Source organism: Candidatus Nanogingivalaceae bacterium (assembly GCA_015257795.3).
Taxonomy (GTDB): domain Bacteria; phylum Patescibacteriota; class Saccharimonadia; order Saccharimonadales; family Saccharimonadaceae; genus Nanogingivalis.
Map to the genome: position 1 here is coordinate 403,700 of CP072208.2, position 57,671 is coordinate 461,370.

At 37.6% G+C, this 57,671-nt stretch carries 58 protein-coding genes, 4 tRNA genes and 3 rRNA genes (2 of these 65 running past the window's edge); 13 read left to right on the forward strand and 52 right to left on the reverse strand.

The window, feature by feature from the left end; translation table 11 throughout:
- A protein-coding gene (locus HXK94_002090; protein ID QTI96044.1) for a penicillin-binding protein crosses the window boundary here: on the reverse strand, positions 1-110 show its 5' end (the start). Its footprint begins 2,644 nt before the window's first position; the window shows 110 of its 2,754 coding nt (coding positions 1-110); its start codon is at positions 108-110; its stop codon lies off the left edge, out of view.
- Between the two features lie 120 nt (positions 111-230).
- Between HXK94_002090 and tyrS the strand changes: the two genes are divergently transcribed.
- Positions 231-1,439, forward strand: coding sequence for a tyrosine--tRNA ligase (gene tyrS, locus HXK94_002095; protein QTI96045.1), 1,209 nt, complete (start codon positions 231-233; stop codon positions 1,437-1,439).
- A 54-nt stretch (positions 1,440-1,493) separates the two neighbouring features.
- On the opposite strand, the gene HXK94_002100 is transcribed toward tyrS, so the two are convergent.
- From HXK94_002100 to HXK94_002245, 30 genes are all read right to left on the reverse strand, one after another.
- Positions 1,494-1,832, reverse strand: a complete 339-nt coding sequence (locus tag HXK94_002100; protein QTI96046.1) for a YtxH domain-containing protein — start codon at positions 1,830-1,832, stop codon at positions 1,494-1,496.
- Positions 1,833-2,090, reverse strand: a complete 258-nt coding sequence (locus HXK94_002105; GenBank protein QTI96047.1) for a hypothetical protein — start codon at positions 2,088-2,090, stop codon at positions 1,833-1,835. It abuts the gene before it with no gap.
- Positions 2,091-2,244: 154 nt separating this feature from the next.
- Entirely contained in the window at positions 2,245-3,768 is a 1,524-nt protein-coding gene (gatB, locus tag HXK94_002110; GenBank protein QTI96048.1) for an Asp-tRNA(Asn)/Glu-tRNA(Gln) amidotransferase subunit GatB, read from the reverse strand.
- Entirely contained in the window at positions 3,768-4,181 is a 414-nt protein-coding gene (locus HXK94_002115; protein ID QTI96049.1) for a hypothetical protein, read from the reverse strand. The genes gatB and HXK94_002115 overlap by 1 nt, the downstream gene beginning before the upstream one ends.
- Entirely contained in the window at positions 4,181-5,581 is a 1,401-nt protein-coding gene (gatA, locus tag HXK94_002120; GenBank protein ID QTI96050.1) for an Asp-tRNA(Asn)/Glu-tRNA(Gln) amidotransferase subunit GatA, read from the reverse strand. The genes HXK94_002115 and gatA overlap by 1 nt, the downstream gene beginning before the upstream one ends.
- Positions 5,582-5,588: 7 nt before the next feature.
- The gene (gene gatC, locus HXK94_002125; protein ID QTI96051.1) at positions 5,589-5,882 is read right to left on the reverse strand and encodes an Asp-tRNA(Asn)/Glu-tRNA(Gln) amidotransferase subunit GatC; all 294 of its coding nucleotides are present in this window, start codon (positions 5,880-5,882) and stop codon (positions 5,589-5,591) included.
- A gap of 120 nt (positions 5,883-6,002) precedes the next feature.
- Entirely contained in the window at positions 6,003-6,401 is a 399-nt protein-coding gene (rpsI, locus tag HXK94_002130) for a 30S ribosomal protein S9 (protein QTI96052.1), read from the reverse strand.
- A 2-nt stretch (positions 6,402-6,403) separates the two neighbouring features.
- Positions 6,404-6,850 carry a 50S ribosomal protein L13 gene (rplM, locus tag HXK94_002135; protein QTI96053.1) on the reverse strand — a complete coding sequence of 149 codons (447 nt, stop codon included), beginning with the start codon at positions 6,848-6,850 and terminating at the stop codon, positions 6,404-6,406.
- On the reverse strand, positions 6,851-7,234 hold the full coding sequence (gene rplQ, locus HXK94_002140; GenBank protein ID QTI96054.1) for a 50S ribosomal protein L17: 384 nt from the start codon (positions 7,232-7,234) through the stop codon (positions 6,851-6,853).
- Position 7,235: 1 nt separating this feature from the next.
- On the reverse strand, positions 7,236-8,159 hold the full coding sequence (locus HXK94_002145) for a DNA-directed RNA polymerase subunit alpha (GenBank protein QTI96055.1): 924 nt from the start codon (positions 8,157-8,159) through the stop codon (positions 7,236-7,238).
- A gap of 23 nt (positions 8,160-8,182) precedes the next feature.
- Positions 8,183-8,800, reverse strand: a complete 618-nt coding sequence (gene rpsD, locus HXK94_002150) for a 30S ribosomal protein S4 (GenBank protein QTI96056.1) — start codon at positions 8,798-8,800, stop codon at positions 8,183-8,185.
- 3 nt (positions 8,801-8,803) lie between these two features.
- A complete protein-coding gene (rpsK, locus tag HXK94_002155) occupies positions 8,804-9,190 on the reverse strand; it encodes a 30S ribosomal protein S11 (GenBank protein ID QTI96057.1) in 387 nt (128 codons plus the stop codon).
- 20 nt (positions 9,191-9,210) lie between these two features.
- Positions 9,211-9,597, reverse strand: a complete 387-nt coding sequence (gene rpsM, locus HXK94_002160) for a 30S ribosomal protein S13 (GenBank protein ID QTI96058.1) — start codon at positions 9,595-9,597, stop codon at positions 9,211-9,213.
- A gap of 2 nt (positions 9,598-9,599) precedes the next feature.
- Entirely contained in the window at positions 9,600-9,716 is a 117-nt protein-coding gene (gene rpmJ / locus HXK94_002165; protein ID QTI96059.1) for a 50S ribosomal protein L36, read from the reverse strand.
- A gap of 100 nt (positions 9,717-9,816) precedes the next feature.
- A complete protein-coding gene (infA, locus tag HXK94_002170; GenBank protein QTI96060.1) occupies positions 9,817-10,038 on the reverse strand; it encodes a translation initiation factor IF-1 in 222 nt (73 codons plus the stop codon).
- A gap of 90 nt (positions 10,039-10,128) precedes the next feature.
- Positions 10,129-11,004 (reverse strand): HAD-IB family phosphatase, encoded by an 876-nt coding sequence (locus tag HXK94_002175; GenBank protein QTI96061.1) that lies wholly within the window; start codon positions 11,002-11,004, stop codon positions 10,129-10,131.
- Between the two features lie 68 nt (positions 11,005-11,072).
- Entirely contained in the window at positions 11,073-11,771 is a 699-nt protein-coding gene (locus HXK94_002180) for a class F sortase (protein ID QTI96062.1), read from the reverse strand.
- Between the two features lie 9 nt (positions 11,772-11,780).
- Positions 11,781-13,187: a preprotein translocase subunit SecY gene (secY, locus tag HXK94_002185; protein QTI96063.1), complete on the reverse strand. Its 1,407-nt coding sequence runs from the start codon at positions 13,185-13,187 to the stop codon at positions 11,781-11,783.
- A 44-nt stretch (positions 13,188-13,231) separates the two neighbouring features.
- On the reverse strand, positions 13,232-14,059 hold the full coding sequence (locus tag HXK94_002190) for an undecaprenyl-diphosphate phosphatase (GenBank protein ID QTI96064.1): 828 nt from the start codon (positions 14,057-14,059) through the stop codon (positions 13,232-13,234).
- Between the two features lie 178 nt (positions 14,060-14,237).
- A complete protein-coding gene (locus HXK94_002195; protein QTI96065.1) occupies positions 14,238-14,447 on the reverse strand; it encodes a hypothetical protein in 210 nt (69 codons plus the stop codon).
- 483 nt (positions 14,448-14,930) lie between these two features.
- A complete protein-coding gene (gene uvrB / locus HXK94_002200; protein QTI96066.1) occupies positions 14,931-16,907 on the reverse strand; it encodes an excinuclease ABC subunit UvrB in 1,977 nt (658 codons plus the stop codon).
- Positions 16,908-16,968: 61 nt separating this feature from the next.
- Positions 16,969-17,577, reverse strand: a complete 609-nt coding sequence (locus HXK94_002205; GenBank protein QTI96067.1) for a hypothetical protein — start codon at positions 17,575-17,577, stop codon at positions 16,969-16,971.
- Positions 17,578-17,587: 10 nt separating this feature from the next.
- A complete protein-coding gene (locus tag HXK94_002210; GenBank protein ID QTI96068.1) occupies positions 17,588-18,046 on the reverse strand; it encodes a hypothetical protein in 459 nt (152 codons plus the stop codon).
- 2 nt (positions 18,047-18,048) lie between these two features.
- A complete protein-coding gene (locus HXK94_002215) occupies positions 18,049-18,927 on the reverse strand; it encodes a carbohydrate kinase family protein (GenBank protein QTI96069.1) in 879 nt (292 codons plus the stop codon).
- Between the two features lie 86 nt (positions 18,928-19,013).
- Positions 19,014-19,661, reverse strand: coding sequence for a hypothetical protein (locus tag HXK94_002220; GenBank protein ID QTI96070.1), 648 nt, complete (start codon positions 19,659-19,661; stop codon positions 19,014-19,016).
- A complete protein-coding gene (locus HXK94_002225) occupies positions 19,662-20,117 on the reverse strand; it encodes an RpiB/LacA/LacB family sugar-phosphate isomerase (GenBank protein QTI96071.1) in 456 nt (151 codons plus the stop codon).
- Between the two features lie 10 nt (positions 20,118-20,127).
- Positions 20,128-21,135: a type I glyceraldehyde-3-phosphate dehydrogenase gene (gene gap / locus HXK94_002230; GenBank protein QTI96072.1), complete on the reverse strand. Its 1,008-nt coding sequence runs from the start codon at positions 21,133-21,135 to the stop codon at positions 20,128-20,130.
- 245 nt (positions 21,136-21,380) lie between these two features.
- Complete coding sequence (locus HXK94_002235) at positions 21,381-21,599, reverse strand: hypothetical protein (protein QTI96073.1); 219 nt, start codon at positions 21,597-21,599, stop codon at positions 21,381-21,383.
- Positions 21,589-22,137 (reverse strand): hypothetical protein, encoded by a 549-nt coding sequence (locus HXK94_002240; GenBank protein ID QTI96074.1) that lies wholly within the window; start codon positions 22,135-22,137, stop codon positions 21,589-21,591. Before HXK94_002240 ends, HXK94_002235 begins: the two co-directional genes overlap by 11 nt.
- A 64-nt stretch (positions 22,138-22,201) precedes the next feature.
- Positions 22,202-23,758 (reverse strand): RelA/SpoT family protein, encoded by a 1,557-nt coding sequence (locus HXK94_002245; protein ID QTI96075.1) that lies wholly within the window; start codon positions 23,756-23,758, stop codon positions 22,202-22,204.
- A gap of 132 nt (positions 23,759-23,890) precedes the next feature.
- On the opposite strand from HXK94_002245, the gene HXK94_002250 reads away from it, so the two are divergent.
- Positions 23,891-24,586, forward strand: coding sequence for a hypothetical protein (locus HXK94_002250; protein QTI96076.1), 696 nt, complete (start codon positions 23,891-23,893; stop codon positions 24,584-24,586).
- A gap of 65 nt (positions 24,587-24,651) precedes the next feature.
- Here the strand turns inward: HXK94_002250 and HXK94_002255 are convergent, their stop codons facing one another.
- A complete protein-coding gene (locus tag HXK94_002255) occupies positions 24,652-25,182 on the reverse strand; it encodes an inorganic diphosphatase (GenBank protein ID QTI96077.1) in 531 nt (176 codons plus the stop codon).
- 127 nt (positions 25,183-25,309) lie between these two features.
- Between HXK94_002255 and HXK94_002260 the strand changes: the two genes are divergently transcribed.
- Positions 25,310-25,699: a hypothetical protein gene (locus HXK94_002260; GenBank protein ID QTI96078.1), complete on the forward strand. Its 390-nt coding sequence runs from the start codon at positions 25,310-25,312 to the stop codon at positions 25,697-25,699.
- Positions 25,700-25,721: 22 nt separating this feature from the next.
- On the opposite strand, the gene HXK94_002265 is transcribed toward HXK94_002260, so the two are convergent.
- The 3 genes from HXK94_002265 to HXK94_002275 are packed head-to-tail and all read right to left on the reverse strand — an operon-like array spanning position 25,722 to position 29,074.
- Positions 25,722-26,678 (reverse strand): hypothetical protein, encoded by a 957-nt coding sequence (locus tag HXK94_002265; protein QTI96079.1) that lies wholly within the window; start codon positions 26,676-26,678, stop codon positions 25,722-25,724.
- A 14-nt stretch (positions 26,679-26,692) separates the two neighbouring features.
- On the reverse strand, positions 26,693-28,045 hold the full coding sequence (radA, locus tag HXK94_002270) for a DNA repair protein RadA (protein QTI96080.1): 1,353 nt from the start codon (positions 28,043-28,045) through the stop codon (positions 26,693-26,695).
- 36 nt (positions 28,046-28,081) lie between these two features.
- Positions 28,082-29,074, reverse strand: a complete 993-nt coding sequence (locus HXK94_002275; protein QTI96081.1) for a hypothetical protein — start codon at positions 29,072-29,074, stop codon at positions 28,082-28,084.
- A gap of 23 nt (positions 29,075-29,097) precedes the next feature.
- Between HXK94_002275 and HXK94_002280 the strand changes: the two genes are divergently transcribed.
- On the forward strand, positions 29,098-29,775 hold the full coding sequence (locus HXK94_002280; GenBank protein ID QTI96082.1) for an HNH endonuclease family protein: 678 nt from the start codon (positions 29,098-29,100) through the stop codon (positions 29,773-29,775).
- Here the strand turns inward: HXK94_002280 and HXK94_002285 are convergent.
- From HXK94_002285 to tadA, 3 genes are all read right to left on the reverse strand, one after another.
- Positions 29,772-30,758: a ribonuclease HII gene (locus tag HXK94_002285; GenBank protein QTI96083.1), complete on the reverse strand. Its 987-nt coding sequence runs from the start codon at positions 30,756-30,758 to the stop codon at positions 29,772-29,774. The two genes, HXK94_002280 and HXK94_002285, sit on opposite strands and share 4 nt — an antisense overlap.
- A 57-nt stretch (positions 30,759-30,815) precedes the next feature.
- On the reverse strand, positions 30,816-31,241 hold the full coding sequence (gene rplS, locus HXK94_002290; protein QTI96084.1) for a 50S ribosomal protein L19: 426 nt from the start codon (positions 31,239-31,241) through the stop codon (positions 30,816-30,818).
- 74 nt (positions 31,242-31,315) lie between these two features.
- Complete coding sequence (tadA, locus tag HXK94_002295; GenBank protein ID QTI96085.1) at positions 31,316-32,944, reverse strand: Flp pilus assembly complex ATPase component TadA; 1,629 nt, start codon at positions 32,942-32,944, stop codon at positions 31,316-31,318.
- Positions 32,945-33,044: 100 nt separating this feature from the next.
- On the opposite strand from tadA, the gene HXK94_002300 reads away from it, so the two are divergent.
- Together HXK94_002300 and HXK94_002305 are read left to right on the forward strand one after the other, a co-directional pair.
- Positions 33,045-33,398, forward strand: a complete 354-nt coding sequence (locus tag HXK94_002300; GenBank protein QTI96086.1) for a hypothetical protein — start codon at positions 33,045-33,047, stop codon at positions 33,396-33,398.
- Positions 33,399-33,451: 53 nt separating this feature from the next.
- Complete coding sequence (locus HXK94_002305) at positions 33,452-34,009, forward strand: hypothetical protein (protein QTI96087.1); 558 nt, start codon at positions 33,452-33,454, stop codon at positions 34,007-34,009.
- Here the strand turns inward: HXK94_002305 and HXK94_002310 are convergent.
- The 3 genes from HXK94_002310 to HXK94_002320 all read right to left on the reverse strand — a co-directional run bounded on the left by HXK94_002310 (position 33,988) and on the right by HXK94_002320 (position 36,860).
- Positions 33,988-34,545: an NUDIX domain-containing protein gene (locus tag HXK94_002310; protein ID QTI96088.1), complete on the reverse strand. Its 558-nt coding sequence runs from the start codon at positions 34,543-34,545 to the stop codon at positions 33,988-33,990. The genes HXK94_002305 and HXK94_002310 overlap by 22 nt on opposite strands.
- Positions 34,545-35,852: a UDP-N-acetylmuramoyl-tripeptide--D-alanyl-D-alanine ligase gene (locus HXK94_002315; protein ID QTI96089.1), complete on the reverse strand. Its 1,308-nt coding sequence runs from the start codon at positions 35,850-35,852 to the stop codon at positions 34,545-34,547. Before HXK94_002315 ends, HXK94_002310 begins: the two co-directional genes overlap by 1 nt.
- Before the next feature lie 195 nt (positions 35,853-36,047).
- Positions 36,048-36,860: a histidine phosphatase family protein gene (locus HXK94_002320; GenBank protein QTI96090.1), complete on the reverse strand. Its 813-nt coding sequence runs from the start codon at positions 36,858-36,860 to the stop codon at positions 36,048-36,050.
- 114 nt (positions 36,861-36,974) lie between these two features.
- Here HXK94_002320 and HXK94_002325 point away from each other — a divergent pair, with 114 nt between their 5' ends.
- Positions 36,975-37,790, forward strand: coding sequence for an alpha/beta hydrolase (locus tag HXK94_002325; GenBank protein QTI96091.1), 816 nt, complete (start codon positions 36,975-36,977; stop codon positions 37,788-37,790).
- Between the two features lie 27 nt (positions 37,791-37,817).
- Here HXK94_002325 and gltX read toward each other — a convergent pair whose 3' ends face one another.
- The 3 genes from gltX to HXK94_002340 all read right to left on the reverse strand — a co-directional run bounded on the left by gltX (position 37,818) and on the right by HXK94_002340 (position 40,554).
- Positions 37,818-39,275: a glutamate--tRNA ligase gene (gene gltX, locus HXK94_002330; GenBank protein QTI96092.1), complete on the reverse strand. Its 1,458-nt coding sequence runs from the start codon at positions 39,273-39,275 to the stop codon at positions 37,818-37,820.
- A 67-nt stretch (positions 39,276-39,342) separates the two neighbouring features.
- Positions 39,343-40,344, reverse strand: coding sequence for a hypothetical protein (locus tag HXK94_002335; GenBank protein QTI96093.1), 1,002 nt, complete (start codon positions 40,342-40,344; stop codon positions 39,343-39,345).
- 122 nt (positions 40,345-40,466) lie between these two features.
- Positions 40,467-40,554 (reverse strand) — tRNA-Leu (locus HXK94_002340).
- 89 nt (positions 40,555-40,643) lie between these two features.
- On the opposite strand from HXK94_002340, the gene HXK94_002345 reads away from it, so the two are divergent.
- The 5 genes from HXK94_002345 to HXK94_002365 all read left to right on the forward strand — a co-directional run bounded on the left by HXK94_002345 (position 40,644) and on the right by HXK94_002365 (position 44,781).
- Positions 40,644-42,086 (forward strand): sortase, encoded by a 1,443-nt coding sequence (locus HXK94_002345; protein ID QTI96094.1) that lies wholly within the window; start codon positions 40,644-40,646, stop codon positions 42,084-42,086.
- Positions 42,087-42,166: 80 nt separating this feature from the next.
- Positions 42,167-42,475 (forward strand): hypothetical protein, encoded by a 309-nt coding sequence (locus HXK94_002350; GenBank protein QTI96095.1) that lies wholly within the window; start codon positions 42,167-42,169, stop codon positions 42,473-42,475.
- Between the two features lie 90 nt (positions 42,476-42,565).
- Positions 42,566-43,510: a hypothetical protein gene (locus tag HXK94_002355; protein ID QTI96096.1), complete on the forward strand. Its 945-nt coding sequence runs from the start codon at positions 42,566-42,568 to the stop codon at positions 43,508-43,510.
- 1 nt (position 43,511) lies between these two features.
- The gene (locus HXK94_002360; GenBank protein QTI96097.1) at positions 43,512-44,657 is read left to right on the forward strand and encodes a M20/M25/M40 family metallo-hydrolase; all 1,146 of its coding nucleotides are present in this window, start codon (positions 43,512-43,514) and stop codon (positions 44,655-44,657) included.
- Between the two features lie 48 nt (positions 44,658-44,705).
- Positions 44,706-44,781: transfer RNA gene (locus HXK94_002365), tRNA-Gly, on the forward strand.
- Positions 44,782-44,859: 78 nt separating this feature from the next.
- Here HXK94_002365 and HXK94_002370 read toward each other — a convergent pair.
- Positions 44,860-46,314 carry a PEGA domain-containing protein gene (locus tag HXK94_002370; GenBank protein QTI96098.1) on the reverse strand — a complete coding sequence of 485 codons (1,455 nt, stop codon included), beginning with the start codon at positions 46,312-46,314 and terminating at the stop codon, positions 44,860-44,862.
- Between the two features lie 98 nt (positions 46,315-46,412).
- On the opposite strand from HXK94_002370, the gene eno reads away from it, so the two are divergent.
- Entirely contained in the window at positions 46,413-47,690 is a 1,278-nt protein-coding gene (gene eno, locus HXK94_002375) for a phosphopyruvate hydratase (GenBank protein QTI96099.1), read from the forward strand.
- Positions 47,691-47,747: 57 nt separating this feature from the next.
- On the opposite strand, the gene dnaE is transcribed toward eno, so the two are convergent.
- The 7 genes from dnaE to HXK94_002405 form a co-directional block, all read right to left on the reverse strand.
- Positions 47,748-51,521 carry a DNA polymerase III subunit alpha gene (gene dnaE / locus HXK94_002380; GenBank protein ID QTI96100.1) on the reverse strand — a complete coding sequence of 1,258 codons (3,774 nt, stop codon included), beginning with the start codon at positions 51,519-51,521 and terminating at the stop codon, positions 47,748-47,750.
- 73 nt (positions 51,522-51,594) lie between these two features.
- Positions 51,595-51,703 (reverse strand): 5S ribosomal RNA (rrf, locus tag HXK94_002385).
- A 190-nt stretch (positions 51,704-51,893) separates the two neighbouring features.
- A 23S ribosomal RNA gene (locus HXK94_03455) occupies positions 51,894-55,015 on the reverse strand.
- A gap of 361 nt (positions 55,016-55,376) precedes the next feature.
- Positions 55,377-55,453, reverse strand: a tRNA-Ile gene (locus HXK94_03460).
- 53 nt (positions 55,454-55,506) lie between these two features.
- A tRNA-Ala gene (locus tag HXK94_002395) sits at positions 55,507-55,583 on the reverse strand.
- Positions 55,584-55,842: 259 nt separating this feature from the next.
- A 16S ribosomal RNA gene (locus tag HXK94_002400) occupies positions 55,843-57,370 on the reverse strand.
- Together the 16S, 23S and 5S rRNA genes with 2 tRNA genes alongside form the textbook arrangement of a ribosomal RNA operon.
- 210 nt (positions 57,371-57,580) lie before the next feature.
- A protein-coding gene (locus HXK94_002405) for a lysine--tRNA ligase (GenBank protein QTI96101.1) crosses the window boundary here: on the reverse strand, positions 57,581-57,671 show its final stretch. 1,421 nt of this gene lie beyond the right edge of the window; 91 of the gene's 1,512 nt are visible here — the last part of the coding sequence; the start codon falls outside the window, past its right edge — the gene reads right to left on this strand; the stop codon is at positions 57,581-57,583.

Below are 57,671 nucleotides of genomic sequence, written 5' to 3' on the forward strand. Positions count from 1 at the left end.
TTTGTATATAAACCTAGATTATTCTGCCTTTTGAGTGCACTACCTTTCTTCAAGGATGTACGTTTTTTGGTAGAACTCTTTTCTTTATTAAGCCTATTTCTTCTATCCATACTGACTACAATTATACCGCACATGCTTATGCATTTCAAGATGCTTTATAACCCCATTTAGTGGAAAAAAAACACTTTTTATGTTAATATGTATTATATAATCAAGTAATAGGAGACAAAATGAAATTATCAGAAGAACTAAAATGGCGAGGTTTCTGGAATCAAACCACCTTCAAGGATCCGGAAATTTTAGACAAAGAAAAACTAACAATTTATCTTGGCGCCGACCCTTCTGCAGACAGTCTTCATATTGGCCACTTAAGCGTTTATATGATGGTTCGTCGCTTTCTTGATCATGGACATAAGGTAGTTCTCCTTGTTGGTGGTGGAACCGGAATGATTGGCGATATGCGAGACACAGAAGAACGAGATTTGCTATCCGCCGAAAAAGTTGCAAAAAATACTGAAGCATTAAAAAAACAGGTCTCAAAATTATTTGCAGGACAAGATTTTGAAGTTGTAAATAATGCAGATTGGCTTTCGAAAATTGAACTAATACCCTTCCTCCGCGATATAGGAAAAAACTTTAATATGGCTGAACTTATTAGCCGTGATTTCTTCAAAAGTCGAATCAATAATGGTAACGGCCTTAGCTTTGCCGAATTCACTTACACATTATTACAGGGTTACGATTTTTGGTACCTTCACAAGAATAAAGGTGTTTCTCTTCAAGTTGGCGGAAGTGACCAATGGGGAAATCTTCTATCTGGAGTGAACCTGATTAGAAAAAAAGAAGGAGACGAAGTCTTTGCAATGACTGCTCCTCTCTTAATCAATCGTTCAACAGGGCGAAAATTTGGAAAATCAGAAGGAGGAGCACTCTGGTTGGATTCTTCGAAAACTTCTCCTTTTAAGCTATATCAGTTTTTACTAAATTCTGATGACCAAAGTGTTTTCGAATATCTTAAAATCCTCACCACTCTAACAAAGGAAGAGATCGAATCAATTGAACAGGACCATCTCAACAACCCCCATCTACGGATTGCTCAAAAGGCTTTGGCACAAAATGTCGTTGAGATTGTTCATGGTAAAGATAATACAAAAAATGTCATATCCGCAACGGAAGTTCTTTTCGGTGGAAAAGAATTTAATTCGTTAACTTCAGAAGAAATAAACGTCCTTAAAAATGAATTACCTTCAGCTACTAAAGACCAAGCTATTACAGATATATTAGTAAATTCAGAAACAACGAAAAGTAAGGGTGAAGCAAAGAGACTTATTTCGGGAAACGCTATTTCATTTAATGGCGAAAAAATCCATGAAGATATTGATATTAATCAAAGTGGAATAGTCAAAAAAGGTAAAAACAACTTTATATTAGTTCTGTAACATAATAAAAAAGACGGTAATCTCAACCGTCTTTTTTTGATTATGTTTTTTCTATTAAACTTTCTTTTCGAAACCTTTTTTTGCACCGTCAATCGTGTTTAAAGCTCTTTTTTGAATTTTAGCAGCTTCTTTTTTAACATTTTCAGCAGTCTCATCAGCCTTCTGCTTGGTAGTTTCCGCAAATTCACCAACTTTTTCTTTAGTGTCTTCAACAAAATCACCAGCATCTGAAGCAACTTTTGCAGTTTTTTCTGTCGCAATATCAGCCACTTTTTTAGCCTTTGTTTTTAAATCTTTTCGAGTTTCTTCACCGCTTTTTGGGGCTGATAAAATTCCTGCAACAGCACCAACCATAGCGCCGATAGCCAATCCTAATCCAAATTTTTTACTCATTTATTTTTCTCCTTTTTTAAATTTAAATTTATTAAACATATCTAATACTATTTTTCCGATAATTATTGGCGATGTTACTTGAGCAACATTTTGCGCAATACTATCTATACTTGATGTAATATTTTGCATTTTTTCTGTAACATCGCCAATTTGACGAGTCACTCGAATAACTAATATAAAAGTAATTATTCCTAGTGTAATAAAAATTGCAAGCGCTACAGATAAAAATACAACCAAGATTTCTGCGGCAGAGCTCATTATTCTCCTTTATCGTTTTTTAATTTTATTATTTTTATTTTGATTTTTTACAAATCTGGTAGTATTGTACCACAAAATAATTCTTATGTCAATAGTTTTTTCTAAAAAATAATAACTACCCCTTAAAATAAAGTGTAGTTATTATTTAGAATTATTATATTCTTTCACGAATTAGCTTTTGGGCTAGTGCCGGGTTTGCCTTACCTTTTGATTTTTTCATAATCTGACCGACCAAAAAGCCGATCGCTTTATCATTGCCATTTCGAATGTCTTCGATTGCTTTTTGTGAAGCTGAATCCGCCAAAACCTCATCAACAATTTTCGCAATAGCACCCTCATCTGAAACCTGAAGTAAATTCATTTTTTCAGCGATCTTTTCTGGCATAAATTCTAGATTTTCGTCATCAAGCATTGCCAAGAAAATTTGATGACCGCCGTTAGAGCTCACTTTTTTATCATGGACTAAATGAGCCAAAAGAGTTAACCGGCGAGGGCCAACATAACCTTTATAAACTTTATCCATATCGAGTTCTTCGCTTGGCGTTGAAGCAAACCAATTAAAGATTCGCTTCATATTTTCTTTATGTTCTTCAAGTGTGTATTCTGGCAAGAACTCTCTAATAATCTCTAACGCATTCTCCTGTCCATTCTCCCAAGGTCCATCACCCCAAGTTGCTAGTAACAGTTCAGCGATTCGATAATCACTCAAAGCATATTCGATCACAGAGCTATCAAGCCCAAAAATACTAAATTTATCTCGGAAATAGTCTGGCATGATTGGAAATCGTGCTTGCATTTTCAAAATTTCTTCATCACTCAAGATAATCGGTGGAATATCTGGATCCGGCATATAGCGATAATCTTGGGCTTCCTCTTTACTGCGCTGAGAGAATGTTTTTTGTTCATCATCAAGCCAACCGCGCGTTTCCTGCTTAATTTTTTCGCCCTTTTCTAGTAATTTAACTTGGCGTTCAAATTCATACTGAGCCGCACGCTCCACGCTTCGAAAACTATTTAAGTTTTTAATTTCAGTTCGCGTTCCGAGTTTCTCTTCACCAAATTTTCGTGCCGAGATATTCACATCAAAACGCATATTTCCTTGATACAGATCACCATTTGTCACATCCGCAAAAACCATTCGCTTATGAAGCTCTTCAGCATATGCTCGTGCTTCCTCGGCCGAATGAATGTCCGGCATAGAAACGATCTCGATTAGAGGTGTTCCAGCTCGATTTAAGTCAACCAGCGAATGATCATTAAAGTGAGTTAGTTTTCCAGCATCTTCTTCAAGATGTGCATGTTCAATCCTCACCTTTACTTCACCACCACTAGGGAGTGGTGCAATAATCTCACCAGCACCAATGATTGGCTGATAAAGTTGTGAGGTTTGATAACCTTTTGGTAGATCTGGATAAAAATAATGCTTTCGATCAAAACGACTCACGTTTGCAATTTTAGCATTCAAAGCTTTTCCTGCTCGAACCGCTAAACGCACAGCCTCTTTATTTAAAACTGGTAGCATTCCGGGCAAACCAAAATCAATTGGTGAAGTTGCTTCGTTTGGTGTTTTATCTCGAGCATCGTTATCACTTCCACTAAAAAGCTTAGTTTTTGTTTTCAATTGAACATGACATTCAATACCGATTGTCATTTCATATTTTTTTAAAATATCTTCCATCAAATTGCTCCTAAATCTTTTAAAGCCTGTTTAAAGCTATTCATTGCGCGACGAGTTTGGTCGAAATTAATTTGTGCATCATTTTCATGCGCAATCACGTTTCGAAGCTTATGCGCGTGCCAAATTGAATTTGGGCTCGAAAGCCTGTCTTTTGCATTTTTTAACCGCTCACCCATTGTTTGTCCAGAAATCTTCAATTCTCTCATTGCTGTGTCAACAAGCTTATCGGCATTAATTAGCGCCAAATGCCAAGTTGCTGGCTCATCTTTTTTAATAGAATTTTCAATTTTTAACCAGTCGCCCTGAAATTTAAGTTTATCGAGCTGAATTTTTTCAGTTTTAGTTATTTCAATAAAAAAGAATAAAAGTCCAGCACAGATCAAAATTGAAACTGAAAGAATTATTAAATCCATTATTTTTCCTCCAAACTATCTGCGAGTGCTAAAATCTTTGAATCAGATTCCATTTTTCCAATAATTTGCACACCTACTGGTAACCCAGCTTCAGTTTTGCCTGCAGGAACAGATATTGCTGGTAGGCCCGCTAGAGACGCAGGAACATTCAAGATGTCAGCAAGATACATCTTTATAGGGTCATGCACATTTTCGCCAATCTTAAATGCTGGCGTTGGCGCAACTGGACCAACCAAAAAATCTACATCCTCAAACAACTTATTGAATTCATTTATCAAAATTGTTCGTGCTTTTTGTGCCTGTAAGTAATATGCATCATAAAAGCCGCTCGAAAGAACATATGAACCAATCATAATTCGGCGTTTGTTTTCAGCTTCGAAACCTTCATCACGAGATTTTCCAAATACTTCGCTAAGATTCTTTGCGTCTTTTGAACGTAAACCGTATCGAATTCCGTCATACCGAGCTAGATTAGAAGAAACTTCAGCTGGAACCACAATATAATAAATAGCTAAAGAATATTTACTCATAGGTAATGAAACTTCGACAATTTCATGACCGGCTTTTCGCATTTTTTCAATATAATTTTCAGTTACCTTTCGAACTTCAGGGTCAACTCCATCACTCAAAAACTCTTTAACAACACCAATTTTTGCCTTTTTTGGTGCTTTTTCTTCTTTCCAAAAATCAGGCAAGGTCATTGCGTCACGAGAATCAAGACCAGCCATAACACGCATTACAAGTTCACTCTCTTTAGCGGTTTTAGCAAAAACGCCAATCGTATCAGTTGAAGAAGCCATTGCGACAACACCAAATCGAGAAACTGTTCCATAAGTTGGTTTTACGCCATAAACACCGTTAAAGCTAGCTGGCTGACGAATTGAGCCACCCGTATCAGTTCCAAGAGTGAAAGGAACGATATCTAATGCCGAAATTACTGCCGACCCTCCAGAAGAGCCACCGGCAACACGGGTTTTATCAACTGAGTTTTTAGTAACTCCAAAAGCTGAGTTTTCAGTAGAACCCCCGTGAGCAAAAGCATCTAAATTAGCTTTTCCAATACAAATCGCACCCGCATTTTCTAATTTTTCGATAGCGGTTGCTTGAATTGGAGTCATGAAATGCTCAAGCATTTTGCTTGAAGCTGTTGAAGGCGACCCAAACACCAAGAAATTATCTTTCGCAACAAAAGGTACTCCAGCCAATTCGCCAACTTTCTCACCTTTCGAAATTTTTTCGTCAATCTCTTTAGCTCGTTCTAAAGCCCTATCTCCAATCAAACTCGTAAAAGCATTAAACTCCTTAGCATTTTCAGCCTTTGCTAGCGCTTCTTCTACAAACTCAACTGCTGTCTTTTTACCAGACAGAACTTGTTCTCTAATTTCAAAAATACTCGTCATAATTCTCCTACAAAACCTTTGGAACTTTTACTTGATTATCTTCAACATTATTACCAGCCAACTTCAAAAGCTCAGCTCGCTTAACACCGTAATCATTAATTTCATCTTCTCGCCAAACATTTTGATTTTTCGAAACCGAATAAGTCGGCTCAACGCCATCTGTATTAAGTTCGCTAAGTTGTTCAATATATTCAACAATATTTCCCAAGTCAGTTTGAAGATTAGAAACTTCATCATCGCTTAACGAAATACTTGAAAGCTCCGCTAAACGCTTAACTTCTTCTTTTGATATCTTTTCCATATACTTTAGTATATCACTTTTTGTATTTTTTTTAAAGTATACATCTTGTCTTATTCGGTTATTTAGCAATAAAAAAACAACCGCCCGAATATCTTTCGAACGATTGTTTTTTTGTATAGATTAACGCTTTGAGAATTGTTCTCGTTTTCGCGCTGATCGTAAACCGTATTTCTTGCGTTCTTTTTCGCGTGGATCACGCTTCAAGAATTCTGCTTTTTTCAATACTGGTCGCAAATCTGCATGAGCAACAGTTAAAGCTTTTGAAATAGCGAGTTTAATAGCGTCAACTTGACCGGCTAAACCACCACCGTTAACTTTTACTGTAATATCAAAATCTGATTGTTTACCAACCAATGCAAGCGGATCTGTAATTTCAGCAAGCATTGATTTATTTCCATCAAAATATTCAAGTGCAGGTTTTTCGTTAATAGTAAGACTACCTTTTCCTGAATATAGTCGAGCTCGAGCAGTCGCAGCTTTTCGTCGGCCAAGACCGTAGAAATATTTAGCTTCAGCCATGATTATTTAACCTCAACTTTCTTTGGTTTTTGAGCTGAATGGTTATGCTCTGAACCTACATAAACTTTCAAACGTTTCATTCGTTCAGCTTGAAGTTTATTCTTTGGAAGCATACCTGAAACTGCTTTTTCTATAATCATTGCAGCATTCTTTTCGCGCAATTCTTTCAAAGAAGCTTCACTTAGACCACCAGGAAATCCACTGTGTCGATAATACATCTTATCTTCTTCTTTATTTCCTGTAACTTTAACCTTTTCAGCATTGATAACAATTACATAATCTCCGCCGTCTGTGTGTGGCGTATATGTAGGCTTGTTTTTGCCTGTCAAAAAAGTTGCAATTTTTGCGCTAAGTCGACCAAGTGTAGCCGATTCAGCAGCATCAATCAAGATCCAATCTCGTTTAACTTCAGCTGGTTTTTGTGAATAAGTTTTTGCGTTAATTGCCATCTACTTATCCTCACTTTCGTGTTTAATTTCATCAACAAATTCAATTGTAGCCATTTCTGCGGCATCACCTCGACGAATTCGAGTTCGCTCAACTCGCAAATGCCCACTGTTTCGTTTCGAAAGTTGTGGTGCGATAACATCTACTAATTTATTTGCTGCGTCAATATTACCAAGTTTGGCCATAACTTGACGACGGTTATGTAAATCACCTTTTTTAGCTTTAGTGATAAGCTTTTCTGTGTAGCGCAAAGTCTCTTTGGCTTTTGGCAAAGTTGTTTCAATCTTGCCATGAATGACTAACGAAGTCGCTAAGCCTTTGAGGAGCGCTCGGCGTTGATCGCGTTCACGACCAAATTTTCGCCCTTTATATCCATGTCGGTGCATATTATAAATTTAACTCCGCTATTTTATCTTTTACTTCATCCAAAGCTTTGCTTCCAAAGCCTTTAAGTTCACGCAAATCTTGTTCGGTAAGGTTTACTAAGTCGTGAACAGTGCGAATGTCATTGTTGACAAGCGCATTTGTTGTTCGAGCTGTCAAGTTTAGATCTTCAATTGGTGTATGAAGCTCACTCGCCTCATCCTCGGCTTCCTCGCCAAGAGCTGGAGCAGCCTCAATTGTTGTAGATCCTGCAAGAGCCGTATACTGGTTTGCTAGGATTGCAGATGCTTGTTCGAAAGCTTCTCGAGGAGACAATGAACCGTCGGTCTCGATAGTTATATTAAGCTTATCAAGATTCGAAACTTGTCCAACACGAGTATTGTCAACTTTGTATCGAACTCGCAAAACCGGCGTAAAGATAGCGTCAACCGCAATCATATCGCTATGAATTCGATCTTCGCTTGATTCTTCGATCGTTTTGTATCCATGACCAGATTCAACTACAAGGTCCATTACAAACTTAGTTTTTGCATCATCGATAGTTGCAATAATTTGATCTGGGTTTACAACTTCCATATCTGCGCTAGCTTGAATATCTGCAGCAGTAATCACTCCAGCACCAGTTTTTTCTAATCGAAGCTCAACAGGTGAATCAGTATGAGCTTTGAATTTAATATTTTTAAGATTCAACATGATGTCAACCACATCTTCTTTTACACCTTCAATAGATGTAAATTCATGACTAACTCCGTCAATCTTAAAAGCAACTATCGCTGCACCATTTATGCTAGAAAGAAGCACTCGGCGCAAACTATTTCCAAGCGTATTCCCGTATCCAGGTTCAAGCGGTTTTACAACAAAAGTTGCAACGTTATCGCTTAAATCCTGAATTTCGGCAAGCGCCGGATTGTGAATTAATTTTGACATATAAACTTTTAGCTCCTTACCTTTTATCGTGAGTAGTATTCAACGATTAGCTGTTCATTGATTCCAGCTTCTGCTTCTTCTCGTTTAGGAAGACCAGTAATAGAAACTGTCATCTTTTTGCCATCAGCCTTCAACCAACTAAGTGGTGCTGGTGCTGCATCAGCAATAACATTTTCAAGATTTGTGAAATAGCCAGATTTTTGGCTTTTTGGTCGAACAACAATCTCATCGCCAGACTTCAAACGAATTGAAGGAATATCAACGCGTCGTCCGTTTAATAAGAAATGTCCGTGGCTCACCAATTGGCGAGCTTGTCGACGTGAAGTTGCGAAACCTGCACGATAAATAGCATTATCTAAGCGAAGTTCCAAAAGTTGTAGCAAGTTTTCACCAGCCAAACCTTCACGACGTGATGCTTCTTTCATCAATCGTGCGAATTGTTTTTCAAGAAGTCCGTAAAGTCGTCGAACTTTTTGTTTTTCACGCAATTGAATTGCATACAAGCTTGGTTTTCCTTGTCGAGAACCTGAGTGTTGACCAGGAATACCACTTTTACGTGCCATAATTTTGACAGCTTTTCTATGAAGGGCATAGCCTTCTCGGCGTGATTGTTTAACAATCGGAGACCTATCTCTCGCCATAAATTAAGCCCTCCTTGCTTTCTTTGGACGAACGCCACCATGTGGAACGCCAGTCACATCTTTAATACTTTCAACAGCAATGTTTACATTTGAAAGTGATCGGATCGCTGAATCGCGACCTAGACCCACACCCTTAACGAAAACATCTACTGATTTTAGGCCATAAAGAGCCTGTGCATTTTCGGCTGCTTTTTCAGTTGCAACCTGCGCTGCATAAGCTGTACCTTTTTTGCTTCCGCGGAAACCACACGCACCAGCGCTCGCTGCTGCTAAAGCATTACCTTTTTTATCTGTAAAAGTAATGATTGTGTTGTTGAAGGTAGCTTGAATATGCATTTGACCTGATGGAACAGATCGGCGCTGTTTTTTACGACTAACTTTTTCTGCCATAATTCTATCCCTTTCTCAAATCAAGTCTTACTTGCTGCTTTTGGCTGTGCTCCACCAACGGCGATTGCGCGACCCTTTCGAGTTCGTGCGTTCGTTCGTGTGCGCTGACCGTTTACAGGCAACCCTGATTTGTGTCGCATACCTTTATAGTTGTTAATGTCTTTTAGACGTTTAATATTATTTGCCACGAGGCGTTGCAGATCACCTTCTACAGTGTAATCATTATCAATAATTGCACGTAGTTTCTGTTCTTCAGCCTCGGTGAGATCTTTCACCCGAGTGGTCGGCTCAATATTAGCCGCCGCAAGGATGGTTCGCGAAGTTGTTTCGCCAATACCATAAATGTAAGTAAGAGCGATCCAGACTTGCTTTTCTGCTGGGATTGTTACCCCTGCGATTCGAGCCATACTTAACCCTGCCTTTGCTTATTCTTAGGTTTTTTCTTATTGATAACACGTAGTCGACCTTTTCGGCGAACTAAAATGTCATCTGGACTGATTTTTTTAACACTTGCACGAACTTTCATAAGTGTATAAAAACTCCTTATCCTTTAGGTTTATATTATCTGCAAATCCCCATAGAAATAATAAGCCATTTAAATTTTGGCTTTTTCTATTTTGAACTTGCTAGTCTCTTAGGCGGAAGCTGATTCTTCCCTTAGTAAGATCATAAGGGGTCAACTCTACTTCAACCTTATCGCCCGGAACTAAACGAATATAATGCTTTCGCATCTTTCCGCTAATATGAGCGATGATTGTATGCCCATTTTGAAGCTCAACTTTAAACTGCGTGTTTGGCAAAGCCTCCACGATTCGTCCTTCCAATTTTATTACTTCCTTTTGAGCCATAAATCTATACAATTTTACCCTATTATCTTTAAAAAGTCAAGGGTTTTTTAAAATTTTAAAAATAAAAAAGCGATCCGTAGACCGCTAATTCTAAATCCAGAGACGAAGTTCTTTAGAAAGCCATCTCTCAAAACATTCGAGGTTTCTAATTATTGGTGACTCTTTTTTAGTGTTTGAAAGAATATTTTCAATAACCGGTCGCCGCTTCCTTTCAGAAATTACTGTAAATTTACAACGCTCATCAGACTTATCTGAATCTTCTCCTAAAAAATCAATAATTTGATCGAAAAAAGTTATTGAAGGGTTTATGACAAATGCCTTATCCGCATATTTCATCATCGAAAAATCACCCTGAGTATCGCCCGCCGCAATAACAAAAAAGTCCTCTCTGTTGAATAAGTATGACTTTTTACTTATCTTCTCCAATACTTGTTCAACAAACATATGCTTGTTTTCGAATGTCCGAATTTTAGTTTCTCTAAAAATTCCTTGATCGTCCTTTTCGTAGTCTTGACCAATTCCCATATAGAAATCGTATTCTTTAACAAAAGCATCCACTAAAAATTTTGGCGAACCGGAAATAGCAACTAGCTTAAACCCTTCTGTTCGTAAAAAGTTAATCATGTTTAATGTAGAGATGTAATCTTGACTACCTCGATATTCTACCACAACTCTTCGCCCAATTTCGCGAACTTCTTCAGAAGTGTATTTTTCTAATGCTATCATTGCAAAAGCAACAACCATTTGACAATATTGACCAAACAGCTCATCCGAATTCTTTTCGGAAGTTTTATAAGCTTTTCGAAGTTCTTTTATCTCCTTCTGAAGCCCCTGATACTTCTCTAAATTACCCCCACGATACTTGTAGTCGCGGATGAGAATTTCATATAAACTTTCTGGCAGTGGCCTTGTTCTAATCGTTCCATCAATATCAAAAAATGCAACCTTCTCTTTAAAGTTTGGCATACCCAGTACCTCTTTTCTAAAAAATGTGCTAGAACCATATCATAGCACATTTTTATTGTTAGGTCAAATTACATTTTTCGAACTGCTCTTAACATTACGCGTTTATTGAAAGTGTTTTTAGCATAATCCCAGTCGCCAACACAAGTAATCATATTCAAGCCCTCTTTTTTCGGATCCATTGAATTTAACATTGTTTTCATACCAAGAGGGTTACTTTCATTGTTTATATCCTCAACAGACATCTCCCTGTTGTCGACAACTTGATAAGTTATACGTTGACCATCACCACGTTCAATAATAATCTCAGATCCCTTTGAAAGGCTTCCTAAATTTTCAAAAATACCACCTTTCGTCGGACCACCATTATGCCCATCAATTAAAACAGCTCCTTTTCCAGCGCCAGGTAGTCCACTCTTCGTATACCATCCTGCATCATAAATCGATTTCGGAGAATCTAATTGTCCAGTATCTTTAATTGTTCCGATTTGAACAACCCTTGCATTAGATATTTTTAAGCTTGGTATCGAAAGGTATCTCGGAAAAGAGGGGTTAGGAACCTGATAGTCATCCTTTTTTTCTTGGGTAACTTCCGTTTCATCAACCTCATAACTAGCCACGGTATGACCGGAACTTGAACTTATATCTTTCGTTTGAATAAAATTAACATAGAGATAAAAACCCGTATACCCAATCAGTAAAAGCCAACAAACACTAAGCGCGACAACAACTACTTGCCTTGATTTTTTCTTAGAGTGTTTAACTTTCATTTAATCCTCTTATTTATAGTCGTCGTACGTGACCATTAACGCTCGTGAGTTTACTTGGCGAATTGTTTCGAGAGCTACAGTCACAACAATCAAGATACCCGTTCCTCCGATAGATAGATTACTACTTTGAATCGAAGCAAGGTTATATAATAGATAATCGGCCACGAATGGCAATAGAGCAATCAAACCAAGAGCTACTGCGCCAAATAGATTCAAACGATTAACTACTTTATTGAGGTAATTAGCAGTAGAAATTCCCGGACGAACACCTTCTATAAATCCACCTTGTTTTTGTAGATTGTCTGCAATCTCATTTGAATTAAATACGATTGAAGTATAGAAATAAGTGAATACAACAATTAAGACGAAGTATGCCGCTGGATAAATAAACGACTCAAGAGAAGCACCTGTAAAGGTTCCTTGGTTTGGTGCCGAGAACCATTTGATAAGGTTATTTGCTAAATCAACATTAACTTTCGCATTTTTCATAACTTGACCTATAAATGCAGGCAAGCTTAAAAACGAAACAGCAAAGATCACTGGAATAACTCCCGCAACGATCAATTTAACAGGTAAAATACTTTTAATACCACCATAAGAAGAATTACCATGAACTCGTTTTGCATAATTAATAGTAATAACACGTTGAGCTTCATTAATTTTAACCAGGATATACAAAAGTATTAAACTAACTACCGCAAGAATTATTGCTACCACAAAAGTAATCCTGTTAACCGGTAGCGTAAACCATCCAAAAACACTTAGTGCACCATCTTTAGTGTCTGAAATTGAAGAAACTAAAGTAGCTAAAGTTGTTGGTAGTTGCGAAATAATACCAGCAAAAATAACCAAAGATATACCGTTTCCAACACCTTTTTCGGTAATAATTTCGCCAATCCACATCAAAAGAACAGATCCTGTAACCATCGCCGTAACAGCAACGATCCAGTTTGTAAGACTCATTCCATTGAAGGCTGCAGAATTTGACTGAAGCACTGTAGTCTGAAGAATAAAAACATATGCAATCGACTGAATAATCGCCAAAGGAACTGTCAAAATTCGTGTCCATTGGTTAATTTTACGACGACCAGATTCGCCATCATTATTCAACTCCTCAAGAGAAGGAATAGCCTTGGTCATCAACTGAGTAATAATAGAAGCCGTAATAAATGGGCTTAATCCAACCAGCATAATAGAAAAGCTAGTTAAAGCTCCACCTGTCAAAAGGTTAATAAATCCACCCAAATCCGTGCTTTTAATAGCCGATTCAACAACTTCCTTAAGATTCCCCGCATTAGCAAGCGGAATTGGTACGTGCGCCAAAAATCTAAAAATTACTAAAAGCCCAACCACCCCAAAAACACGCTTTTGCATGTCTCTATTTTTCATCGATTTAACTATTGTTTTCCAGTTCATAGTTCTTATTTTACCATACTTTCTATCTTATTTAAAGTCAAAAATTATTTTATCATAAAACAGCAAATCATTACCAAAGCTAGAATAATTCGATACCAGCCAAATAGTTGAAAATCGTGTTTTTTAAGATAGTCGGTCAAGAATCGAACAACTATCATTGAAATAATAAATGTAGCCACTAAAGCAACCATCAAATACATAATCTCACTAGACGAATACTTAAAACCGTATTTTACTATTTTTAGTGCACTCGACCCTAACATAATAGGAATCCCCATAAAGAATGAAAACTCTACAGCTATCTTACGTGAAACTCCTGTTAATAAACCTCCAATAATCGTTGATCCACTCCTAGAAGTTCCTGGAATCAAAGCTAACATCTGATATGCACCAATTTTAGCAGCATCCCTATATGTCATATCTTCAAATTTTTCAACTCGTGGAGAAATTCTATGAACAGCACGATATCGTTCAATCACAATAAATAATGCACCATAAATAGCCAACATTGAAGCGATAACCCACATGTTTTCGAAATGTTTTTCAATAAAACTATTCAACAACAAACCAACAACACCGGCAGGAATTGCACCGATAATTATTTTTTTCCACAATTCAATAGTTTCATGTTTTTCGCGAGAATTTTTATGTCTATCCAAAGGATTGAGTCTTGACCAATAGATAAAAACAATCGCCATAATTGCGCCAAGCTGAATAACAACCATAAACAGGTCTTTAAAATCTTTCGAAAAACTTAGTTTAGCGAAATGATCAAATAAAAGCATATGCCCAGTACTTGAAACTGGAAGCCACTCGGTGATTCCCTCAATAGCACTAACTATAATCACCTTTAATAATTCTATAATTTCCATAACCTATCCTATTATATCACGCTTTAGCTTTCGAAATTTCTTCTTCACTTAGCAAAATACTTGAAAGCTCCGCCAAATGCTTAACTTCGTCTTTTGATATTTTTTCCATATCAACAAGTATATCACTTTTCGAAAGATTTTTAAAGTAAAAACTCCCAAAAATTGGAAGTCTCTAAGTTTATTTTTTCTCAAGTTTTTCGATTCGTTGGTTCAACTCGTTTATATAATTCATTTGATTTACATTAATTTCACCCGAAGTCTTAATATTGTTATTAATTCTTTGGTGAAGAAAAATTACTCCAGCCGAAAGAATTAAATTCCATAAGACGAGTAACGAAACTGCAATTATTCTAAAAACTTTCTTGTCTTTTTGATTAATAAATTTCATAAATATCCTTTCAATTAAAATAGCTCGTCCAAAAAACTATTCTATTTTATGTATATAAAATATCCCTTATCAGGAATTTCTATAACTCTTGTAAATTCCTTAATTCCTATGCCTCCGAAAAAATTTCTATACTTCACAAAACTAGCAATAGTGACCCTCTTAGTTCATAAACCCTAAAGTTTCTGGAAATTCCAGACAATTCCAATGTGGAATTTTGCCCAGACGAAGGAACAACAGAAAAGTTTGAAGATATAATAACATTTCCCCAACTAGCAACTTCGTTACCTATATGAAAAGCAACCCAATCTCATATCAGCTTTAGCCGTAGAACTAAAACCAATCATACAGGCCAAAAATAATGTGATAGTTTATAATTTTGAATTTATTTTTAACCATTTTTTCACCCCACATTATATAAAAGTACTCCCTGGATGAGCTAATGCTATAATTATATCAACATAAAAAAGTTCGTCAATAGTTTTTTTATTTCACCATTCTCTTTCTAATTTCCGCAATCTGATCTCGCAAATCTGCCGCCTCCTCGAAAAGCAAATTCGCACTGGCGAGATTCATTTGGTTTGTTAAATCTTGAATCAAATTATCCCATTCTTCACGCGGAATTTTTCTTAAGTCCAGTTTTGGTCTTTTATCTTTTTGCGGAATAATTGCGCGCAAACCTTCGCTAATTTCACTCGCAACGCTTTTCGGTGTAATATTGTTTTTTAAATTATATTCTTTTTGGATTTCTCGTCGCCGATTCGTTTCGTCGATCGCAAGCTTCATTGAACGAGTTATTTTATCGGCATACATAATCACTTTTCCTTCTTCGTGCCTAGCTGCTCGCCCGATCGTTTGAATTAATGCACTTTCTGAACGCAAGAAACCTTCTTTATCCGCATCTAAAATTGCAACCAAACTAACCTCTGGCAAATCCAAACCCTCACGCAAAAGATTAATTCCAACGAGAACATCATAAGTTCCTTCGCGTAAATCACGCAAAATATCACCACGCTCCAAGGTGTCAATTTCGCTATGGATATACGCTGTTTTTATCCCGTTTTCTTCCAAAAATCCACTCAAATCTTCAGCCATCCTCTTAGTCAGAGTTGTAACCAAAACTCGCTGACCTTTCGAAATCCGTTTTTGAATTTCCTCCATTAAATCGTCAACTTGACCTTCAATTTTTCGAACTTCAATTTCAGGGTCTAATAGTCCCGTTGGACGAATAACTTGCTGAGCTGGTTTTGGTGAATGCTCAAGCTCAAAATCGCCAGGGGTTGCCGAAACATAAATCGCCTGATTAATATGTTTATAAAATTCATCAAAAGTCAAAGGTCGGTTATCAAGAGCCGAGGGTAAGCGAAAACCATTATCCACCAAAACAGTTTTACGCGCTCGGTCACCATTAAACATCCCTCGAACTTGTGGTAAAGTCATGTGCGACTCATCAACTAAAAGTAAAAAATCATCCGGAAAATAATCCAGCAAAGTTGCGGGTTGTTCACCGGGTGCGCGCTCAGTTAAATATCGCGTATAGTTTTCAATCCCTTTTACAAATCCAGTTTCTCGAAGCATTTCAAGATCATATTTTGTACGCTGAGCTAATCGTTGCGCCTCAAGATATTTTTTATTTTTTTCGAAATATTCATATCTCGCATAAAATTCCTTCTCAATTTGTGGAATTACTCGATCGATAATTTCTTTTGGAGTAGCGTAGTGAGAATTCGGAAAAATATCAAAAAATTGCGGTTTTTCAAGAATCTCACCTGTAAGCGGATTGGTGATTGTTAGCCTATCGATTTCATCACCAAAAAATTCCACTCGCACTGCCAAATCTGATCCCGCAGTGAAAATATCTATCGTATCGCCACGAACTCGAAAAGTTCCGCGAGAAAAATCAACATCGTTTCGTTCATATTGAATATCTTTCAAATGCCTCAAAAATTTATCTCGATTATAACGCATTCCGGGTTTGATATGCAACGCCATTTGCATATAGCTTGCTGGCGAACCGATACCATAAATACAGCTAACACTCGAAACAATAATCGTATCGCTCCGAGTTAACAACGCCTCAGTTGCGGCGTGTCGAAGTTTTTCAATCTCTTCATTTATTCGCGAATCTTTTTCGATATATGTATCCGTACTTGCAATATAAGCTTCGGGCTGATAATAATCAAAATAGCTCACAAAATAATGAACTTCATTTTCAGGAAAAAACTTTTTAAACTCACCATAAAGCTGAGCCGCAAGAGTTTTATTGTGCGCCAGAATTAAAGTTGGTTTTTGAGTGGCTTGAATAATATTTGCCATTGTAAAAGTTTTACCCGAACCAGTTACACCCAACAAAGTTTGTTCATGCTCACCTTTCTTTAAACCCTCGACTAATTGTGAAATTGCCTGCGGTTGATCACCAGTTGGTTGATATTTTGATTTTAATTTAAACTCACGATATTTCATTATTTATATTTTATAATATATTTCATCAAAAAGCAAAACCGCCCAAATTGAGCGGTTAGCTTTATCCGTTTCCAGCGCGTTTTTCTGAAAGATGGTCATCATCTCGTGGTGCAATGAAGTCTGCATTTTTTTCATCAAGTCGTGCAATCACTTTACGAACAAGCCGTTCAGGGTTATTGTCATAAATTATATCTTTCGTTCCTGGAGCTTCAACATTTTGCAAAAGTGTTGGAACGTAATCGGCAAGCGCCATACTTCCAAGCAAGACACCGCAAACTTTGCGAGATTCTAGAGCGGTTGCGAGTTCGTGAAGCGACCCCATCCGGCCGCCAACTGTAATTACCGCATCGCTTGAAAGCACCAAGTGTGTATCACGCCCAACATAGCTCATTCCCGTAAAATTAATATAATCAAAAGGCTTAAACGGCAATTTATAAGTATTCACATGTTGTCGAAAACTTGAAGCAGGCGAAAAACCAATACTCAAGCCCGTTCGACCTTTAACACTAACCGCACCCAAAGCAGCGTAGTGTGGCAAACCAACCGTTGCACCAGTTGTTAAAATCTTTCCTTGCCGAACAATCTCTTGCCCGAGTCTAAAAGCTAAATCCTTTGAAGCCATAACACTATCTCCGGTGGCAGCCCCAGAAACACAAATTTGATATCTCATTTTTCTCCTTTTAAAATATTTTTTCTTCTAGTTGTTTTTTTGAATAATTTGAAAATACTTTTTGGTATTTTTCTAAGATTTCTACTTTTAAAGCTTCTTGAAAATTTTCGAAAACCAACTTATCGGTATTTTTAAATTCTTTTTTTGAATTCAACTCAACATCTTTTTTATTCACCGAAACAAAACCGTCTTCGGTAAATATCACCGACGTTTCATTCTTCTTCCAAAAATCATCATTATTAAGCTTATTTTTTAAAGCCGAAATTGCTTCTACATTCAAAACATCACTCTGTAAAAAACCCAATTCCTGTTCTAAATCACGCGATTTTTTATACAAGTTTGCCATAATCTGCGCTGAAACGCTTTTTGTTTGTGGCTTTTTAGACTCTAAACTAGTTATTTCATAATTAAACCTTCGCGCATAAGCACCTTTTAAACCTAAAAGCTCTGAAAGTTTATAAGTTTTCATTATCAAATCTCCTCCATCGGCATATCGTGAAGATTTGAATCTTTATATAAAATTCCTTTTTTAGCACCCAGATATTGAATCACAGAAGTTGAATTTGCGCTTGCGAATAAAATACTCTGCTTAATATCTGCGCCCTGAGCCCATTGACTAACAAACCCAGAACCAAAAGCATCACCCGCACCCGTTCTATCAACCGAAGGAATATCTTCATACATTCCGGCATGAATAATTTTGCCCCCGGCTTTGACCCAAACACCGTTTGGACCATCTGTTAAAATCATCACCGGCACAAATTCTGCACCACTGCGAACAATTTCTTCAGCAGACACGCCCTCAAAAATTAAACTAGCTTCTTCTTTATTTAAAATTAAAATTTCAACATCTTTTAATAAAGTTCGAACTTTTCCTGGATTCTCGAGTTCATTTTTACCAGGATTCCAGGCAATTTTTGCGCCTTTTTTTACCGATTCTTGAATGATTTTCGAAATAACATCGAATCTTCCAGCTAAGTTAGAAAGGTAAACCCAATCAAACTCACCATATTTTAATTCAAAATTATCAACATAAATATGTTCTGACGCACCACGATAAGTTAAAATTGTACGCTCACCATTTGGTGCTAAAATAATTGCTGAATAATCTGTATTATATCTATCTGAAAACTCCACCCGAGATGTATCGACAGACTCTTCGTCAAGCATTTTTAATACCTGCTCTCCCGATGAATCCGACCCAACTACACCCATAAAACTAGATTCTAAACCTTGTCGAGCAAAAGTGGTTGCAGCATTCGTAGCGCCACCACCACTTGAAATTTCAATATTTTCAACTGTTATTTTAGAGCCCAAATCAAGCTCAACGATATCTTGATTCTTTGCCATTGAGATCAATTTAAAGTCTGGTGAATTGATCAAAAAAACATCTTGAGTGGCAGCCCCAACTGAAAGTATCTTAGGCGATGACACTTTTAAATTGCTCCTTTACGGTTAATTTCAGTCTCCATCTGATGATAAGCCTGCTCTGGATCTTGTGCTTGCATAATTGCCGCACCAACATTCACAACATCAACTCCAGACTGAGTTAAGTTAAAAACGTTCGAAAGGTTAGCGCCACCGTCCCAACCTATTTCAACGTTGCTATTAATGGCCTTTATTAATCGAATCTTCTCTAGTTGCATCATATTTGCGATACCACCCATTTCGCCCAAGTTGCCACTAAAAATTAAAATGTGCTCTGCAGCCTTAATTGCTGGCGCAACTGTCTCTGGGACAGTTGAACGAAGCAAAGCCAAACCTGGCTTAATCATAGTTTCATTTTTAAGTCGCTCAAAAATAGGCACAAGATCTTCTTCAACCTCAGAATGAAAAACCACCATATTAGGGTTAAGTTGAATAATCGCATCAATGTGCTCACTAGGACGAGCAACCATCATATGAATATCAACCTTCCATTCTTGAGGCCACCAAATTTGAGTTTCAGGCAAGGTTAAATTAGGCGCAAATTCGCCATCTGTAACATCAATATGAACCCTTTCAGCAAAAGGAAAGATTTTCTCAACCTGCTCTTTATATTCTTCTGGATTGGTTGCTAAAATTGCTGGTGTAATTATCGACATTTAAACCTCATCTATCTGATTATTTCTTCGTATAAAACGCGGCGCAGCCGCAAAAGGAGTTTTAAGCCAAACGTCTACGGTCTCCTTCCACATGTTTTCCATATCATCTTTATCAAAGACTCGCGCTGGCAAACAGAGAACATTACTATCATTGTCGTTACGAGTCCATTTTGCTTCTTCAGGCTCCCATACAACAGACGCACGAATACCTTTATAACGGTTCGCGGCCATTCCCATTCCTTGTGCACCGCCACAAATTAGAATAGCACGAGAATCGCTCTCATCACTGGCGCGAATTTTCGAAACCGCCATGTGCGCAAATTCTGGAAAATCATCATTTGGATTATATTCAAAACCACCAATATCTTCTATATTGTAGCCATTATTTTTTAAATATTTAAAAACTTTTTCTTTAAGGTAATAACCTCTGTGGTCTGCACCAATAAAAATCTTCATCAAAAAACCTTTAAATATTCACCGCTACATCAGCAACAATTTCGACCAAGCGGTTAGAGTATCCCCATTCATTATCATACCAAGCTACGACCTTAATAAGATTTCCGTCAACAACGTTTGTCAATGATAAGTCAACAATAGAGCTATGAGAATTTCCCTTGAAATCCATCGAGACCAAAGGTTCATCTGTAACCGCTAGAATTCCCTGATAAAATGGATCTGCGGCAGCACGCTTAAATACTTCGTTAATCTCTTCTTTTGTTGTGTTTCGTTTCAAAACAGCAGTAATATCGCTCAACGAAACAACCGCCGTTGGAACTCGAACTGATAAACCATCAAACTTTCCTTCAAGAGATGGAATAACTTTTGCGGTCGCAATTGCTGCGCCGGTTGTAGTTGGAACTATATTTTCAGCTGCAGAGCGAGCCTCACGTAAGTCTTTTGCTGGAGCATCTAGAATCCTCTGGCTTGCGGTATAAGAGTGGACTGTCGTCATCAAAGACTTTTCGATACCAAATTCGCGTTCAAGAACTGCCATCACTGGAGCAATACAGTTTGTCGTACAACTAGCGTTAGAAATAATATCATCTTCGCGCGTAAGTTCGCGCTCATTCACACCAAGCACAATGAATTTAGCTCCATCACCTTTCGCAGGAGCTGAAATCACAACCTTTTTTGCACCAGCGTTAATATGTGCACGAGCTTTTTCTGGTTGTACAAACAATCCTGTTGCTTCGATTACAACATCAATACCAAATTCTCCCCAAGGCAAAAGCGCTGGATCACGCTCTGCTAATACGCGAATTTGTTTTCCGGCAACAAAAATTGAGTTTTCATCATAAGACACATCATAGTGATAAGTTCCATAAGTTGAATCGTGCTTTAAAAGATGCGCTAAAGTTTTCGTATCTGTCAAGTCATTAATCGCTACAACTTCAATATCATCTCTTTCAAAAGCTAATTTAAAGGCATTGCGACCAATTCGCCCAAATCCATTAATTGCAATTTTTTTAGACATTTCGTCTCCTTTTTATTAAATTTCCTAGTTCTATTTTAACATAAACGCTTTAAAAAATCTAGAAAAAGCACCAAATTAAAACTCCACTGCTAAAGGTAGGGTTTCGACTTTTCTAGCAATATACTAATTACTTATTTTTTCACCAGCTCTTATCACTTTAATCACCTTAGTATTCTTGATTAGCCCTAAATTACCCCTTTGATGAAGTTACAAACAAAGATTGATTCATGCGTATGAAGTTTTTACTATAAAAGATTGATAGCATCATCTTTAATTTCGTCAAAAATCTGGTCGTAATATTCGTAAAATTCTTTAAGATTCCCCTCATTACCTTCAACCGCACGCAATGCAAGGGTTAAAAGGGTATCTAATAGATCCCTATTCTCAGAATTTTCATATTCCGTAGAGCCCAGAAGTGTTACAACCGCTTTCGGGTTCCTTGAGATTTTGTCCTTAATTTTCATATTTCACTCTTTCAATCTTGCCCTGCGACAAATCACGCCATTTTCCATTTTCAAAAACCCTAAAATGCGATTTTTTGAAAGGAACCTCTTGCGATTTTAGCCAATCTAAAACTTTTCGAAAATTCTCCACACGAAAAACAAAACCGTCGTAGCCAAAATCAAAATTCTTAAAACTCATTTTTTGCGGGTTTTCTTCGTTTAACATTTTAACAAAATCTTGAATCGCAAATTCAGGATAATTCAAAGCTTCGCCCAACAAAATTGATTTTTCTCTTTCATTACCGTACCAGGAAAGACTTTCAGCCTCAAGATATTTTTCCAAATTCTCAATTTTGCGAAAAAGAAAAATTTGCGTTTTCGAATGTGTGCGGCTTTTATTCCAGAACGAGTGAAAGTGAATATTCTTTCGAAAAACAGCCCGAATAATTGAAAATTTTATTCTTCCCCAAAAGCTATTCTCAAAAACCAAAATCATACTTTTACGCCGCTTCAGCGCGAATGCCAAAATCATTTTTCGATGAATTTTCGAAAGTTTCATATTCTCCTTTTACATTTAAAATTAAAGTTGGAAAAATCAAAGAAGTCGACATATTTTTCAAATTTTATTTCTCGCCCGATTTTCTGGCTCGAATCGCTTCAGCATTTTTAATCGGCTCCAAATCGCCTCTTTGGCGAAGCTGTGAACGAAGCTTGATTCGTGCGTGTGAAGTTTTTACTAAATCAAGCCAATCGATCTTTGGCTCAGAACTCTTGCGCGTTAAAACTTCAACCACATCACCCTTTTCAAGCGGTTTATCGAACGCATGGATTTTCTCATTCACGCGAAAAGCATAAGCATATTTACCAATATCGCTGTGGACCATATAAGCAAAATCAAGTGGCAAAGCACCTTCGGGTAGATTGTAAATATCGCCTTTTGGAGAATACACAAAAATCCGATCACCGAAAATATCAATTTGAAGCTGTTCGGGGTTAATCTCTTCACCATCTCTTAACCGTTGCGCAACATCCTGGAGCTGCACAATCCATTGCAATTCATTCGATAGACCCCCATTACCTTTAACCTCACTTCGTCGCTTCGAAGTTGCTCCCGAAATATAGTCTTTGCTCGATTTTTGCTCGTGATAATGAAAACTCGCCGCCAAACCACGCTCGGCAAACTCATGCATATCACGCGTTCGAATTTGAAACTCTGCAATTAATTTCGAAGGTGTGATCACAGTCGTATGCAGCGATTGATAGCCGTTTGGTTTTGGCATTGAAATATAATCTTTGATTCGTTCAATCATTGGCTTATAAATTGAATGCAATACCCCCAAAACACGGTAGCAGTCATCTTTCGAATTCACAATAATTCTCAAAGCCATTAAATCGTATACCCGATCAATATCGCCCCTGGTTTTTTTAAGTTTTTTATAAAGAGAATAGACACTCTTAACTCGCCCTGAAATCTCAAACTCTACACCCGCTTTTTTTAGCTCTTTTTCAACCTCTTCACGTACTTTTCCTAATTTTCGAGTACTTTTACCGAGTCGTTTTCGAATTTCATTTTCAAGTCGCTTATATTCTTTCGGATTCAAGTAAAGAAAAGCTTGCTCTTCCATTTGCATTCGTACGCGTCCCATTCCTAAACGGTCAGCAATTCGTGCAAAAACATCCAAAGTTTCTTGGGCGATTTTCTTTTGTTTTTCTGGAGACATATATTGTAAAGTCTGAACATTATGCAATCTATCCGCCAACTTAATAATCACCACGCGAACATCTTGCCCAACCGCAATCAATAATTTCGAAAGATTATCTTTTGTTTGAGGAAGATACGTTTCGAGATTTCCCATTCCTGCACGTGCCTTCCCAACCTTAGTTACACCATCAACCAAAAAAGCGATATCTTTGCCGAAATGTTCTTCAATTTCATCTAATGGTGTTTCTGTGTCTTCTACAACGTCGTGTAAAACCCCTGCAATAATCGTATCAATATCCATACCCCATTCAACTAAAAAGCTAGCCACTTTTAATGGGTGCGTTATATATTCTTCGCCAGATTTTCGCATTTGACCTTTATGTTTTTCGGTTGCAAAATCAATAGCTTCTTCTAATTTTTTTATATCTTCCGCAGAATAAAACGGTTTCGCAATTCTTAAGAGTTCAGCCTTTTCCATATATTAATTATACATAAATTCCAAAAAAAATCAATTATTCCATTTGACTTTTATGGATAAATATTGTAATATATAAAAATACGAAAGTTGAACATTTCAAATTGATTTTCGATTTTTTTAGGAGGTGCTAACATGGCACAAGAACCGTTGAGAGAATTAACAGACAACTTACTGTCTCTGTTTAAGGAAATTGTCGCATCTGAGTGTGAAGAGCAAAGTCAAAGAATAGATTTGCTCGAAATGAAAGTAAATAAAATATATACTTTCTTTTTCGAATCACAAAAGCTGATTAACTCTATACTTGCGGTAGAAGAAAACAAGGAGGACTATCAAATAATCCAAACCGAAAAACCTTCGGAATTAAAATTTGATCATCCAAAAGTTGATAATTTTGAGGAAAGTAGCCCCATAAAAAAAGACTACATAAGCCGAATAGCCAACATAAGGAGTAGATTCCCAGAACAATACCTTGATATAGTGAAAGAAACTAAAGTTTGTATTTTTAGAAAAAACAGCAAGAAAGGCTTAACCCATACGAAAAATACTTATTTACCATTTTTCACACAAGGCTCTTTAGTAAGTAATCTATCCTCTAATGATGACACATCTCTCAAATCCATTAAGAGATATTTAAGAAATGACGAATTTAGATATGTCATCATACACAAAAAGGAAGCAACAGATAATCTTCTGAAAAATATCAGAAAACTGGACGCAGAAGATTATTTTAGAGTATTGATTGTACAAACTCATAAACCGATGTATTCAATATTCAACAATATAATCAGCAATAGAATGGAGGCTGATAGAAAGAGAAAATCAAAATAAACTGAGCAATATGCTCAGTTTTTATTTTATATAATTATATTTATTATCTCAATTCAAATCTATAATTATTTTTCATTCCAGCGAGCGATTGATTCCGCAATAACTTCTTTTGCTTCTTCGATATCGCCAAATTTTTCAACCTTAGTTGTACCAGCTTTTTTCAAATCTTTATAGTGATTAAAGTGGAATTCAATCTGTTTAATAAGCTGCTCTGGCAAATCCGCCAAAGTCTTATATGCATTACCAGTATCACGATCATCTGCTGGAACAGCGATAATTTTGTCATCAACTTCACCATCGTCGACAAACTTCATCACACCAAGAATTCGTGCTTCCAAGAAAATTCCAGTCGTGAGCGGATCATTTGTGATAAGCAAAACATCCAATTCGTCACCATCTTCATCAAGAGTTTGTGGGATAAATCCGTAATTTGTAGGTTTTGCAAAAACTTTTGGCTCCACACGATCTAGTTGCATCACAGCCAATTCACGATTCCATTCAATCTTATGAGTTGAGCCAGTAGGAATTTCAACCACAACATTAATAATTCCGTCTTGATAATTTCCAGGTGTTAAAATTTTATTAAAATCAGCCATATTTTCCTTTCTTTTCTTTCTCTAATTTTAACAAAAAAACAACTTGTTTTCAAGATCTGGCCATACATTGACATAAAAAGACATATATGATATAATTTAAAAATCACAAATGAAGGAGGTCTCAAAAATGGGACTTAAAAATTCAGCACATTTCATTGGTATTATTAGAGGTAATTTTATCGAATTACGTGATTACGACGATATTCAAGATCTGCAAGATGGGACTATGATTATTATTTTTACGCCCACTTTAGATGAACAAGAAGCGCTCAGAAAATTAATCGCAATATTCAAAGGCTTAACTCAATCCAAACTGCAATCCGAAATTAATAGTTTCGAAAGAATTCCAAACCTTTTCGAACCAGATTTCTTAAAAAACTTAGGAATGTCTCGTCAGGCCCGAATTACTAAAAAATCTAGGGAGAACGAAATTCTATTAAAAAAATATCGCACCCCGGTTGTTAGCACTAAAAAACGCTTCCAATCACGAAAAATACCAATGACATCAAAAAAATAAAGGAGAGCGGATATTTGCTCTCTTATTCTTTATTCGCAAGTTCGACCAAACTCGCTTCCATCGATTTTTGTGTTCGGCGACGAGTTTGAGTTTTAGGCTTTTGGCTTTTTTCCTTAGTCTTTGATGTATTTTTTGCGCTCGGTTTTGCTTTGACCGCCCTCTTATTCTTTTTACTTCGAGATTCAACATTATTTTTTTTCGAAACTTCTACTTGTGTATTTTGCACAGGCTTTTCGACTTTCGAATTTTTAACAGCACGACCTTTACTTTTCGTATTTTCGATTTTTGCTTTTTTAACGCCCACTGGTCGTGCAAACATCATTTTTCCCGCAGCAGTTTGAAGTGAACGAATAAATTCTACCTCACTAATTGTTCCAATTAAATTTTCGCCGTTTTCAACAACAACCATTGTACCATCAGGTAAATGTCCGATACCTTGCTTTTTCTCATTTCCTTTTTGGGTAATTTCAAGCATGATTTTTTCACCCGGCAGATAATCCGCTCTAACAGACTGAACGAGTTCATTGATATTTAAAACCTCAATTCCTTCAACCTTAGCAACTTTATTAAGATTGTAATCTGCTGTCAAAATTTCAGCATTCATTTTTTTAGCCAACGAAAGCAATCGATTATCAACCCCCTCTGAAGCAGAATTTCCATCAGCTAAAATACTTACTGTCACCTTTTCTTCGCTCTGAAGGGCTGAAATAATATCTAGCCCATATCTTGCTCGAACCCGTTTTTCATCATCTCCACCATCAGCTAAAATCTGTAATTCGCCAACAACACTTCGAGGAATTAAAATATCAAAATTAATAAACCCAGTTCTTGCTACTGCCAAAAAACGCCCGTCGATTAAAATTGAAGTATCGACTAGTATTTGCTTTTTTGCTTTCGAAATTAATGGCTTATCCTTTTTAAGATCAAACCAAATTCCGCAAACAATAAATAAAATTAAAACTAATAAAAATGTTTCCATAAAATAATATCCTTTTATTGTAAATATTTAATTAAGGCTTCGCGCAAATCACGCACCGCTGTCACAAAGCTATCTTTCGAAGAATTTTTTGGCGCAAGCGCATTCGTAAAACCAAGTTTTTTAGCTTCCGCAATTCTTCTTTCTGCTTGAGAAACCGTTCGAATTTCACCACCCAAACCAACTTCACCAAATACCACAACACCATCAGAAAGTTTACGTTTAGCTGCCGCCGAAGCAATCGCCATCGCAACAGCCAAATCTGCCGCACGATCATCAAGCTTAAGCCCGCCCACAACGTTAATATGCACATCTTTATCACTTAAGTCTAATTTTGTGCGTCGCTGAAGAACCGCAATCAATAAATTAAGTCGATTAATATCAAATCCGCTTGCAGCTCTTTTTGGATAACCAAAATTTGAGGTGGTAACTAAAGCCTGAATTTCCACTAAAATTGGCCGCGTACCTTCAAGTGTAGCCATAATTATTGACCCATCGGTATTTTGTCGCTCTGCCAAAAGAGCAGCTGAAGGATTTTCGACAATCTTCAATCCATTATCAACCATTTCGAAAATAGCTGCTTCGCTGGTTGAGCCATAACGATTTTTAACCGCTCTAACTACTTTGAAACCACCATATCGGTCGCCTTCAAAGTTAAGAACAACATCCACTAAATGTTCGAGAGTTTTGGGTCCAGCAATTGAACCCTCTTTGGTAATATGGCCGACCAAAACAACCGCTGTTCCAGATTTTTTCGCAGCCCGAATAATTAAATTAGATGAATTTGTGATTTGCGAAACCGTTCCCGGTGCGCTTGAAACTTCTTCCATCGCTAAGGTTTGAATCGAATCAATTATAACTAAATCAAAATTGCCTTCACGAATAGTTGCCGAAATATCATCAGCTGAAGTTGAACTGGCGAATTTCAATTTATTCGATCCCGAAGCACCGAGTCGTTGAGCTCTTAAAGCAACCTGTTCCGCAGACTCTTCACCCGAAACATACAATACTGGTCGAGAGCTGGCAATGAAAGATGATACTTGCATTAAGAGTGTTGATTTGCCAATTCCTGGTTGACCAGCAATCAATAACACACCCGCCGGCAAAATTCCACCCCCCAAGACAGTATCCAGATCTTTTATTCCGCTAGAAATCCTTTCCTGCTTCTTTTCAGAAATAATCTCATTTAAATTTTGCACATCCAAAATGCGCCCGGTTTTAGCACTTTTACTAATTGCATCCTTACCGGAAGATTCACTAACCTGCTCGACTAGTGTGTTCCAGCGGCCACAATTTTCGCATTTTCCCGACCATTTTGGATAACTAGCTCCACATTCTTGACATACAAACTTTGTTTTTAACTTCGCCACTAGTCTATTTTACCATATGTTAATTATTTTTCGAAATTACAAGCTTGGTGAGCTTAAATTCGAGTTCATGCTTTTATATAGTTCATTTTGTTGAATGGAAACTTGATTTAACTCTTCTACTTTCGAATTGTAGTTGTTTACTAAATTATTAATAGCTGTTCGCCACGCCTCTATTTGCCGAATTCTCGCCAAAAGCTTTGCTCGATCCGCATTAAAAGCTTGTTGAGTCTCATAATACCCGCTCTTTGCATTAGAATTAAAATTTGCAATATCCGAATTAATTTTCTTAATATCATCTGAATACTTCACGTTTAAGGCTTCAATTTGCTCTTTTTCGGCCTTTAATTCATTACTTAGCTTTTCGGCTTGATTTTTTAGGTTTTTAAGGTTATTGTCATAACTCTGATATATTTGCACAATCTCTTTTCGATTTTGAAAAAACTTAGCATAATGACTTTCGAGTTCTTTCGAAATATTCGCATATTCAGTACCAATTAAAGAGTGTAGCTCGTTTATTTTTTCACCAGGCTCAGTCTTTTCGTAAGACTGCATAAGCTTTTCAAACTCCGGGGTTTTATTTTTTTCGTATTCAGCCTCAAGAAGATTGCCGATTTTTATCCGCTCATCCCGACTCATCCTTTGCCAAATTGCATGCAAAAGCTCATGTGCCGCAGTCACATCCTTAATTCCATCGAGTTTAGTATTTACAACATTGTATACATGAATTTTTTCAGCTCGATAACATCCTAAAACTGCTGAATCCCCTTCACTATTTTTACAATTACCATTAAACTCTGCCGAATCTTCAACTTGAGGATTCGAAGCATAAAAAATAGTCTTGCCTGTGTCTGTTGGTTTTATTCTTTGAACGATTTGGGTGATGTCAGTTGTCGGTTTATAATTTTTTGCGGCAATATAATCTAAAATACCACGCCAATTTAAAAATGTAAAAGCTACCGATCCAGAAATTAAAACAAACGATAAAATCGCTCCAAATACCTTAAAAAAAGTTTTATGTTGAAAATTCATATCATAACCATTATAATATTTTTATGAGAAAAAAGCAAAATATCTTTCGAAAGCGACAAACGATTGGTTTAAGCATTTTATTTTTAATTGCGATTGGTGTAGTTTTTTCAATGCCCGATTTCTGGAAGATACCAAAAAATAATAATTCTTCGAATCAAAATATAAATCAATCTTTAGACGCATTGAGTTCTCTCGAAGTCAAAGGACGCGCACCAAAAACTGGCTATTCTCGCGATCAATACGGTAAGGGTTGGGCGAAAGATTCAAGCGGATGCGATACTCGAAATCGAATACTGAAGCGTGATTTAACTAATATTGTTGAAAATTCTGACTGTAAAATTATTAGCGGAACACTAAACGACCCATATACCGGAAAAACTATTGATTTTTCACGTAAACAAAACGCTTCTGCTATACAAATCGATCATGTTGTTGCACTTTCTGACGCCTGGCAAAAAGGCGCTCAACAACTATCAAAAGAAAAACGTATCGAAATTGCCAATGATCCGTTAAATTTATTAGCCGTTGATGGCCCAGCAAATCAACAAAAAGGCGATTCAGATGCCGCATCCTGGCTCCCTTCAAATAAAAATTTTCGTTGCACCTATGTCAAACGCCAAATTGATGTAAAGAAAAAATACTCTCTTTGGATTACTCAGGCAGAAAAAAGCGCAATGCAAGATGTATTATCTAGTTGCTAATCTAAAATTTTAAACCAATTAAATTTTTCAAAATCTTCACCCTCGACAATAGCACCTGCTAGATAAAGATTTACATTTTGAAGATTATTTTTATGTGCAAAATAGTTTGCAGCAAATCTCATCTGTTCAAGTTTCTTTTTCGAAATAGCACCTGTACCCCCGCCAAAATCAGCATTTTTTCGAAATTTAACCTCCGTAAAATAATAATCTTTATTACATTTTGAAACAATATCAATTTCACAAAATTTTGTCCGCCAATTACGCGCTATAATATCATGATTTTCCCGTTTTAAAAACTCCGCTACAAAATTTTCTGCATCATCCCCGAGTTTTTTTGTTGTTATTTTTTTATTTTTTTGCTTTTGATCTTTCTCTAACTTTTCCTTAGATTTTTCTGTAAGTTCCATGATTGGCTTAAAACTTTTGCGATGAAAACTACTCACACCAAATTCCGCTAAAGCCGCCCGATGCTTTGCAGTTCCATACCCTGAATGCTTCTCGAAACCATAGCAAGAAAATTCAGGTTTTTTCGAAAGTTCCGCCATAAAATTATCGCGTGCAACTTTAGCGCAAATTGCTGCAGCCGACACGCTCGAAATCAATAAGTCAGCCTTTTTAAGCGTTGATGTATGTTTTTCAAGTGGAGTATTAGATAAAAAATTAACAGTTCCATCAATAATAACTTCATCAAAACCAACACCGCAATCCTTGCATTTAGCTTGTACTTCTTTAACGGCTTTTTTTGTAGCTAATTTTAAACTGTCGCTTAATCCAATCTTATCCAATTCTTCATTCGAAACCCAGCCCAGCCCAACAATTGCTGGACTTTCACGAATTTCTGATACTATTTTTTCTCGTTGCTTTTTTGTAAGAGCCTTCGAGTCTGTTAATCCATCAATTTGTGCATTATTCAAAATGCAAGCCCCGACAACTAAAGGGCCAGCCCAAGCTCCGCGACCAACCTCATCGATTCCTAAAATCATATTTCTATTATACAAAAAATCGCTCAGAAATACGAGCGATTTTTTACCCATAAGCTATTAAGCTTCTTCTTTTTCTTCAACCTTTTCTTCGGCTTTTGGAGCTTCAGGTAAAGTGTTTACAGCCTCACGATCAAAAACAACTGGTTTAAGGCGGGCACTTTTACCACTTCGGTTTCTCAAGAATGAAAGATAGTTTCGGCGAACTTTTGAACGACGAACAATTTCAATCTTTTCTACTAATGGACTATGAAGAAGGAAAGATTTCTCAACACCAACGCCACTAGCAATTTTTCGAACAGTAATTCGAGAAGTATGAGATTTTTTACGGTCAGTTCGAATAACTACACCTTCAAAAATCTGGATTCGCTCTTTATTACCTTCTTTAATTTTTTGGTGAACGCGAACAGTATCGCCACTTTTAATATCAAGAACGGCGTGTTTTTTCTGTGCGTCATTAACTTTTTTGATTAACTCAAAACTCATATTTTCACTCACTTTTAAATTTAATATATACAATCAAGGTTTATTATAGCACACTTTTTAGGTTTTGTGAAGAGCTAAATTACGCGATTTACTTCTTCGATAGTCGTATCGCCCCGTAAAGCTGAAATTACACCCTGTTGCATAAGTGTCAATAAGCCGTCTTCACGCGCTTGAGCTTCAATTGCTTCGGTTGAAATCATCCCCCTTTCACCACGCAAGAATGCCGCAATATTATCATTTACAACCATCATTTCCATCACCACAATTCGCCCCTTATACCCAAATGGACTCTCTTCTGAAGGCATTGGTTTCCAAAGCTTAAAATCACCCGAGATATCTTGTGGGATTTTTTCTGCAGGAACCCCATCTAAAACGCTTCGAACCCAGTTCTTAGTTGCTTCATCAGGTATATATTCTTTTGCATTCTTGTCTAATTTTCGGACAAGTCGCTGAGCTATTAAAAGTCGAATCGCTGTTGAAAAGATAGGGTTTAGCCCGATCATATCAATCATACGCGAAAAAGCTGCACTAGTTGAATTGGCGTGAAAACTCGAAAGCACCAAGTGTCCCGTAATCGAAGCTTGAATTGCCGTTCGCGCAGTGTCATTATCACGAATCTCACCAACCATCACGACGTCTGGGTCAAGACGCAAAACCGAGCGCAAACCGTCGGCAAAGCTTGCACCGTGTGTTGTATCAATAGGGATTTGCGAAATTCCACCAATTCCATACTCAATCGGGTCTTCAAGCGTAATAATCTTCCGGTCAAGCGTGTTTAAAGCGTTAAGCATCGAGTATAGTGTTGTTGATTTACCCGAACCAGTTGGACCAACCATCAAAACCATTCCGCGTGGATGTGAAATAATCTCATCAATTTCTGCTCGCTCTTTTGGTGCAATCCCAAGCAAATCAAGCTGAAGCATACTTTCATCAAAGTTAAACAAACGCATCACCGCATCCATTCCATACATTGTTGGCACAGTTTCAACACGCAAATTTAAAAGATGCGAAGTCCCATCACGATAAATATCCTTCTGCATATGCCCAGATTGTGAAGTTTTTGAAGCGCTCGAAACCCCTGCGCGCGAAGAAAGTTCACCCATAATAACACGGTACCGATCTCGTCCAAGTTCAGCAACCGGGTGGAGTGCACCATCAACACGCATTCGAATTCGAATCGTCTGACGTTGATTTTCGATGTGAATATCGCTCGCGCCAAGCCTATCTGCTTGATCGATCAAATAATCAAAAACCTGATCAGAGGCAACATTTGCTAGGGTTTGGCTAACTTTATCTAAAGTAGTACTATCACCCTCTCCGGCAATTTCAATATCATCATAAATAATCTTTTTTGGCGGATCATACCTCCGCATAATATTTTTCCAAGCACTCTCAGAAATTAAGAAAAGCTCAAGAGTTTTACCTTCTTCCTGGTATTTTTTACTCAATTTTTGTATTACTGAACGTGGAGTTTGACTCGTAATCAGAATCCTCCAAGGTTTATTCGTATCAATATCACCAATTTGTAGTGGCGCCAAAAAAGCACGATACATTTGTTCGTTAGTAAAAAGATCTCTAGCTAGTGGAAAAATATTCTCAAATTCCCTAGTGTCAAGATAAGTTAAGCCTAAAATACCAGCACGCTGCTCGGTTGCTTCTTCCTCTTTTTGCCGACGCATTAACTGAACTTTATCTTCTTCCATTAATCTAATTTTATCACAAGCACTTTATTTTTTCAATAAAAAATGCTAAAATATCGGCATCGCTTAGCGAAAATATTTTCAGGAATCGAGGTCTTAAAAAATGACTAGTAGTACTTTAAAAAATATACTGGAACAAACCATATTGGGTTGCCAAAATGTTAAACATCTCCCTTCTAATAAAAACTGGGATTCTTCTTTTAATATTAATGACAAATTTATTGTCGAAATTAGTAGAGTTTCAACGGATAGATCTATTATTAGAGTTTATGGTTTTAACGATTTTCAAAATCAAACTCTTTCAAAGAAAATAACAATAGAATTCGAAAGGGTTAAATTTGAAGACCAATGCACGTTCAGTATAGATGTAAAAAATGCCTCACGAGAAACGGAAGATTACGCCTATGAAATTATTGGGCGAGTTCTAAATCGCTTTAAAGGCAATAAAATCACCTAACTTGAGCCTCCGGGCTCTTTTTATTTTTAAAGAAATTTGATAAAATTAAGATAATGAAAAATCCAAACTCTCTCGAAAACCGCAATCGCACACAGAATCGTGAAATAGTTGTTTTAGCGCACAATATTCGCTCAACACACAATATTGGAGCAATCCTGCGTACTTGCGAAGGCTTTGGTGTCTCGAAAATTATTTTTAGCGGATATTCACCTTTTCCAATTTTACCAGACGAAAATTTTAAAAAAACCAACCGCTTGCCCCACATTGCGCAAAAATTAAATTCCCAAATACACAAAACTGCCCTCGGCGCAGAAAAGATCGTACCAGCAGAAATTTCTGATAATATTCTCGACACAATCCAAAATCTTAAAAAACAAAATTTCGAAATATTTGCACTCGAACAGAGCAAAAAATCAATTTTTTTAAAAGATTTTTCAGCCCCAAAAAACGCTAAAATAGCCTTACTTTTAGGTGAAGAAGTTGACGGTATCTCAGAAAAATTGATTGACTTGTGCGATAAAACTCTCGAAATCCCAATGTTTGGTAAAAAAGAAAGTTTTAACGTATCAGTTGCTACAGGAATCGCCCTCTATAAAATTGCCTGCGAATGATTATTTTTTATCTTTTCTTGCGCGTCTTTAATAATTCTTAAAGAAAACTCCAAAGAATCCATAAAATCATCTGGATTTCCTCGGATCATCTCTTTAAACTCGGCAAGATTTACAAGCTTAACTTCTGCAACTTCATTATGTAAGATAGCTAAATCTTCAAGATTGAAATCGACTTTAGCCGCAAAAAACTGCATAAATCTACGTTTATTCTCTTTAGTGTGAATAAAAACTTTTTCAACTTCAATAAAATCGCTTGGCTTCAGATTCAAGCCAATCTCTTCAATAGTTTCTCGATAGATCGCATCTAAGTAACTTTCACCAATTTGAACATGACCAGCAGATGCTGAAAACTGCCACTTTCCCGCAAAAGTTTTTTTTGAAAAAGCTCGACGTTGAATTAAAAATTCATCATTCTCGTTAAATAAAACTAGTGAAACAACCCTATAGATTCTGCCGGTCTTTTTATCAAAAATAGATTTATCAATCTCGTCAATAATTTCATCTCGTTCATTAACGATTGGTAAAATTTCCACCATTAAACCTCATCCTCAGCAATTTCAGCAAAACTTGCGAAAAAATCATGCTTGACTTTCTTCCAATTTTTATCTTGGCGAACAAGCCATTTTTCATCTTCCTGATTTCTAAGAAGCATTTTTGTTGTTTCTTCAAGATAAACATCCCCCTGAGAACCTTTCAACAAGATTAAAGCGCCCTTTTCCATAATCTTACGAACAAATATACCAGCATCGATAGCATTTTTTGCCTCATAAACCTGACAGCCACGCAAACGAGCGGCTGGAGCCAAGTACTTATTAGCCTGTTCACCAACAGTAACAACCCAAGATAACTCAACACCATCAAGCATCTCACCAATCCTTTGATGTTCCATCGCAGAAGATTCGCCAAGCTCATTCATGCTACCAATAACGGCAATCTTTGAAGGAGCAGAAAGCGCATAAAGAGTCTGAATCGCTGCGGTTAGTGCCGCAGGACTCGAATTATAAGTATCGTCAATTAATACAGAATCTTCCAGACCTCGCATAAAGTTCATTCGGCCAGGTACGGGTTTTAAGCTCGCTAGGCCATTTATAATTTCTTGCGGGTTCAACCCCAGCTTAATAGCAACAGCAACGGCACCAGTTATAGGTCTTAAAGAATGCTCCCCGAAAACTTTTGCTCGAACGGGTATTTCTCCGAACTCTGGAGTTTGAATATTACCGCCAAACCCTTCAAGAAGTGAAAAATCATTAGGGATAAAATTATAGTTAGCCCCACCGCTTGAGCTGTAAGTGGAGAAGTTAGAATTCCTAAGATATTTCAAAAATTCACCATTAATATCATCTTGGTTTAAAATTGCAATTTTCGCATAAGTTGCAGCATCGAGCTCTTCTTGAGCTACTGCATCAATCGTACCAAAAAACTCCATATGTTCAGGAGTAACAGATGTAATTATTGAAATGTCCGCAAAAAGATAAGCTCCAAATTGGGCGATATCACCAGGATGATCAGTTCCAAGCTCTTGAATAATCACCTCAGGCTCACTACCAGCTGGAGACTTAATCCGCTTTCGAGCAGCCTTAAAAACTTTATGCCATTGCCAAAAATTTCTTGGGTTTCCAGGAAAATTTATACCTAAAATAGCAAGAGGAGCACTTAAATGTGTGTTATGATTGCCCTCATGCAAGCGCACTCGATATTTCTGACTTAAAATAGTGGCAATAGCTAATTTTGTACTTGTCTTTCCAACCGATCCGGCGACTGTAACCAATTTAATATCTGGATGTTCTTCAAAATATCTTCGAACATATTTTTCAAGTTTTGTCTGAATTCCTTTTTTAAACATAATCTTCTTTATTATAATACAAAATCACTACTTTTTCAAGCAGTGATTTGTTTGTTGATGTGTGCCCACCCTGGGCGGTTTTTGTTATTTTATTTTTATTTATAAGTGTTATTTAGGGGAGAAAACAAACATCGCCCTTGATAACACATCAACTATGTTTATATATTATCAAAATAGTTATGCTTTGTCAATAGTTTATTTTAAAAAAGGTTCATTTTCTAAAATTTGTTCCCTCAGCTCACTATTAGAAAAATCTCTTCGAACATCGAACTCTTCCCAATTACCATATTTTCCATCAGCTTCACCTAGGTTCAAAACCCTTCGCCAAGAAAAATTCTCACGAACATCGCTAGCATCTAGCGGGTTAACTCTCGAATACTCAATTGCACCAAGGTTGGGGATGTCATAAATATATCTTTTCGACATATCATTCCACTTTTCCGGCAAAAGACCCTCTATCAGATAACATGCTGATTGAATTAATTGCTTATGAGCAACAATAAGTACATTCTGGTTTGAATCTTCTTTTTTTAATCTATCCGTGAAAGTTCGGAACCTTACATAAACATCAAAAATGCTTTCACCCCCATCAAGACGCATATAAAACGGATCATTATACAAATATTTAACAGATAAAGGGAAGTTATCAAGTCGTTCATTAACGCTAACACGACCATAAATACCCCAATTTCGCTCCGCTAATAAATCATCAATTTTCCAAAAATATTGATTTTCACCACTTAAAATTACGGCAGTCTCTCTTGCGCGAATAAAAGGTGATGAATATTTTGAATCAAAAAAATCTAAACTTCCATAAACCTTTGCAAGTTCTCTTTCAGCTCTCTCAGCTTGCTCTCTTCCCTCCGGCGAAAGTCGCTGTCGCCAATCCGCACGTGTCTCGACTTTTTCCTCCAAATCAATCTTCCTACCAAGTTTTTGCGCGTGCTGAACTATATTTGCTTCGCTCTGCCCGTGTCGAATCATTACAAGTCGTAGTGGATTCGCCATTTCTTCCTTTCTTTTTTATTTAAAATTCTTATGCTTTAATTAAAATTATATCATATTTTAAACTTTTTCGAAAGTAATGTTTTATTTAATCCTAAAAAATGCTATAATTTATTAATGAACCTAAGAGATTGGCGAAAAAATCTTAAACATATTTTTATCAATATCGACAAAAACAAGATTTCAACTTATCAAAATATCCAAAAAAATAAACCAACTGCAGTACTTTTTCATGGTTTTGGCGGAAATTATTTCGGTTTAACACCTCTAGGATTTGAGCTTTCAAAAAAATATTCAATTATTATTTGCGAATTACCCGCGCACGGCAAAAGCTCACTTGAAACTTTTGAAAAAAATGAAGATTTTCAAAAATTTTATACAAAATTAATCAACGAACTAAACAAACACAATACGATAGACCTTATTGTAGCGCATTCGTTTAGCTGCTATTTTGTCAGTGATCCGAAAATTTCAAAAAAAATCCCAACAGTCATCATAAACCCCGTCTTCAGCCCAAGTCCTTCTTTTTTAGCGGGTATGAAGGCTTGCTCCAATTCAAAAACTATTATGGTTTTATCAAATCTACCAATATTCTCGCCCCTTAAAGTTGCCTTAATTCAAAAAAAATGGTCACTTGAAGCTATTAAAAATGTTTTTCAAAATATGTTTTTTTGCCAACATTCCCCCAAAAGATTACTATCCCAGAAAAAAACCATTCCAATAGCATTAAATGCTAATAATTTTTCTGATAAAAATTTTGTTAAAATTGCTTTTATTGGAAAAAATGATTCGACCGTTGAACCTTTTTGTGAGAAAAAATTTAAAGAAATTTTTCCAAAAGCAATTTCGAAGGTCGTGCCAAAAACTGGTCATTTACTACCTATGGAAAACCCCAAAGATATTGCTGAAATAATTCTTAAAACAATAAAATAAAGCCCGACACGTACCGAGCTTTATTTTTTACATTTTTTCAATCTCTCGAAAAGAGTTTTTAAGTCGTTTTATACTTTCATTTTTGCCAATTACTCGCAATGTTTGATTTAGCGCTGGCGAAAATGGAGCCCAAGTGAGCGAAATTCGGATAATCTGAAATAGAATTCCCGGTTTTTGGCCAGTTTCCTCAAGAAGTTGGTTTAATGATTCTTGAAGTTTATCCTCGTTCCAGTCTTCAACTTTTTCGAATTTATCAATTGATTTTCCTAGCAAATCTAACAATTGTGATTTTTCGAGCTTTTTAAGCTGTTTATTTTTAGAAATCATCTCCAAATCAGGATTTTGTTCAGTGAAGAAATAATCACTCGCAAGCGGTAAGTCTTTAAGTGTTTTTAATCTATCAAAAACCAAGCTAAGAACTTCTTTTTTATATTCTTCATTAGCATTTTGAGCACTTTCTCCCCAAAAATCTTTCACACGATTAAATAAATCATCCAAAGAAATTCGACGAATCCACTGCCCATTGAGCCATAAAAGTCGTTGCTCATCAAACCTTGCGCCAGATTTCTGCACACGATCTAGTGAGAATTTTTCAATTAATTCTTCTTTCGTAAAAATATCCTGTTCAGTACCATCATTCCAGCCTAGTTGTGCTAAAAAGTTAAGCATAGCTTCAGGCAAAATACCATCTGCACGATATTCGCTGACACTCTTAGCCCCATCACGTTTACCAAGTTTTTTATTTCCTTCCGGAGCTAAAATATGTGGTAAGTGCGCTAAAATTGGCGGCTGAATCCCGAGAGCCTCATAAAGCGAAAGATATTTTGGTGTGCTTGCGACATATTCAGACCCACGAATCACATGCGTAACTTTCATTTCGAAATCATCAACAATATGCGCAAAATTATATGTTGGTAACCCATCTGCCTTAATTAGAATAAAGTCATCTAAAGCTTCTGGCCCTGCAGAAAGATCACCCATAACAGCATCATGCCAATTATATCTTTTAATTTCTGGTGTTTTAAACCGAAGTGGCATTCCGATTTTCCATTCCGGTGGATTTTCCGGACGATGATCACGATATAGAAATGCTCTCTTTTCAAGTTTTGCTTTTTTTCGAAATTCTTCAACTTCTTCAGGAGAATACGGGTCAGCATAAGCCAATCCTTTTTCGATCATTTTCTTCGCCCAATCAAGATATTTTTCACGACGATCTGTCTGATGGTATGGACCAAAATCACCCATCTCCTTGGTTTTATCTCCGTAAACCGGCCCTTCATCCCAATCAAGTCCAAGCCATTTTAGAGTATCCAGAATTAGATCTTCCGCCCCTTCAACAAATCGAGCTTGATCAGTGTCTTCAATTCTTAAAATGAAATCTCCGCCTGTTTGTTTGGCGATTAAATAAGGGTAAAGTGCGCTTCGAACATTTCCAACATGGATATAACCGGTTGGACTTGGCGCAAAACGAGTTCTTGCTTTCATAGCTATATATTATACTTCAATTTTTATTTTTTCTCAACCTAAAATAAAAAGTAGCCTTAGCTACTTTTTATGCATTCATACTTGTTGCGATTTTTCGAACCTCTTCTTCGGAGATTTTTCCAGACGATTCAACTTTATATAGTTTTCCGTTATTAACCCAGACAGATTCACCCCGTCGATTTGAATATATCGTTAGGCCGTTGCTGTATGTAGTAGAGTAATCTTCGCTCCAATTCTCTTTTACATAATTTTGCAATAACGCCGAGCTATCCCAATTGCTTTGAGATTGTTGAATCTTATAGTTAGCACTACCGTTCTTATATTCAAAATTAACATTCTTCCCATCAAAATATGCAAAACCTTTTCGAGAGTACCCTTTAGCAATATAAGCCGGAGTTTCTACCGCCATACCAGACTGAAAAGACGTAATTTTACTAGAGATATCGGGCAAATTTACATAAGTTAGATAACCAACGCCTAGAACCGCTACCGCAAACCCCATAGATAAACTGACAAATTGTTTTCTTGCAAAAAAACTTTTATAATGAACGCCTCGGCTTTTTTTACTTTCTCGACGAGATTTCTCAATAGCTTGATTGATTTCAAAATTCTTAATTGCACGATCTGATAATTGCTTATTTTGAATCTTTTTAGAACGAAGTTCTTCATTAGCTTTTTGTGCAATTGAATGCTCTTTAAATGGTGCAATTTTTTCCACTTCTTTAATTTGCTCTTTCGAAATCGGGGAAATAATTTTAGATTCTTTCGAGAAACGAGAGATTAAAAGCCTATCTTCATGGCTCTCTTTTGCTTCACGTGCGCGCAAAATCGCCTCTTGATAATCATGACGACGTTTAAATTGATTAATCATTTCATCTTGATGTAATGAAACGCCTTGCCTTTTTGGAACTCTTACATATTTTCGATTTAGAGTGCTTGAACGCTGCAAATTATCATGAATTTTTGAAACATCATGTTGTACATTAATTTGGTGATTCTCGGCTGCGCTTAAAAGCGCCCCGGTAGTTGCATCATATTTTTTTCCGTTTATAATAATTTCATTCTTCATTTTCTTCCCCATTTAGCTTATGTATATTTTACTTTATTCTAACTATTTTTTCAAGGGTTTTCATAAAAAAAGACCCATAGAATTTTCGTTCTATGGATCCAGTAAAATCATATAGTCAACTTTGGTACCGCGAGCCGGACTTGAACCGGCACGAGCGTAATGCTCACCAGATTTTGAGTCTAGCGTGTCTACCAATTCCACCATCGCGGCTGATATGTTCACGACTATCGATTCTGTTTTTGGTTATTTACATAACTCAATATCTATTGTATACTAAGAATAAGGAAAAAGCAATAGAAATGAATGATAATAATAAAAAAAATCAGGATAACGGTCTAAGAATCCCTGAGCGAAAAACACAAAACTCCCTTCTCGAGGGTCAAAATCGTGCCGCAATCGATTTTCGAAGACAGAAAGTCGAACAAATTTATAAAAAAGTTAATACCGAACAGCAAGCCGAAATCCAAAACCAGCAAGAAACTCAGGCGCCTGCAAAAATAAACCTTGCAGATTATTTGAAATCTCAAAAAAATACAGAAAATATCGAAAAACAACGAGAAGATTTAATAAAAAAATCAATTTCTGAAGTCTCACAGCCACTTCAATCAAAACCAAAAGCAGATTTTAACTCTGGCATTGGTCAAGAGACTGCTGATTTTAAATCAAGACAAAAAATAATTCAACCACTCCAAAATAAACAAGATATTATAAAAACTAACTCTTTCGAAAAACCTACCTACAAACCTCAACAATCTGTTCAAAACACATATCAAAATAATCAAAAGCAGCAAATGAGCGAACAGTGGAAGCGATATCATGCGGCTTGGCAAAATTATTATCAAAAATATTATGCAAATTATTATTCTGCAGCCCTAGAGCAACAAAAAAAGAAAATTGCCAATATTCAACCAGAAGTTATAGAGGAGTTAACCGAAAGTCAAAAGAAAGAACGCGCTTTAGCTAAACTAAAAAAAGACATCTCAGCAAAAGCTCGTGAGCAAACTGATAAAATTCGCAAATCACGACATTTTGTGCCAATTTTCTCCGCAATCATTGTAGTGTTATTATTTATGTTCTTGCAGTACAACCGATTGATTTTTGCATCTGTTGAGGCTTATGTTGCACCTGGAAATTCTGATGCGGCACAAGTTATTTATAGCCCAAATTCTACAAATTCAGTTAGCCAAGAGCCTAAGTTGATAATTCCTAAAATAAATGTTGACGTCCCTGTAGTTTATGGGGTTGGTAATGATAGCGCATCTCAACTTAAAGCGATGGAAAAAGGAGTTGCCCATTTTGCAATTCCTGGAGCGAATGCAGTTCCCGGAAAAAATGGAAACACGGTGTTAAGTGGTCACTCAAGTAACGATCTTTTTGATACAGGAGATTATAAATTTATCTTTGCTCAGCTAGATAAGCTTCAAAAAGGAGACGTTATTTACGCCAACTATAATGGAGTTCGTTACACTTACAACGTTACAAGGTCTGAAGTCGTGCTTCCAAACCAAGTTAATCGCGTTCAAGTCGGAACAGACAAGCCTATGTTAACCTTGATAACCTGCGTACCAATTGGAACCGCCGAAAAACGCCTTCTAGTATTTGCTGAACAAGTTTCTCCAGATCCAACAAAAGCAGAAGCAGCACCAAAAGAAGAGGGTCAGTCACAAAATTCAAACCAAACTTCACTCCCTCGAAATTCTCTAACATTTTTCGAAAAACTATTTAGCTGGAAGTGGAATTAATAGCCATATCTAGCTACTCTTGCTTTATTTCTATTTTTGTGCTATAATATATTCATTCTTATATTAATGGGAGGCACGTTATGGAAACACAACAAACTAAAAAAATAATTTCTGGCGATAGCTTTTCTACGTTTGTTAGAAATGCGAACAATAATCAACACCGCACTAGCCGCGGCTCGCATAAAAGCGGAGAGTACTTCGTAGTGACAGTCCTCCTAGAAGGATCTCACGACAGTTTTATTGTACCTACGGAGATAACTAAAATTGAAAAAAATTCATGCAAGTTTAGTGGCTGGATGTCTATCGATGGACATCGAATCAATGTTTCTGGCCAATATGACAGAAACTTTGAAAATAGCTTTGTTGAATATGTAGGTGACGCTGATTAGTGTTTCAAATTTTTTAACGCTCAATTTTGGGCGTTTTTTCTTTACCTTTTTTAGTTGTAAAAACTTAAAAAATATGTTATACTAACACTTATGAAAAAACATCTTATTCTCGTTATCAACCCTCGTTCGAGCGGTTTTGAATTGATTCGAGAAAAAATCCTCCCTTTTTTAGAAGATGCTCATTTCGAAAAAAATCAGCTTACAACTTTCGAAATCCAGCCGACTTCACCAATGGAAAATGTGCAGGAAATGGCCAAAGGGTTAAAAGATGGAGATATTATCCTTGTCGCTGGCGGTGATGGAACCGCCCACATTGCTACTAACGCCGCAGCACTCTCGGGAAAGAAAAACTTAAAAATAAAATTCACAGGCTTCGGTAATTTTAATGATTATGCTCACAGTTTTTCAAAAAATAGCGGAAAAGCCGCGATTGAGGCTTTCGAAAAACTTGAAGTCAAAGCTAAAATCCGCCCCATTGAATTAAAAATTAACGGATCTTTTTTTAGATATGCACCACTTTATGCAACAATTGGCTTAACTGCAGAGATGGCCGAGATTTTTGAAGGTCGAAGAATTCGGAAAGTTTTGAAAAAAATCCACAATCGAAACATGCGCTTGATTCTCTCGCTTAGCGCTGCAACTCGCTTTTATTTCAAGCATTGTCGAAATCACGTTTTGAATATATCAGAAATTAAAGCCGACACAAATAAATTTGACAAAATTCCACAAAACCCAACAGATATTGTTTTTATGAATGGTCCACGAATGGCTCGAATTATGCGTAGCTCCATAAATAAAACAGATGCTGACAATTTTGGGTTTGGGGTTTTAAATTCAGCAAGATTAATACAAAATTCTCCTTTTTTGCTTCGAGGAATTTTTGGAAAAATACCCTTAACCCGTAGAAAATCTATTAAAATTAATTTTAAAAATCCACAAGACATAACAATTCAAATTGAGGGTGAAGTTTGTAAAATCAAAAAAGTTAAAACAGTTGAAGCTAGCTTAAGTGAAAAAATAATAGAGGTTTTATAAAATGGATGAAATCGAATTAACAAAAAAATTAATCGAAATAGAAAGCGTTTCAGGCAATGAAACTAAAATTCTAGAGTTCATTGCCGATTTCTTGCAAAAAAAATCAGCAAAAGTGTGGCAAAATGAAGATTTTGTGGCAGGCCTTTTCAAGATTCGAAATTCCAAAGATCAAAATCTAAAAAATAATCGAGCAATTATTCTAACCGGTCATATCGATACTGTTTCTGCTGGAGACTTAAATGCTTGGGATAAATCACCTTGGCAAGCAATCGAAACGAGCGAAAAAATCATCGGACTCGGCGCAAGCGATATGAAAGGCGGCTTAGCTGCTCAATTTATCGCGGCATTAGATTTTATTAAAGAAGGAAATTTTAAAAGCAATTTTGATCTCTGGCTTGTTGCAGTTTCAAATGAAGAAATTGATGGTCGTGGAAGTCGTAATTTTGTAAAATGGCTAAATCAACAATCTGGTTTTAGCTATAAAGAAACTTTTGGAATTATCGCTGAGCCAACAAACAATAAAAATATCGAAATCGGCCACCGTGGAAACAGATTTCTAACTTTAAAATTTACCGGAGAAAGTGGACATGCTTCACAACAAGAAAATTATCAAAAATCCGCACTTTCGAAAGCTTCAAGTTTCTTATTAAATATCGATGCTATTTTTAACAAATGGGTTGATAAATATTCAAATATCTATCTAAGGAAACCTAGTTTAGTCCCAACTTCTTTGAGCGCCGGAGATAAGCAAAGCCCCAACAAGACAGCAACCTCCGCCGAAATAGTCCTAGATATACGAACGACACCAGAGCTTGACACGGATTTCGAAAACGCCTTTAATCTTCTAGCTAAAAAATATGGATTTTCCTGGAAATATCATAGCGATCCCGTACCATCAACTCTTGTTTCAGAAAACTCAGCAGTTATTAAGAATATACTAAAATCTGCAGACCTAACAGAGTCATCGATCATGATTAGCCCTGGCGCAACAGACCAAGGAGAGTTTGTTAATGGTCTTAAAAATACTCAGGTAGTTGTTTTCGGGCCCGGCGAATGGGATGAAGCACATCATCAAAATGAATTTATCTATAAAGAAAAACTTTCAAAATACAAAATGGAAATAGTAGATTTTCTGAAAGAATTTTAATTAAAATCCTTGACTTAGTTAATATTTTTTGCTAAAATATTAACATACGCGGGTTTAGCTCAGTTGTTAGAGCGCTTCCTTGCCATGGAAGAGGCCAGGAGTTAGAGTCTCCTAACCCGCACCATATAATAGATTTTATTTCATAAACCTTAAATAGGTTTATTTTTTATTATTCCTTAATAATCTAAAAGAGTAGCCTAGGCTACTCTTCTGTTGTCATATTCATTCGGTTTATCGAAAATGTACCGTTATCATTTTTTATAAAAGTATAAATAAACTTATTATTTGCAGAAATTGTAAATGGAAAATCCGCCAACCCCTTCGATAAAACTTGCCGATTCATGCTATCAAAATCTGAAATTACCAGTTTACCTTCAGAATACCCCCCTAAAACAAAGTCATCAAGCCACTTAATTTCATCTCCGTCAACCGAAGTGTATGTGTAATTGTTACGAGTTTCAAGATCGTAAGAGTAAACACTATTACCTTTCTTTGCGATTAAGATCCTTGATTCACCATTAAGCTTTAAGTAGTCCGGCATAAAACCAACATTCAACACTTTGATTAGCTGTAAGCCGTCCGACCAGCTCGCAGACTTATAAATATTAATTTTCGGCCCTTCAGCCACATAGAGATAACTTTCTCTATAATATCGTCCTATCGCAATCTTTGGTTGGTTTTTTAAACCGCTCGTCGTCTCATTATTTTTGTCGCCGCGCCTTACACCAACTGAAAATTCACCATTTTTAACATTTTTTTGAATATATGCAATATTTTCCTTATCATAAATTTCAAAATCAACGATATTATTTAAAAATGCAGCAGAAATAGTATTATTCGAAATATTTATTTCCCGTAAGTCCGTTCCAGAAAGCCCAACAAACTTGTTAGCGTCATCACTTGAGGCCGCCAGCTTAGAAAAATCAAGATGAAACTTTTGAGTTAGATTTATAGATTCTGTAGGGTTTTCGAAATTTAAAATCAACCAATCAAGCTTTCCGCTATTATTAAAACTCACTATCGCCTTTTTGTTATCGTTAGAAATCTTTGAAACCTTTAAATTATCTGCGATTTTATAAAAATTATCTTTTCCAGATGTTTCTGAAGTTTGATTATTTCGTTCGAAAATGTTTGAGTTAAAATTTAGTTTCGATATTTTTGGCTCTCGATCCGAAATATCGATTAGCCAAAATACAGCCTCGCTGTTTGAATCTTCTGATATGGCGAAAATCTTTTTCTTATCAGGAGCTACAAAAGCATTTTTTAAATTCGGAATATTTAAAAAACTTTTCTCTGTTATTTTTTTAGGAACTAAGCGCGCATAGTTTAACCACAAAATTTCACCAACCCTAACTTCTGTTTGACGCCACCAAGTTTGATAGCCTTCTTTCCAGATTGAAAATTCGTGCCTTCCGGGTGTGGCTAAATTTTTCGTTGGTGTACCTTCTGGTAAGGGTTTTTTATCTATTTCTGAAATTGAATTTGGGATTGAAGAGTTAAACTGAACCAAACCAGTCCTCTGAACTTCAAATTTTTCATCGAGGCGCCAACCTTGAGTTAGAAAAATCAAAACAGAGACAACACCCAAAACCGTAGCCGTCATTATAAAATTTTTAAAGAAAACTATTGTATTTTCTTTTCTTCGAGATATTTTCATACTATTCGTAATTATAGCATATTTTAACCGTTGTTGGCAAATTATTATTTTTCATAAAAGCACTTGCTAAAGATTTTTTATGGTGCTAAAATGGAAGTATGGAATATATAATTAAAGATATCAAAGGACGACAAATTTTAGACTCCCGCGGCAATCCAACAGTTGAAGCGGATGTAATTTTAGAAAGCGGTGCTTTTGGCCGTGCAGCAGTTCCAAGCGGCGCATCAACAGGATCGGGTGAAGCTCTTGAACTTCGCGATGGCGATAAAGCTTTTGGTGGAAAATCAGTTTATAAGGCTGTTTCTGCTGTTAATAATCAGATTCGAGAAGCCTTGATCGGTAAAAATGCTGAGGATCAAGAAACTATCGATAAAATTATGATCGATCTTGACGGAACTGAAAATAAAGCTGGCCTAGGTGCAAATGCAATCCTTTCAGTATCTCTTGCAACAGCAAAAGCTGTAGCAAACGCGAAAGGTGTTGAACTTTGGCAATATATCGCCGAAAAAACTAACTCAACTCCAAATCTTCCACTTCCAATGATGAATGTCATGAATGGTGGTGCACACGCTGGATGGGCAACTGATATTCAGGAATATATGATTATGCCTGTTGGCGCTAAAGATATCTTCGAAGCCATTCAAATGGGTGCTGAGACTTTTCATGCTTTAGCAAAAGTCCTTAAATCGAAAAACTACCCAACAACTGTTGGTGATGAAGGTGGTTATGCGCCAAGAGTTCAAAACGGAAATGAAGAACCTCTACAATTAATTTCTCAAGCTATCAAAGACGCCGGTTATGAACCAGGAAAAGATATCGCTTTCGCGTCAGACCCAGCATCAAGCGAATTCTACAAAGATGGAAAATATGATTTGAAAGCCAATGATGCAGTTCTTTCTAGTGAAGAAATGATCGAATTCTATGAAGATTTAACTTCAAAATATCCTTTTGTTTCAATTGAAGATGGACTTGCTGAAAACGATTGGGATGGATGGAAAGTTCTTACAGAACGTCTTGGCAAAAAAATCCAACTTGTTGGTGACGATTTAATGGTTACAAATTCAAAACTTCTCCAAAAATCAATCGATTTAAATGTTGCGAATGCTATTCTTATTAAACCAAATCAAATTGGTTCTCTAACAGAAACTATTAATGCCGTAAAATTGGCTCAAAATAATGGCTACAACACTGTAATGAGTCACCGCTCAGGCGAAACAGAAGATGTAACAATCGCTCATTTGGCTGTCGGTTTAGGATGTGGACAAATTAAAACTGGATCTCTTTCACGAACTGATCGTGTTGCAAAATACAATGAATTAATGCGAATCGCTGAAGCACATCCAGAACTAAAACTTGCGCAACCTTTTGAAAAATAGCATACTATAATGTAAATAAAAAAATCTCCAAACTCTGGAGATTTTTTTATTTACGAATTAGTCTTTAAGCACCACACACTCTTCACCAAGTAGCAAAACCAACTCTTTAAGTAGTTTCGAACTCGCATCAACTTTAAAGCGCATTCGAATTGCAGATTTTTCAACTTCACCAAGAACCAAGATTACCTCACTCATTCCAGGGAATTTTTCACAGATTTTCCTTATCGAAAGCAAAGATTTATGATCGCTTGGATTCTTTATGTGCAAAAATACCCTTTGTATTTTTTCTGCCTGATAATTTTCCGCCGATCGAGACTTGTCTAGCGTCTTATTTGTATCTTGTGTTTTTAAAGTTGTTCCACTATTTTTTTGCGTGAATGTATGTTTTTTCCCATTCGAAACTCTTTGAGAAACAGTCTTAGTTTGTGGTACTTTTCTAGTCTTCAAGCCTTCTGCACGATGGCCAGTTGATTCATAATTCTCCAATTCTTCATCTGTTATAACCGAAACTGTTTCAGCAATAATTTGCGCATCTGGTTTTAAATTACCATCACGATCTCTTGCTGACACTTTGCCTTCAATTTTTAATACGGCATCAATATTTAACCTATCGCCAATCTCTGCATATAGATTTGGGAAAATTATCACCTCACCTTCGCCAGTTTTATCTTCCATTTTAACGAAGGCCATTTTTGTTCCGCTTTTTGTAATAATCGTTCGAACATCAATCACTATCCCGCCAATTGTTGCTTTTTGCCCATCCGTATTTGGCTGAACCTGCGAAAGGGGTTGTGTTTGTTCTTCGAAATATTTAACATAACGATCTAATGGGTGCGCAGACACATATAGTCCCAATAATTCACGCTCCCAAGTTAAACGCTCTTTATCTGTATGCTGTTTTGGTGCAGTTAAAAGTTCAACGGTAGATTCAACCCGCATATCATCTGCACCCGCAAAACCAAATAAATCTGTTTGTCCAGAAAGAGCCTCTTTTTGGCTTTTTGAACCATATTCTTGAATCCGCTCCAAATTAAACAGCAGATCAGATCGCGTACCGAATTCATCAAAAGCTCCTGTCATAATTAATGAATCCCAAGCCTTTTTATTGAATTGACGCGCATTCACGCGTTTTGCAAAATCTAAAATTGAACTAAATTTTCCGCCCGTTTTTCTGGCCTCCAAAACAGCGTCGACAGCACCCGAACCAACAGCTTTAACAGCCAAAAGACCAAAACGAATCTTCTTTTCATGAGGCACGATAGCGAAGTCTTTAAATGATTCGTTCACGTCAGGTCCAAGAACCTGAATTCCCATTGAGCGACATTCGGCGATCTCAATAGCTAGTCGATCAGTATCATCAGAATCTGCCGTCATTAAGGCTGCCATAAAAGCATCTGGGTAGTGAGCTTTAATATACGCCGTCCAATACGCAATCAAAGCGTAACAAGCGGCGTGCGATTTATTAAAACAATAGTTCGCAAACTCTTCAAGGTGATCCCAGAAAGCTTCAACTTTTGCGCGATCAGCGTTAGAGTGTTTGACTGCGCCCTCAATAAACTCACCCTTCATTTTTTTCATTAGGTCGATTTTTTTCTTACCCACAGCCTTACGAAGAGTATCAGCCTGACCACCAGTAAATCCACTAACTTCCTTTGAAATCTGCATGAATTGCTCCTGGTAAACAAGAATTCCATATGTGTTTTTTAAAGCGTTCTCCATATGATCTTCATAATATGTTACAGGCTCTTCACCATGTTTTCGTGCAATAAACTTCGGAATTTCGCTCATTGGACCCGGGCGATATAGAGCCACCATCGCAATAATATCTTCAAATTTCGAAGGTTTGAGCTCTCGAAGATAACGTTTCATTCCCGCAGATTCAAGCTGAAAAACTCCTGTAGAATCACCACGTGCTAGCAGCTCATAAGCCTTCTTGTCGTTAAGATCTAATTTCGAAAGGTCAATATCCACACCATACGTTCGTTTTATGATTTTTTGGGCTGTAGAAATAATTGAAAGGTTTTTAAGACCCAGAAAGTCCATCTTCAACAAACCCAAATCTTCAACTTGCCCCATCGGAACTTGAGTTGCTACAACACCTTTTTGCGCCATTTCAAGCGGTAGGTATTTTATTAGATCATCTGGCGCGATCACAACTCCACAAGCATGGACGCCATGGTTTCGAATAGTACCCTCGAGCTGCATCGCAAAGTCATAAACAGTCTTTGCGGTCGGATTTGTCTCATATTCATGCTTTAAATCCTGATCGTTCTCTAAAGAAACCCGAAGCGGTGTATGTCTACCCTGTGTTGGGTCTGGAACTAATTTCGCAAACCGATCCGCCTCAGAATATGGGACCTCCAAAACTCGTGCCACATCACGAACGGCGTTTTTAGCCATCATCTTACCAAAAGTTGCAATGTTCGCCACACGGTCAATACCGTATTTATCCGTACAATATTGAATAACTTCATTTCGCCGCGTATCTTGAATATCGACATCAATATCAGGCATAGAAATTCGATCAGGATTCAAAAACCTTTCAAAAAGCAAATCATATTCAAGCGGATCAAGATCGGTAATATGTAAGGCATAAGCAATAATAGATCCTGCAGCAGAACCACGCCCTGGACCAAAAACAATACCCTGTGATTTTCCCCAGTTAATAAAATCTTGAACGATCAAAAAGTAACCGTTATAACCCATTCCATCGATCACCCCAAGCTCCATATCAACCCGATCTAAAACATTTTCTGGTAATTTTTTACGAATGTCTGGAATTGACATTTTTTTAACTTCATCAATAGGGATTCCACCATACCTCTCTCCAAGCCCCTGAAAAACAAGCTTATCCAAATAAGCTTTTTCACTATCTTCACCATCGGGTAGCGGGAATTTTGGGATTAAGATCTTCCCGAACTCAAATTCGAAATTTACTTTTTCCGCAATATGTTTTGTATTTAAAATAATTTCCGGATCAATTTTTCCCCAGCGCTCGATAATATCTTTAGGATTCGTAACAAAAAGATCGAACTCTTTCAAACTCATACGCTTCTCGTCGTTCAAGTATGAGCCCGTACCAACACAAAGTAGGATTTCGTGTGCATCTTGATCTTCGTGGGTTAAGTAGTGTGAATCGCACGTTACAACCATTGGAATACCCAGCTCATCATGAAGTTTAAAGAGACCGTCATTGATCTCTCTCTGAACTTCCCAGTGATTAGGACAATCTGGATGGCCATGGTCTTGGAGTTCTAGATAAAAATCTTCACCATAAACAGACTGATACCACTTTGCAAGTTCCCTTGCACGCTCAAAATCCCCAGAACGAATCGATTCTGAGATTTCAGATCCGGCACACCCGCTTAAACAAACTACCCCCTCGGAATATTTTTCCATGATATCATGATCTATACGCGGTTTATAATATTGACCCTCCATCCATGCTTTTGAGGTTAAAGCACAAAGATTTTGCCATCCAGTTTGGTTTTTAGCTAACAGAATCAAGTGATATCGCGGTTTATCGTGCGCAGGATCTCGATCAAAACGAGTCCTTGCCGCAACATAAGCCTCAATACCAAGGATAGGCTTAACACCTTTAGACTTAGCCTCTTTAAAAAACTCAATTGAACCAGACATAGTACCATGGTCAGTGATAGCAACCGCTTCCATTCCATTAGCTTTAACATTGTCAATCAAAGCGTCAATTTTAGTCAACCCGTCAAGTAAAGAGTGATACGTATGCGTATGCAAATGAACAAAGTCGCTAGGAACAAGATCCTCAAAAGTTTTAGTATTTTTTATTTTTTCCTCCGTTTCCATACCCTCCATTATATCACATTCCTTCCTCTATTTTCAATTCCCATAACGAAAAAACTCCACCGGTTAGGAGGAGTTTTTTATAATTCGGCACCGTGCTATTTTCCCGCTTTCGCAGTATGCTCGCCGCTACTGGGCTTAACTTCTGTGTTCGGAATGAGAACAGGTGTTTCCCCAGCGCCATGGGCACCGAAATAAGGTTTTGTGCTTCAACTCGCCACAAATTCCTAAGCGGTGAGCCAAAACCTCGTTTCGATGTCCTTGGTATTATTTGGTAATGCCAAGATTTTAGATTGACTAGCGATTATCCTTGATAATCACCAAACACTAGTTAAGTCTACCATATTCACGCCAATAATACAAGATTATTTTAGTGAATATGGACATAAAAAGGCGATTGGACTATTAGTACGCTTTGGCTAGCCTGTTACCAGGTTTACACCTTGCGCCTATCAAACAGATCATCTTTCTGTGTCCTCATGGGATTCCTAATCTTGGAGTCAGTTTCGCGCTTAATATGCTTTCAGCGCTTATCTTAACCGAACATAGCTACTCGACACTGCAGCAGGTGGCCACAATCGATACACCAGAGGTTCGTTCATCTCGGTCCTCTCGTACTAGAGACAAATCTCCTCAAGAATCCTTACGTCCATGCCGGATATAAACCGAACTGTCTCACGACGTTCTGAACCCAGCTCGCGTACCACTTTAATCGGCGAACAGCCGAACCCTTGGAAGGTGCTCCCCTCCAGGATGTGATGAGCCGACATCGAGGTGCCAAACCGCGCCGTCTATGTGAACTATTGGGCGCGATAAGCCTGTTATCCCCAGGGTAACTTTTATCCGTGTGCGCTGTCGATCCCACATTCAATGAACAATGTTCTTACAGCGGGTCACTTGCTCCGTGTTTCCACTCTGGTCGAATTGTAATTCTCGCAGTCAAGCTGGCTTTTGCGCATGCACTATCACTTCGATTTCCATCCGAAGCTAGCCAACCTTTGAACGCCTCCGCTACTCTTTAGGAGGCAACCGCCCCAGTTAAACTACCCACCATACACGGTCCCATTACCGGATAACGGAAATGGTAAGACAAAGACTACATCAAGGGTGGTATTTCACCTGTGGCTCCACAAATACTGGCGTATCTGCTTCAAAGCCTCCCACCTATGCTACACATGATGTAACCCGTGTCAATGTAAAGCTGTAGTAAAGCTCCATGGGGTCTTCTCGTCCTGGCATGGACAGACGGCATCTTTACCGCCAATGCACTTTCACCGAGTCCTTCGCCGAGACAGTGCCCACATGATTACTCCATTCGTGCGGGTCAGAACTTACCTGACAAGGAATTTCGCTACCTTAGGACGGTTATAGTTACCGCCGCCGTTCACTGGGGCTTCAGTTCGCACCGTAAAGCACTCCCCTTAACCTTCCAGCACTGGGCAGGAGTCAGCCCCTATACATCCACTTTCGTGTTAGCAGAGACCTGTGTTTTTGGTAAACAGTTCCGTGGGCTCTTTTGCTGCGGCCTCCGCATCGTTTGACACGAGGTTGCCGCGTTCCAAGCTAAGCCATTTGACTTGTCTATCTCGGTAAAGAAGTTTAAGATACTCATATATACCATTAATCTTAACCTAATTGCTTGAAACACGACTCGCATCGAATGATGCGGAGGCAGACCTTATCCCGAAGTTACGGTCGCTGTTTTGCCGAGTTCCTTAGCGAAGGGTCTCTCGTAAGCCTGAGTCTACTCGACTCGAGCACCTGTGTTGGTTTGCGGTACGGGCGGCTATAACCACGCGTATATCTGCTTTTCTAGCCAGTACTTTCATCAAAATCGTTAATCCGTAGATTAACTTTCACTCCTTTTGCGTTCCCGCTAAGTTGGACGGATATATACCAATAATCCGCTTCGACTAATTTACCGTACACAGTATACAAATTATAACCGGTTCAGGAATATTAACCTGATGTCCATCGCCTACGCTGCTACGCCTCGGCTTAGGCCCGACTAACCCAGGGATTATTACAGTAGCCCTGGAAACCTCGCTCTTACGGCCGAAAGGATTCTCACCTTTCTTATGGTTACTCATTCCAGCATTCTCACTTCCTAACGCTCCACCCAACCTTACGATTGAGCTTCACTGCCGATAGGAACGCTCCTCTACCACTCCGTTAAACCCGTAGGAATAACGAAATCCATATCTTCGGTATAACACTTTAGCCCCGTTACATTTTCCACGCAAAATCTCTTGACGAGTGAGCTGTTACGCACTCTTTAAATGAATGGCTGCTTCTAAGCCAACATCCTCGCTGTTTAAGAAATTTCACCTTGTTTCCCACTTAGTGTTAATTTAGGGACCTTAGATGATGGTCTGGGCTGTTTCCCTTTTGAGCACCGAGCTTAGCCCCGATGTTCTAACTGCCATGGTACCACCAACGGTATTCGTAGTTTGTTAACGGTGGGTACAGTTGCCCGCCCCAGTCGTTTACAGAGCTCTACCCCCGTTGGCTATATTACATGACGCTAGCCCTAAAGCTATTTCGAGGAGAACCAGCTATCTCCGAGTTCGATTGGCATTTCACCGCTAACCACAAGTCATCCAAATGCTTTACTGCGCAAACTGGTTCGGTCCTTCACTGCGTGTTACCGCAGCTTCAACCTGCTCATGGTTAGGTCACCCGGTTTCGGGTCTAATCCCATACACTTATCGCCCTATTCAGGCTCGCTTTCACTGTGGCTCCGTCACTTGACTTAACCTGGCGCATGAAATTAACTCGCTGGATCGTTCTACAAAAAGCACGCCGTCACCGGACAAGCCAGCTCCGACTCCTTGTAGGCACACAATTTCAGGTTCTATTTCACTCCCCTCCCGGGGTTCTTTTCACCTTTCCATCGCTGTACTAGTTCACTATCGATCGTATATTATATTTAGCCTTGGCTGGTGGTCCAGCCGGATTCAAACAGGGTTTCTCGTGCCCCGTCCTACTCGAAAAAACATATATAAGGTCTGCGTCGTTTTCGCGTACACGGCTTTCACGTTCTTTGGCTAGTCATTCAAACTATTCTGCTAACCACGCAAATTTCTTACCTTACTAAAAGTTGATAGCCTTTTATCGCAAGTCAGACTACTCAATAAAATTAAGTATTCTGACTTGGTCTTATGTTATTTCACAACCCCTTATTAAGTATTCGCCTATCAGCTTATCTACAAAAGTAGAAACTTAAAAGGTTTGGGCTCTTCCAGTTTCGCTCGCCACTACTCCCAGAATCATTATTTATTTTCTCTTCCTCACCCTACTAAGATGTTTCAGTTCAGGTGGTTCCCACTACACAACCTATGTATTCAGTTGAGAGCAACACGACATGACTCGTGCTGGGTTTCCCCATTCGGAAATCTCCGGATCAAAGCTTGTTGACAGCTACCCGAAGCTTATCGCAGTCTTCCACGTCCTTCATCGGTAATATACGTCTAGGCATCCATTGTGTGCCCTTGAGTACCTTTTTATGCATTGACTTAACTAGTAATTGGTAACAACCAAATACTTGCCGTCAATCTTAAATTCTTATCTTCTTTTACATCACCAAATTGTTAAATTTCTCGCTCCCATTTTAAGAGCAAAATTATAAATTCAATCTTACAAAGATTCGAACTTATCATCCTGATCTCAAACGCTTTACTATTATATATTTTTGAATATTTTTTGTCAATAGTTTTTTATCATTTTATTGACTTTTTAGCCAGAGGTTCAGGATGAACGTTCGCAAGTGATTACTATTATATATCATTTTATTTTTGAATGCAAGAGTTTTTGGATGTTTTTTTAATTTTTCGCAATAAATAAAAACACTCCCACTTGGGAGTTCTATGGTGGGCGATGAGGGACTTGAACCTCCGACCTCGTCATTATCAGTGACGCGCTCTAACCAGCTGAGCTAATCGCCCATATTCGGCTTTTTGCCAAAGAGAATTTTCGAAAAAGATTCAAAAACTTTCTTTGGTGGAGATACAGGGACTCGAACCCTGGACCCCCTGCTTGCAAAGCAGGTGCTCTAGCCAACTGAGCTATATCCCCAGATTTTTAATGAATACTATAATAGTATATATTATTTATTAATAAAATGCAAGGGTTTTTTCTTATTAATAAAAATAGCCGATCTTTCGAAAGGCTATTTAATTTTAACAACTTAATTGTGCAATCTATCTCAGTCTGCGGTAAACTTTAGTCTTGCCTTTACAGGCTGAATTCGAAAGTAAAATTTACAGAAACTTTCGAAAAGACCGACCTAGCTTCAAAGGTTGATTTCTCGAACCTTTGGCATAACTCTCCCTAGAAAGGAGGTAATCCATCCGCACCTTCCGGTACGGATACCTTGTTACGACTTAACCCCAATCATCCCTCCCACCTTAGGCCGACGAATCGGACTTCGGGTGTTAGTGACTTTCATGGTTTGACGGGCGGTGTGTACAAGACCCGGGAACGTATTCACCGCAGCATGCTGATCTGCGATTACTAGCGATTCCGACTTCATGCAGGCGAGTTTCAGCCTACAATCCGAACTGGGACTAGCTTTGATGCGATTTGCTTCACCTCGCGGCTTCGCTGCGCATTGTACTAGCCATTGTATCACGTTTCTAGCCCAGGACGTAAGGGAAATACTGACCTGACGTCATCCCCTCCTTCCTCCCCGTTGCCGGGGCAGTCTCAGTAGAAAAATACAACTACTGACAAGGGTTGCGCTCGTTGATGGACTTAACCAAACATCTCACGACACGAGCTGACGACGGCCATGCATCACCTGTCACTTGGCTCTTAAAAAGCACTCTCTCATTTCTGAAAGATTCCAAGGATGTCAAGACCTGGTAAGGTTTATCGGTTATCATCGAATTAAAGAACATGATCCACCGCTTGTGCGGGTCCCCGTCAATTCCTTTATGTTTTAATCTTGCGATCGTACTCCACAGGCGGGATACTTAACGCGTTAGCTTCGCTACTCAGGGGGTCGATACCCCAAACAGCTAGTATCCATCGTTTACGGCGTGGACTACCCGGGTATCTAATCCGGTTCGCTCCCCACGCTTTCGTGCCTCAGTGTCAGAAACAGCCCAGTAGCCTGCCTACGCCATCGGTGTTCCTTCTAATATCTACGGATTTCACTCCTACACTAGAAATTCCAGCTACCTCTTCTGCTCTCGAGTTCAACAGTTCGAATAATAGTCTGAATGGTTGAGCCACCAGATTTCACTATTCGCTTATCGAACCACCTACGCAACTCTTTACGCCCAGTCACTCCGGATAACGCTCGGATCCTACGTATGACCGCGGCTGCTGGCACGTAGTTAGCCGATCCTTATTCATAAGTTACTGTCATAATCCTCACTTATAAAAGCAGTTTACAACCCGAAGGCCTTCATCCTGCACGCGGCGTTGCTCCATCAGGCTTTCGCCCATTGTGGAAGATTCCTCACTGCTGCCTCCCGTAGGAGTCTGGACCGTGTCTCAGTTCCAGTCTGACTGATCATCCTCTCAAACCAGTTAAAGATCGTCGACTTGGTAGGCCATTACCCCACCAACTATCTAATCTTACGCAGGCCGTTCCCAAAGCGCCCGAAGGCTTTAATCCGAAGACCATATGCGGTATTAGCACACCTTTCGATGCGTTATCCCTCACTTTGGGGTACGTTCCCACGCGTTACTCAGCCGTCCGCCGCTCGCCGACATTTTACACAAAATTCTTGAATAAATCTTCTCTTCAAACCAGAAGCTTCCAGAATTCAGTGTAAAACTCGCTGCCGCTCGACTTGCATGTGTTAGGCACGCCGCCAGCGTTAATCCTGAGCCAGGATCAAACTCTCCATAAAAAGAATTATCAAATTGATAATCTATAAAATAGACTGACGATAAATTTGCACAATTAAATTGTTAAAGTATTCGCTAAACTCCATTCACTCATTTTTGTTTAACGCTCTACTATTTTACCTAATTTTTAAAGTATTGTCAACACTTTTTTATTACTTTTTTATTTTTATTTCAAAATAAATAGGTCGAGCCTGCACTCAACCTATTATATATTATATATTTAGTCCTGGATAAATATCTTTTGTCGTCTCTGAAACTTCATGTTTTAATTGAGGGAATGGTACACCTTCACGAGCCGTAACA

What these genes read in the sequence shown, in the direction of transcription:
- tyrS (QTI96045.1), top strand. Translation starts at nt 231, where the DNA reads ATGAAATTATCAGAAGAACTAAAATGGCGAGGTTTCTGGAATCAAACC.
- HXK94_002100 (QTI96046.1), bottom strand. Translation starts at nt 1,832, where the DNA reads ATGAGTAAAAAATTTGGATTAGGATTGGCTATCGGCGCTATGGTTGGT.
- HXK94_002105 (QTI96047.1), bottom strand. Translation starts at nt 2,090, where the DNA reads ATGAGCTCTGCCGCAGAAATCTTGGTTGTATTTTTATCTGTAGCGCTT.
- gatB (QTI96048.1), bottom strand. Translation starts at nt 3,768, where the DNA reads ATGGAAGATATTTTAAAAAAATATGAAATGACAATCGGTATTGAATGT.
- HXK94_002115 (QTI96049.1), bottom strand. Translation starts at nt 4,181, where the DNA reads ATGGATTTAATAATTCTTTCAGTTTCAATTTTGATCTGTGCTGGACTT.
- gatA (QTI96050.1), bottom strand. Translation starts at nt 5,581, where the DNA reads ATGACGAGTATTTTTGAAATTAGAGAACAAGTTCTGTCTGGTAAAAAG.
- gatC (QTI96051.1), bottom strand. Translation starts at nt 5,882, where the DNA reads ATGGAAAAGATATCAAAAGAAGAAGTTAAGCGTTTAGCGGAGCTTTCA.
- rpsI (QTI96052.1), bottom strand. Translation starts at nt 6,401, where the DNA reads ATGGCTGAAGCTAAATATTTCTACGGTCTTGGCCGACGAAAAGCTGCG.
- rplM (QTI96053.1), bottom strand. Translation starts at nt 6,850, where the DNA reads ATGGCAATTAACGCAAAAACTTATTCACAAAAACCAGCTGAAGTTAAA.
- rplQ (QTI96054.1), bottom strand. Translation starts at nt 7,234, where the DNA reads ATGCACCGACATGGATATAAAGGGCGAAAATTTGGTCGTGAACGCGAT.
- HXK94_002145 (QTI96055.1), bottom strand. Translation starts at nt 8,159, where the DNA reads ATGTCAAAATTAATTCACAATCCGGCGCTTGCCGAAATTCAGGATTTA.
- rpsD (QTI96056.1), bottom strand. Translation starts at nt 8,800, where the DNA reads ATGGCGAGAGATAGGTCTCCGATTGTTAAACAATCACGCCGAGAAGGC.
- rpsK (QTI96057.1), bottom strand. Translation starts at nt 9,190, where the DNA reads ATGGCAGAAAAAGTTAGTCGTAAAAAACAGCGCCGATCTGTTCCATCA.
- rpsM (QTI96058.1), bottom strand. Translation starts at nt 9,597, where the DNA reads ATGGCTCGAATCGCAGGGGTAACAATCCCAGCAGAAAAGCAAGTCTGG.
- rpmJ (QTI96059.1), bottom strand. Translation starts at nt 9,716, where the DNA reads ATGAAAGTTCGTGCAAGTGTTAAAAAAATCAGTCCAGATGACATTTTA.
- infA (QTI96060.1), bottom strand. Translation starts at nt 10,038, where the DNA reads ATGGCTCAAAAGGAAGTAATAAAATTGGAAGGACGAATCGTGGAGGCT.
- HXK94_002175 (QTI96061.1), bottom strand. Translation starts at nt 11,004, where the DNA reads ATGCCAAACTTTAAAGAGAAGGTTGCATTTTTTGATATTGATGGAACG.
- HXK94_002180 (QTI96062.1), bottom strand. Translation starts at nt 11,771, where the DNA reads ATGAAAGTTAAACACTCTAAGAAAAAATCAAGGCAAGTAGTTGTTGTC.
- secY (QTI96063.1), bottom strand. Translation starts at nt 13,187, where the DNA reads ATGAACTGGAAAACAATAGTTAAATCGATGAAAAATAGAGACATGCAA.
- HXK94_002190 (QTI96064.1), bottom strand. Translation starts at nt 14,059, where the DNA reads ATGGAAATTATAGAATTATTAAAGGTGATTATAGTTAGTGCTATTGAG.
- HXK94_002195 (QTI96065.1), bottom strand. Translation starts at nt 14,447, where the DNA reads ATGAAATTTATTAATCAAAAAGACAAGAAAGTTTTTAGAATAATTGCA.
- uvrB (QTI96066.1), bottom strand. Translation starts at nt 16,907, where the DNA reads ATGAAATATCGTGAGTTTAAATTAAAATCAAAATATCAACCAACTGGT.
- HXK94_002205 (QTI96067.1), bottom strand. Translation starts at nt 17,577, where the DNA reads ATGAGATATCAAATTTGTGTTTCTGGGGCTGCCACCGGAGATAGTGTT.
- HXK94_002210 (QTI96068.1), bottom strand. Translation starts at nt 18,046, where the DNA reads ATGAAAACTTATAAACTTTCAGAGCTTTTAGGTTTAAAAGGTGCTTAT.
- HXK94_002215 (QTI96069.1), bottom strand. Translation starts at nt 18,927, where the DNA reads ATGGCAAAGAATCAAGATATCGTTGAGCTTGATTTGGGCTCTAAAATA.
- HXK94_002220 (QTI96070.1), bottom strand. Translation starts at nt 19,661, where the DNA reads ATGTCGATAATTACACCAGCAATTTTAGCAACCAATCCAGAAGAATAT.
- HXK94_002225 (QTI96071.1), bottom strand. Translation starts at nt 20,117, where the DNA reads ATGAAGATTTTTATTGGTGCAGACCACAGAGGTTATTACCTTAAAGAA.
- gap (QTI96072.1), bottom strand. Translation starts at nt 21,135, where the DNA reads ATGTCTAAAAAAATTGCAATTAATGGATTTGGGCGAATTGGTCGCAAT.
- HXK94_002235 (QTI96073.1), bottom strand. Translation starts at nt 21,599, where the DNA reads ATGAAAATTAAGGACAAAATCTCAAGGAACCCGAAAGCGGTTGTAACA.
- HXK94_002240 (QTI96074.1), bottom strand. Translation starts at nt 22,137, where the DNA reads ATGAAACTTTCGAAAATTCATCGAAAAATGATTTTGGCATTCGCGCTG.
- HXK94_002245 (QTI96075.1), bottom strand. Translation starts at nt 23,758, where the DNA reads ATGGAAAAGGCTGAACTCTTAAGAATTGCGAAACCGTTTTATTCTGCG.
- HXK94_002250 (QTI96076.1), top strand. Translation starts at nt 23,891, where the DNA reads ATGGCACAAGAACCGTTGAGAGAATTAACAGACAACTTACTGTCTCTG.
- HXK94_002255 (QTI96077.1), bottom strand. Translation starts at nt 25,182, where the DNA reads ATGGCTGATTTTAATAAAATTTTAACACCTGGAAATTATCAAGACGGA.
- HXK94_002260 (QTI96078.1), top strand. Translation starts at nt 25,310, where the DNA reads ATGGGACTTAAAAATTCAGCACATTTCATTGGTATTATTAGAGGTAAT.
- HXK94_002265 (QTI96079.1), bottom strand. Translation starts at nt 26,678, where the DNA reads ATGGAAACATTTTTATTAGTTTTAATTTTATTTATTGTTTGCGGAATT.
- HXK94_002275 (QTI96081.1), bottom strand. Translation starts at nt 29,074, where the DNA reads ATGAATTTTCAACATAAAACTTTTTTTAAGGTATTTGGAGCGATTTTA.
- HXK94_002280 (QTI96082.1), top strand. Translation starts at nt 29,098, where the DNA reads ATGAGAAAAAAGCAAAATATCTTTCGAAAGCGACAAACGATTGGTTTA.
- HXK94_002285 (QTI96083.1), bottom strand. Translation starts at nt 30,758, where the DNA reads ATGATTTTAGGAATCGATGAGGTTGGTCGCGGAGCTTGGGCTGGCCCT.
- rplS (QTI96084.1), bottom strand. Translation starts at nt 31,241, where the DNA reads ATGAGTTTTGAGTTAATCAAAAAAGTTAATGACGCACAGAAAAAACAC.
- tadA (QTI96085.1), bottom strand. Translation starts at nt 32,944, where the DNA reads ATGGAAGAAGATAAAGTTCAGTTAATGCGTCGGCAAAAAGAGGAAGAA.
- HXK94_002300 (QTI96086.1), top strand. Translation starts at nt 33,045, where the DNA reads ATGACTAGTAGTACTTTAAAAAATATACTGGAACAAACCATATTGGGT.
- HXK94_002305 (QTI96087.1), top strand. Translation starts at nt 33,452, where the DNA reads ATGAAAAATCCAAACTCTCTCGAAAACCGCAATCGCACACAGAATCGT.
- HXK94_002310 (QTI96088.1), bottom strand. Translation starts at nt 34,545, where the DNA reads ATGGTGGAAATTTTACCAATCGTTAATGAACGAGATGAAATTATTGAC.
- HXK94_002315 (QTI96089.1), bottom strand. Translation starts at nt 35,852, where the DNA reads ATGTTTAAAAAAGGAATTCAGACAAAACTTGAAAAATATGTTCGAAGA.
- HXK94_002320 (QTI96090.1), bottom strand. Translation starts at nt 36,860, where the DNA reads ATGGCGAATCCACTACGACTTGTAATGATTCGACACGGGCAGAGCGAA.
- HXK94_002325 (QTI96091.1), top strand. Translation starts at nt 36,975, where the DNA reads ATGAACCTAAGAGATTGGCGAAAAAATCTTAAACATATTTTTATCAAT.
- gltX (QTI96092.1), bottom strand. Translation starts at nt 39,275, where the DNA reads ATGAAAGCAAGAACTCGTTTTGCGCCAAGTCCAACCGGTTATATCCAT.
- HXK94_002335 (QTI96093.1), bottom strand. Translation starts at nt 40,344, where the DNA reads ATGAAGAATGAAATTATTATAAACGGAAAAAAATATGATGCAACTACC.
- HXK94_002345 (QTI96094.1), top strand. Translation starts at nt 40,644, where the DNA reads ATGAATGATAATAATAAAAAAAATCAGGATAACGGTCTAAGAATCCCT.
- HXK94_002350 (QTI96095.1), top strand. Translation starts at nt 42,167, where the DNA reads ATGGAAACACAACAAACTAAAAAAATAATTTCTGGCGATAGCTTTTCT.
- HXK94_002355 (QTI96096.1), top strand. Translation starts at nt 42,566, where the DNA reads ATGAAAAAACATCTTATTCTCGTTATCAACCCTCGTTCGAGCGGTTTT.
- HXK94_002360 (QTI96097.1), top strand. Translation starts at nt 43,512, where the DNA reads ATGGATGAAATCGAATTAACAAAAAAATTAATCGAAATAGAAAGCGTT.
- HXK94_002370 (QTI96098.1), bottom strand. Translation starts at nt 46,314, where the DNA reads ATGAAAATATCTCGAAGAAAAGAAAATACAATAGTTTTCTTTAAAAAT.
- eno (QTI96099.1), top strand. Translation starts at nt 46,413, where the DNA reads ATGGAATATATAATTAAAGATATCAAAGGACGACAAATTTTAGACTCC.
- dnaE (QTI96100.1), bottom strand. Translation starts at nt 51,521, where the DNA reads ATGGAGGGTATGGAAACGGAGGAAAAAATAAAAAATACTAAAACTTTT.